Source organism: Pseudomonas sp. GYB4201, assembly GCF_056312595.1.
Window position 1 is genome coordinate 113917 of record NZ_JBWGIG010000008.1, and the last position, 54095, is coordinate 168011.

At 64.9% G+C, this 54095-nt stretch carries 59 protein-coding genes and 1 pseudogene (2 of these 60 only partly in view); 47 read left to right on the forward strand and 13 right to left on the reverse strand.

What is annotated here, in order from left to right; translation table 11 throughout:
* From AC0Z2B_RS09835 to AC0Z2B_RS09905, 15 genes are all read left to right on the forward strand, one after another.
* Positions 1-67, forward strand: partial view of an OprD family porin gene (locus tag AC0Z2B_RS09835; protein WP_476296393.1) — the final stretch only. Its footprint begins 1301 nt before the window's first position; the window shows 67 of its 1368 coding nt (coding positions 1302-1368); its start codon lies off the left edge, out of view; its stop codon occupies positions 65-67.
* Between the two features lie 173 nt (positions 68-240).
* Entirely contained in the window at positions 241-879 is a 639-nt protein-coding gene (locus AC0Z2B_RS09840; RefSeq protein WP_416421506.1) for a peroxiredoxin, read from the forward strand.
* 191 nt (positions 880-1070) lie between these two features.
* A complete protein-coding gene (gene ssuE, locus AC0Z2B_RS09845; protein ID WP_476296395.1) occupies positions 1071-1664 on the forward strand; it encodes an NADPH-dependent FMN reductase in 594 nt (197 codons plus the stop codon).
* 188 nt (positions 1665-1852) lie between these two features.
* A complete protein-coding gene (locus AC0Z2B_RS09850; protein ID WP_476296397.1) occupies positions 1853-2818 on the forward strand; it encodes a sulfonate ABC transporter substrate-binding protein in 966 nt (321 codons plus the stop codon).
* Positions 2819-2876: 58 nt separating this feature from the next.
* Entirely contained in the window at positions 2877-4025 is a 1149-nt protein-coding gene (gene ssuD / locus AC0Z2B_RS09855) for an FMNH2-dependent alkanesulfonate monooxygenase (RefSeq protein WP_473004859.1), read from the forward strand.
* Positions 4026-4034: 9 nt separating this feature from the next.
* Positions 4035-4817, forward strand: coding sequence for an aliphatic sulfonate ABC transporter permease SsuC (ssuC, locus tag AC0Z2B_RS09860; protein WP_416421502.1), 783 nt, complete (start codon positions 4035-4037; stop codon positions 4815-4817).
* The gene (ssuB, locus tag AC0Z2B_RS09865) at positions 4814-5629 is read left to right on the forward strand and encodes an aliphatic sulfonates ABC transporter ATP-binding protein (RefSeq protein WP_416421501.1); all 816 of its coding nucleotides are present in this window, start codon (positions 4814-4816) and stop codon (positions 5627-5629) included. Before ssuC ends, ssuB begins: the two co-directional genes overlap by 4 nt.
* A gap of 31 nt (positions 5630-5660) precedes the next feature.
* Positions 5661-5876, forward strand: a complete 216-nt coding sequence (locus tag AC0Z2B_RS09870) for a TOBE domain-containing protein (RefSeq protein WP_027980095.1) — start codon at positions 5661-5663, stop codon at positions 5874-5876.
* A gap of 160 nt (positions 5877-6036) precedes the next feature.
* Complete coding sequence (locus AC0Z2B_RS09875) at positions 6037-6693, forward strand: YjfI family protein (RefSeq protein ID WP_416421500.1); 657 nt, start codon at positions 6037-6039, stop codon at positions 6691-6693.
* 18 nt (positions 6694-6711) lie between these two features.
* On the forward strand, positions 6712-7416 hold the full coding sequence (locus AC0Z2B_RS09880; RefSeq protein ID WP_476296400.1) for a PspA/IM30 family protein: 705 nt from the start codon (positions 6712-6714) through the stop codon (positions 7414-7416).
* 124 nt (positions 7417-7540) lie between these two features.
* Positions 7541-8086 carry a rhomboid family intramembrane serine protease gene (locus tag AC0Z2B_RS09885; protein WP_473004858.1) on the forward strand — a complete coding sequence of 182 codons (546 nt, stop codon included), beginning with the start codon at positions 7541-7543 and terminating at the stop codon, positions 8084-8086.
* Position 8087: 1 nt separating this feature from the next.
* Positions 8088-8738: a DUF2491 family protein gene (locus AC0Z2B_RS09890; RefSeq protein ID WP_476296401.1), complete on the forward strand. Its 651-nt coding sequence runs from the start codon at positions 8088-8090 to the stop codon at positions 8736-8738.
* Positions 8739-8758: 20 nt separating this feature from the next.
* A complete protein-coding gene (locus tag AC0Z2B_RS09895; protein ID WP_416421496.1) occupies positions 8759-9187 on the forward strand; it encodes a DUF350 domain-containing protein in 429 nt (142 codons plus the stop codon).
* A gap of 14 nt (positions 9188-9201) precedes the next feature.
* Entirely contained in the window at positions 9202-9951 is a 750-nt protein-coding gene (locus AC0Z2B_RS09900) for a DUF1190 domain-containing protein (RefSeq protein ID WP_416421495.1), read from the forward strand.
* 6 nt (positions 9952-9957) lie between these two features.
* Positions 9958-11112, forward strand: a complete 1155-nt coding sequence (locus tag AC0Z2B_RS09905; RefSeq protein WP_476296403.1) for a glutathionylspermidine synthase family protein — start codon at positions 9958-9960, stop codon at positions 11110-11112.
* Here the strand turns inward: AC0Z2B_RS09905 and AC0Z2B_RS09910 are convergent.
* Both AC0Z2B_RS09910 and AC0Z2B_RS09915 read right to left on the reverse strand, forming a co-directional pair.
* Positions 11109-11741: a TetR/AcrR family transcriptional regulator gene (locus AC0Z2B_RS09910; protein WP_476296406.1), complete on the reverse strand. Its 633-nt coding sequence runs from the start codon at positions 11739-11741 to the stop codon at positions 11109-11111. The two genes, AC0Z2B_RS09905 and AC0Z2B_RS09910, sit on opposite strands and share 4 nt — an antisense overlap.
* A 166-nt stretch (positions 11742-11907) precedes the next feature.
* The gene (locus AC0Z2B_RS09915) at positions 11908-13284 is read right to left on the reverse strand and encodes a glutamine synthetase family protein (protein ID WP_416421492.1); all 1377 of its coding nucleotides are present in this window, start codon (positions 13282-13284) and stop codon (positions 11908-11910) included.
* Positions 13285-13561: 277 nt separating this feature from the next.
* Here AC0Z2B_RS09915 and AC0Z2B_RS09920 point away from each other — a divergent pair, with 277 nt between their 5' ends.
* The 7 genes from AC0Z2B_RS09920 to AC0Z2B_RS09950 all read left to right on the forward strand — a co-directional run bounded on the left by AC0Z2B_RS09920 (position 13562) and on the right by AC0Z2B_RS09950 (position 21680).
* The gene (locus tag AC0Z2B_RS09920) at positions 13562-14341 is read left to right on the forward strand and encodes a gamma-glutamyl-gamma-aminobutyrate hydrolase family protein (RefSeq protein ID WP_416421491.1); all 780 of its coding nucleotides are present in this window, start codon (positions 13562-13564) and stop codon (positions 14339-14341) included.
* Positions 14342-14355: 14 nt separating this feature from the next.
* Positions 14356-15714 (forward strand): glutamine synthetase family protein, encoded by a 1359-nt coding sequence (locus AC0Z2B_RS09925; RefSeq protein ID WP_416421490.1) that lies wholly within the window; start codon positions 14356-14358, stop codon positions 15712-15714.
* A 34-nt stretch (positions 15715-15748) separates the two neighbouring features.
* Positions 15749-17113: an aspartate aminotransferase family protein gene (locus AC0Z2B_RS09930; RefSeq protein ID WP_476296410.1), complete on the forward strand. Its 1365-nt coding sequence runs from the start codon at positions 15749-15751 to the stop codon at positions 17111-17113.
* A 149-nt stretch (positions 17114-17262) separates the two neighbouring features.
* Complete coding sequence (locus tag AC0Z2B_RS09935; protein ID WP_476296411.1) at positions 17263-18360, forward strand: polyamine ABC transporter substrate-binding protein; 1098 nt, start codon at positions 17263-17265, stop codon at positions 18358-18360.
* A gap of 376 nt (positions 18361-18736) precedes the next feature.
* Positions 18737-19879, forward strand: coding sequence for a polyamine ABC transporter ATP-binding protein (potA, locus tag AC0Z2B_RS09940; protein ID WP_416421487.1), 1143 nt, complete (start codon positions 18737-18739; stop codon positions 19877-19879).
* On the forward strand, positions 19876-20793 hold the full coding sequence (locus tag AC0Z2B_RS09945; protein WP_416421486.1) for an ABC transporter permease subunit: 918 nt from the start codon (positions 19876-19878) through the stop codon (positions 20791-20793). Before potA ends, AC0Z2B_RS09945 begins: the two co-directional genes overlap by 4 nt.
* Positions 20790-21680 carry an ABC transporter permease subunit gene (locus AC0Z2B_RS09950; RefSeq protein WP_416421485.1) on the forward strand — a complete coding sequence of 297 codons (891 nt, stop codon included), beginning with the start codon at positions 20790-20792 and terminating at the stop codon, positions 21678-21680. Before AC0Z2B_RS09945 ends, AC0Z2B_RS09950 begins: the two co-directional genes overlap by 4 nt.
* 62 nt (positions 21681-21742) lie before the next feature.
* Here the strand turns inward: AC0Z2B_RS09950 and AC0Z2B_RS09955 are convergent, their stop codons facing one another.
* Both AC0Z2B_RS09955 and AC0Z2B_RS09960 read right to left on the reverse strand, forming a co-directional pair.
* Positions 21743-24118, reverse strand: a complete 2376-nt coding sequence (locus AC0Z2B_RS09955; RefSeq protein ID WP_476296415.1) for a penicillin acylase family protein — start codon at positions 24116-24118, stop codon at positions 21743-21745.
* A gap of 22 nt (positions 24119-24140) precedes the next feature.
* Entirely contained in the window at positions 24141-24719 is a 579-nt protein-coding gene (locus AC0Z2B_RS09960; RefSeq protein WP_476296417.1) for a DUF6436 domain-containing protein, read from the reverse strand.
* A 96-nt stretch (positions 24720-24815) separates the two neighbouring features.
* Here AC0Z2B_RS09960 and bipL point away from each other — a divergent pair, with 96 nt between their 5' ends.
* Complete coding sequence (gene bipL / locus AC0Z2B_RS09965; RefSeq protein ID WP_476296418.1) at positions 24816-25739, forward strand: phospholipase BipL; 924 nt, start codon at positions 24816-24818, stop codon at positions 25737-25739.
* A 104-nt stretch (positions 25740-25843) separates the two neighbouring features.
* On the opposite strand, the gene AC0Z2B_RS09970 is transcribed toward bipL, so the two are convergent.
* Positions 25844-26608: a DUF2059 domain-containing protein gene (locus AC0Z2B_RS09970; RefSeq protein ID WP_416421479.1), complete on the reverse strand. Its 765-nt coding sequence runs from the start codon at positions 26606-26608 to the stop codon at positions 25844-25846.
* 142 nt (positions 26609-26750) lie between these two features.
* Here AC0Z2B_RS09970 and AC0Z2B_RS09975 point away from each other — a divergent pair, with 142 nt between their 5' ends.
* The 3 genes from AC0Z2B_RS09975 to AC0Z2B_RS09985 all read left to right on the forward strand — a co-directional run bounded on the left by AC0Z2B_RS09975 (position 26751) and on the right by AC0Z2B_RS09985 (position 28481).
* Complete coding sequence (locus AC0Z2B_RS09975) at positions 26751-27383, forward strand: 2OG-Fe(II) oxygenase (RefSeq protein ID WP_416421478.1); 633 nt, start codon at positions 26751-26753, stop codon at positions 27381-27383.
* 1 nt (position 27384) lies between these two features.
* Positions 27385-27867 carry a 2-thiouracil desulfurase family protein gene (locus AC0Z2B_RS09980; RefSeq protein ID WP_476296420.1) on the forward strand — a complete coding sequence of 161 codons (483 nt, stop codon included), beginning with the start codon at positions 27385-27387 and terminating at the stop codon, positions 27865-27867.
* 176 nt (positions 27868-28043) lie between these two features.
* Positions 28044-28481: a DUF4399 domain-containing protein gene (locus AC0Z2B_RS09985; protein WP_416421476.1), complete on the forward strand. Its 438-nt coding sequence runs from the start codon at positions 28044-28046 to the stop codon at positions 28479-28481.
* Between the two features lie 60 nt (positions 28482-28541).
* Here AC0Z2B_RS09985 and serA read toward each other — a convergent pair whose 3' ends face one another.
* Positions 28542-29771 carry a phosphoglycerate dehydrogenase gene (gene serA, locus AC0Z2B_RS09990; protein ID WP_416421475.1) on the reverse strand — a complete coding sequence of 410 codons (1230 nt, stop codon included), beginning with the start codon at positions 29769-29771 and terminating at the stop codon, positions 28542-28544.
* Between the two features lie 173 nt (positions 29772-29944).
* Here serA and AC0Z2B_RS09995 point away from each other — a divergent pair, with 173 nt between their 5' ends.
* The 3 genes from AC0Z2B_RS09995 to AC0Z2B_RS10005 all read left to right on the forward strand — a co-directional run bounded on the left by AC0Z2B_RS09995 (position 29945) and on the right by AC0Z2B_RS10005 (position 33057).
* Positions 29945-31339, forward strand: a complete 1395-nt coding sequence (locus tag AC0Z2B_RS09995) for an FAD-binding oxidoreductase (protein ID WP_416421474.1) — start codon at positions 29945-29947, stop codon at positions 31337-31339.
* Positions 31340-31357: 18 nt separating this feature from the next.
* Positions 31358-32023 carry a fumarylacetoacetate hydrolase family protein gene (locus AC0Z2B_RS10000; RefSeq protein ID WP_476296422.1) on the forward strand — a complete coding sequence of 222 codons (666 nt, stop codon included), beginning with the start codon at positions 31358-31360 and terminating at the stop codon, positions 32021-32023.
* 107 nt (positions 32024-32130) lie between these two features.
* On the forward strand, positions 32131-33057 hold the full coding sequence (locus AC0Z2B_RS10005) for an SdiA-regulated domain-containing protein (protein WP_476296424.1): 927 nt from the start codon (positions 32131-32133) through the stop codon (positions 33055-33057).
* Between the two features lie 127 nt (positions 33058-33184).
* Here the strand turns inward: AC0Z2B_RS10005 and rpiA are convergent, their stop codons facing one another.
* Positions 33185-33853, reverse strand: coding sequence for a ribose-5-phosphate isomerase RpiA (gene rpiA / locus AC0Z2B_RS10010; RefSeq protein WP_416421471.1), 669 nt, complete (start codon positions 33851-33853; stop codon positions 33185-33187).
* A gap of 123 nt (positions 33854-33976) precedes the next feature.
* Between rpiA and ilvA the strand changes: the two genes are divergently transcribed.
* Together ilvA and AC0Z2B_RS10020 are read left to right on the forward strand one after the other, a co-directional pair.
* Positions 33977-35491 carry a threonine ammonia-lyase, biosynthetic gene (ilvA, locus tag AC0Z2B_RS10015; protein WP_473004845.1) on the forward strand — a complete coding sequence of 505 codons (1515 nt, stop codon included), beginning with the start codon at positions 33977-33979 and terminating at the stop codon, positions 35489-35491.
* A 43-nt stretch (positions 35492-35534) separates the two neighbouring features.
* Positions 35535-35984: a DUF2269 family protein gene (locus tag AC0Z2B_RS10020; protein WP_416421469.1), complete on the forward strand. Its 450-nt coding sequence runs from the start codon at positions 35535-35537 to the stop codon at positions 35982-35984.
* 84 nt (positions 35985-36068) lie between these two features.
* Here AC0Z2B_RS10020 and AC0Z2B_RS10025 read toward each other — a convergent pair whose 3' ends face one another.
* Complete coding sequence (locus tag AC0Z2B_RS10025; RefSeq protein ID WP_476296426.1) at positions 36069-36725, reverse strand: histidinol-phosphatase; 657 nt, start codon at positions 36723-36725, stop codon at positions 36069-36071.
* Positions 36726-36866: 141 nt separating this feature from the next.
* Between AC0Z2B_RS10025 and AC0Z2B_RS10030 the strand changes: the two genes are divergently transcribed.
* Both AC0Z2B_RS10030 and ptsP read left to right on the forward strand, forming a co-directional pair.
* A complete protein-coding gene (locus AC0Z2B_RS10030) occupies positions 36867-37346 on the forward strand; it encodes an RNA pyrophosphohydrolase (protein WP_008364786.1) in 480 nt (159 codons plus the stop codon).
* A gap of 22 nt (positions 37347-37368) precedes the next feature.
* The gene (ptsP, locus tag AC0Z2B_RS10035; RefSeq protein ID WP_416421467.1) at positions 37369-39648 is read left to right on the forward strand and encodes a phosphoenolpyruvate--protein phosphotransferase; all 2280 of its coding nucleotides are present in this window, start codon (positions 37369-37371) and stop codon (positions 39646-39648) included.
* 123 nt (positions 39649-39771) lie between these two features.
* Here the strand turns inward: ptsP and AC0Z2B_RS10040 are convergent, their stop codons facing one another.
* The gene (locus tag AC0Z2B_RS10040) at positions 39772-40518 is read right to left on the reverse strand and encodes an NRDE family protein (protein ID WP_476296428.1); all 747 of its coding nucleotides are present in this window, start codon (positions 40516-40518) and stop codon (positions 39772-39774) included.
* Between the two features lie 217 nt (positions 40519-40735).
* Here AC0Z2B_RS10040 and lgt point away from each other — a divergent pair, with 217 nt between their 5' ends.
* Together lgt and AC0Z2B_RS10050 are read left to right on the forward strand one after the other, a co-directional pair.
* A complete protein-coding gene (lgt, locus tag AC0Z2B_RS10045; protein WP_416421465.1) occupies positions 40736-41548 on the forward strand; it encodes a prolipoprotein diacylglyceryl transferase in 813 nt (270 codons plus the stop codon).
* Between the two features lie 79 nt (positions 41549-41627).
* Positions 41628-42461, forward strand: coding sequence for a thymidylate synthase (locus AC0Z2B_RS10050; RefSeq protein WP_416421464.1), 834 nt, complete (start codon positions 41628-41630; stop codon positions 42459-42461).
* A gap of 84 nt (positions 42462-42545) precedes the next feature.
* Here AC0Z2B_RS10050 and AC0Z2B_RS10055 read toward each other — a convergent pair.
* A pseudogene (locus AC0Z2B_RS10055) lies at positions 42546-42749 on the reverse strand (Lrp/AsnC ligand binding domain-containing protein); the annotation flags it as partial.
* Between the two features lie 139 nt (positions 42750-42888).
* Between AC0Z2B_RS10055 and AC0Z2B_RS10060 the strand changes: the two are divergent.
* Positions 42889-43320 carry an ANTAR domain-containing protein gene (locus AC0Z2B_RS10060; protein ID WP_416421461.1) on the forward strand — a complete coding sequence of 144 codons (432 nt, stop codon included), beginning with the start codon at positions 42889-42891 and terminating at the stop codon, positions 43318-43320.
* Here the strand turns inward: AC0Z2B_RS10060 and AC0Z2B_RS10065 are convergent.
* The 3 genes from AC0Z2B_RS10065 to flgA form a co-directional block, all read right to left on the reverse strand.
* Positions 43306-43794, reverse strand: coding sequence for a flagella synthesis protein FlgN (locus AC0Z2B_RS10065; RefSeq protein ID WP_416421460.1), 489 nt, complete (start codon positions 43792-43794; stop codon positions 43306-43308). The genes AC0Z2B_RS10060 and AC0Z2B_RS10065 overlap by 15 nt on opposite strands.
* Complete coding sequence (gene flgM, locus AC0Z2B_RS10070) at positions 43775-44065, reverse strand: flagellar biosynthesis anti-sigma factor FlgM (protein ID WP_416421459.1); 291 nt, start codon at positions 44063-44065, stop codon at positions 43775-43777. Before flgM ends, AC0Z2B_RS10065 begins: the two co-directional genes overlap by 20 nt.
* A gap of 86 nt (positions 44066-44151) precedes the next feature.
* The gene (gene flgA / locus AC0Z2B_RS10075) at positions 44152-44850 is read right to left on the reverse strand and encodes a flagellar basal body P-ring formation chaperone FlgA (protein WP_476296431.1); all 699 of its coding nucleotides are present in this window, start codon (positions 44848-44850) and stop codon (positions 44152-44154) included.
* A 163-nt stretch (positions 44851-45013) separates the two neighbouring features.
* Between flgA and flgB the strand changes: the two genes are divergently transcribed.
* The 11 genes from flgB to flgL all read left to right on the forward strand — a co-directional run.
* Positions 45014-45427, forward strand: coding sequence for a flagellar basal body rod protein FlgB (gene flgB / locus AC0Z2B_RS10080; protein ID WP_416421457.1), 414 nt, complete (start codon positions 45014-45016; stop codon positions 45425-45427).
* Between the two features lie 14 nt (positions 45428-45441).
* The gene (gene flgC / locus AC0Z2B_RS10085) at positions 45442-45840 is read left to right on the forward strand and encodes a flagellar basal body rod protein FlgC (RefSeq protein WP_476296433.1); all 399 of its coding nucleotides are present in this window, start codon (positions 45442-45444) and stop codon (positions 45838-45840) included.
* A gap of 3 nt (positions 45841-45843) precedes the next feature.
* Positions 45844-46527 (forward strand): flagellar hook assembly protein FlgD, encoded by a 684-nt coding sequence (locus AC0Z2B_RS10090; RefSeq protein ID WP_416421455.1) that lies wholly within the window; start codon positions 45844-45846, stop codon positions 46525-46527.
* An 83-nt stretch (positions 46528-46610) separates the two neighbouring features.
* Positions 46611-47780 carry a flagellar hook protein FlgE gene (gene flgE / locus AC0Z2B_RS10095; RefSeq protein WP_416421454.1) on the forward strand — a complete coding sequence of 390 codons (1170 nt, stop codon included), beginning with the start codon at positions 46611-46613 and terminating at the stop codon, positions 47778-47780.
* A 2-nt stretch (positions 47781-47782) separates the two neighbouring features.
* The gene (locus AC0Z2B_RS10100; protein ID WP_416421453.1) at positions 47783-48538 is read left to right on the forward strand and encodes a flagellar basal body rod protein FlgF; all 756 of its coding nucleotides are present in this window, start codon (positions 47783-47785) and stop codon (positions 48536-48538) included.
* An 18-nt stretch (positions 48539-48556) separates the two neighbouring features.
* Positions 48557-49339, forward strand: a complete 783-nt coding sequence (gene flgG, locus AC0Z2B_RS10105; protein WP_416421452.1) for a flagellar basal-body rod protein FlgG — start codon at positions 48557-48559, stop codon at positions 49337-49339.
* A gap of 8 nt (positions 49340-49347) precedes the next feature.
* Positions 49348-50007, forward strand: a complete 660-nt coding sequence (locus AC0Z2B_RS10110) for a flagellar basal body L-ring protein FlgH (RefSeq protein ID WP_476296435.1) — start codon at positions 49348-49350, stop codon at positions 50005-50007.
* A gap of 11 nt (positions 50008-50018) precedes the next feature.
* The gene (locus tag AC0Z2B_RS10115) at positions 50019-51140 is read left to right on the forward strand and encodes a flagellar basal body P-ring protein FlgI (RefSeq protein ID WP_476296437.1); all 1122 of its coding nucleotides are present in this window, start codon (positions 50019-50021) and stop codon (positions 51138-51140) included.
* Positions 51140-52027 carry a flagellar assembly peptidoglycan hydrolase FlgJ gene (gene flgJ, locus AC0Z2B_RS10120; RefSeq protein WP_476296439.1) on the forward strand — a complete coding sequence of 296 codons (888 nt, stop codon included), beginning with the start codon at positions 51140-51142 and terminating at the stop codon, positions 52025-52027. Before AC0Z2B_RS10115 ends, flgJ begins: the two co-directional genes overlap by 1 nt.
* A 259-nt stretch (positions 52028-52286) precedes the next feature.
* Positions 52287-53897, forward strand: a complete 1611-nt coding sequence (gene flgK, locus AC0Z2B_RS10125) for a flagellar hook-associated protein FlgK (protein WP_476296441.1) — start codon at positions 52287-52289, stop codon at positions 53895-53897.
* Between the two features lie 16 nt (positions 53898-53913).
* Positions 53914-54095, forward strand: partial view of a flagellar hook-associated protein FlgL gene (flgL, locus tag AC0Z2B_RS10130; RefSeq protein WP_416421447.1) — the start only. It continues 1018 nt past the right edge of the window; 182 of the gene's 1200 nt are visible here — the first part of the coding sequence; it begins with the start codon at positions 53914-53916; its stop codon lies off the right edge, out of view.

Consider the following 54095-nt stretch of genomic DNA (forward strand, 5'->3'; position numbering starts at 1 on the left):
CATTCCAGGCCAGCGCGACCAGGACGAAAACCGTGTGATCGTCAGCTACTCGATCCCGCTGCTGTAACCCTGCTGTAAAGACCAAAGCCTGCCGTGGGCCCGTCCCGCGGTGGGCTTTATTTTGTCCAAAATCTGTTATTCCTTTACGTGCTAAATAAATCGATATTTATTCTTTTTATTTCGTCTACGCTGAGTGCACAGTGGTTCCCATAAAGCACTCAACAAGGAGCAAGGCCTCTCATGAGCATCCGCCTCGGCGACATCGCCCCCGATTTCGAACAAGACTCCAGCGCCGGCAAGATCCGTTTCCACGAGTGGCTGGGCAACAGCTGGGGTGTGCTGTTCTCCCACCCCGCAGACTTTACCCCGGTGTGCACCACCGAGCTGGGCTTCACCGCCAAGCTCAAGGAAGAGTTCGCCAAGCGCAACGTCAAGGCCATCGCGCTGTCGGTGGACCCGGTGGACTCGCACCACAAGTGGATCGAGGACATCAACGAAACCCAGAACACCATCGTCAACTTCCCCATCCTGGCCGACGCCGACCGCAAGGTGGCCGACCTTTACGACCTGATCCACCCCAACGCCAACGACACCCTCACGGTGCGCTCGCTGTTCGTGATCGACCCGAACAAGAAAGTGCGCCTGACCATTACCTACCCGGCCAGCACCGGCCGCAACTTCCACGAGATCCTGCGGGTGATCGATTCGCTGCAACTCACCGACAACCACAAGGTGGCCACTCCGGCCAACTGGCAGGACGGTGACGAGGTGGTGATCGTGCCGTCGCTCAAGGACGAGGAAGAGATCAAGCAACGCTTTCCCAAGGGCTACCGCGCGGTGAAGCCGTACCTGCGCCTGACGCCCCAGCCTAACCGCTGAGCCGCTATTCATCCTCCCACGACAGGGTTTGAGGGCCGTTGATCACGGCCCTTTTTTTTGCCCGAAACCTCATATTCCTTCAGCGTCTAACCACATGAAAAAATATGATTTATGGATATATAAAAGGCCTGTTATGGTCAGTTCCATCTCGCCGATCGCGAGGCCTTTTGGTCAAAGAAGGAAGGGTGGCAATGCTGGTTGTATCTCTTGGTGGCAGCCCCAGTGTGCGTTCGCGGTCCGGCGTGTTGCTGGAACAGACCCGGCTCTGGCTGCAGCGCCACAACGTGGAAGTGGCGACGTTCCAGGTACGCGACTTCGCGGCCGAGGACCTGCTGCACGCCCGCTTCGACAGCCCCAAAGTGCTCGACTTCCTGGAGCTGGTGCAGAAGGCCGACGGCCTGATCGTCGCCACCCCGGTGTACAAGGCCTCGTTCAGCGGCGCACTGAAAACCCTGCTGGACCTGCTGCCCGAGCGGGCGCTGGCCAACAAGGTGGTATTGCCCATCGCCACCGGCGGCAGCATCGCCCACATGCTGGCGGTGGATTACGCCCTGAAGCCGGTGTTGGCCGCGCTGAAGGCCCAGGAAATGCTGCAGGGGATCTTTGCTGACGACAGCCAGATCGCCTACGGCGAAGGCAGCGCCGCGGCGCAGCTGGCACCGGCGCTGGAGCAGCGCCTGAGCAATGCCCTGGAAGAGTTCCACTACGCCTTGAGCCGCCGGCCACAGGCGCTGGAGCCCGGCATCCTCAACGAAAGACTGCTGAGCGCGCGCTGGAGTATCTAAGTGGGAGCGGGCTCTGCCCGCGAACGGAACGCCGCGCCGGGCCAGACGTACCGCGGGGCCTTCTTCGCGGGCAGAGCCCGCTCCCACGCAGGAATGCGCGGGTATAAATAAAAGATTCACTCGCCTTACTCGCCCGCCAACGGGCAAGCAGGTGCAGCCAAAACCCAATCAAGCAAAGGAGCGGCGCTATGCGCACAGTCTTTTTGCGTCGTGGGCTGGTCGCTCTGTTTGCTGCGGCTGTGTCGTTCGGCGCCATTACCCAAGCCCAGGCTGACACCCTGCGCATCGGCTATCAGAAATACGGCACCCTGGTGCTGCTCAAGGCCCGTGGCTCGCTGGAAAAGCGCCTGGCCGAGCAGGGCGTGCAGGTGCAATGGACCGAATTCCCCGGCGGCCCGCAGCTGCTGGAAGGCCTGAACGTGGGCTCCATCGACTTCGGCGTCACCGGCGAAACCCCGCCGGTGTTCGCCCAGGCCGCCGGCGCCGACTTGCTGTACGTGGCCCATGAGCCACCTGCTCCCAACAGCGAGGCCATCCTGGTGCCCAAGGACTCGCCGATCAAATCGGTGGCCGACCTCAAGGGCAAGAAAGTGGTGCTCAACAAGGGCTCCAACGTGCACTACCTGCTGGTGCGCGCCCTGGAAGACGCCGGCCTGAAATACACCGATATCCAGACCGTGTTCCTGCCGCCCGCCGATGCCCGCGCCGCCTTCGAGCGCGGCGCCGTGGACGCCTGGGTGATCTGGGACCCGTACCAGGCCGCCGCCGAACAACAGCTGCAAGCGCGCACCCTGCGTGACGGCAAGGGCCTGGTGGACAACAACCAGTTCTACCTGGCCACCAAGCCTTTTGCGCAGCAGCACCCGCAGGTGATCGCCACCCTGATCGACGAAGTGCGCTCGGTGGGCGAGTGGTCCAAGTCCAACCCCGAGCAGGTCACCCAGGAAGTCTCGCCGCTGCTGGGCCTGCCCGCCGACATCACCCTGACCTCGGTGAAACGCCAGGGCTTCGGCGCCGAGTTCATTACCCCCGACGTGGTCGCGGCGCAGCAGAAGATCGCCGACGCCTTCTACCAGCTGAAACTGATTCCCAAGCCATTGAGCATCAAGGATGTGATCTGGACGCCGCCTGCCAAGGTCGCGACAGCCCCGTGATTCGAACTGCGGGCCGGCGCGTCGTGCCGGCCCTAGCCACCCTTAGGAGACAACTCCAATGAGCCTCAATATTTTCTGGTTTCTTCCCACCCACGGCGACGGTCATTACCTTGGCACCGCCGAAGGCGCGCGCGCCGTGGACCACGGCTACCTGCAACAGATCGCCCAGGCCGCCGACCGCCTGGGCTTTGGTGGCGTGCTGATTCCCACGGGGCGTTCCTGCGAGGATTCCTGGCTGGTGGCGGCATCGCTGATCCCGGTGACCCAGCGCCTGAAGTTCCTGGTGGCGCTGCGCCCGGGCATCATTTCGCCGACCGTGGCCGCGCGCCAGGCGGCTACCCTGGACCGCCTGTCCAACGGCCGTGCGCTGTTCAACCTGGTGACCGGTGGCGACCCGGAGGAGCTGTCTGGTGACGGCCTGTTCCTCAGCCACGAAGAGCGCTACGAAGCCTCGGTGGAATTCACCCGCATCTGGCGCCGCGTGCTGGAAGGCGAGACCGTGGACTACGACGGCAAGCACATCACCGTGAAGGGCGCCAAGCTGCTCTACCCACCGGTGCAGCAGCCGCGCCCGCCGCTGTATTTCGGCGGCTCCTCCGACGCTGCCCAGGATCTGGCCGCCGAGCAGGTGGAGCTGTACCTGACCTGGGGCGAGCCACCGGCCGCCGTCGCCGAGAAAATCGCCGAGGTGCGCGCCAAGGCCGCCAAGCAGGGGCGCACCGTGCGTTTCGGCATCCGCCTGCACGTGATCGTGCGGGAAACCAACGCCGAGGCCTGGGCGGCGGCAGACCGCCTGATTTCCCATGTGGACGACGACACCATCGCCCGCGCCCAGGCGTCGCTGTCGCGCTTCGATTCGGTGGGCCAGCAACGCATGGCTGCGCTGCACGGCGGCAGCCGCGACAACCTCGAAGTCAGCCCCAACCTGTGGGCCGGCGTGGGCCTGGTGCGCGGCGGTGCCGGCACGGCGCTGGTGGGCGATGGTCCGACCGTGGCGGCGCGGGTCAAGGAATACGCGGCGCTGGGCATCGACACCTTCATTTTCTCCGGCTACCCGCACCTGGAAGAGTCGTACCGCGTGGCCGAACTGCTGTTCCCGCACCTGGACGTGCAGCGTCCCGAACAGCCCCAGGGCGCCAATTACGTGAGCCCCTTCGGTGAAATGGTCGCCAACGACATTCTGCCCAAAGCCGCGTCCCAGAGCTGAGGGCTGACCATGGAAAAGATTATCCACAGGCTGGCGCCCTGGGCGCTGCCGGTGCTGTTGCTGGCGGTGTGGCAGTTGTCGGTGAGCGCCGGCTGGCTGTCCACGCGCATCCTACCGGCGCCCAGCGCCGTGGTGGCGGCGGGCGTCGAGCTGGTGCGCAGCGGCGAGATCTGGACGCACCTGGCCATCAGTGGCTGGCGTGCAGGCGTGGGCTTTGTCATCGGCGGTTCGCTGGGCCTGTTCCTGGGCTTCGTGGTGGGCCTGTCGAAGTGGGGCGAGCGCCTGCTCGACAGCTCCATGCAGATGATCCGCAACGTACCGCACCTGGCGCTGATTCCGCTGGTGATTCTGTGGTTCGGTATCGATGAGTCGGCGAAGATCTTCCTGGTGGCCCTGGGCACCCTGTTCCCGATCTACCTGAATACCTACCACGGCATCCGCAACGTCGACCCGGCGCTGGTGGAAATGGCCCGCAGCTACGGCCTGAGCGGCTTCGCGCTGTTCCGCCAGGTGATTCTGCCGGGCGCGCTGCCGTCGATCCTGGTGGGCGTGCGCTTTGCGTTGGGCTTCATGTGGCTGACGCTGATCGTGGCGGAAACCATCTCGGCCAGCTCCGGCATCGGCTACCTGGCCATGAACGCCCGTGAATTCCTGCAGACCGACGTGGTGGTGCTGGCCATCGTCCTCTACGCCGTGCTCGGCAAACTCGCCGACCTGGCCGCCCGTGGCCTGGAACGCGTGTGGCTGCGCTGGCACCCGGCCTACCAGGTCGCCAAGGGAGGTGCCGCATGACCGCCGTATTGAAGAGCCAACCGCCGCGCCTGCTGCAGGGCATCCCGCTGGCGCTGGACAAACTGCAGAAATCCTTCGGCAACCGCCAGGTGCTCAAGGACATCGACCTGCACATTCCGGCCGGGCAATTCGTCGCCGTGGTGGGCCGTAGTGGCTGTGGCAAGAGCACCTTGCTGCGCCTGCTGGCCGGCCTCGACAAGCCCAGCGGCGGTGAGCTGCTGGCAGGCTCTGCGCCGCTGAGCCAGGCCCGCGACGACACCCGCCTGATGTTCCAGGAAGCGCGCCTGCTGCCGTGGAAGAAGGTGATCGACAACGTCGGCCTGGGCCTCAAGGGTGACTGGCGGCCACAAGCGCTGGAAGCCCTGGAAGCAGTCGGCTTGGCCGAGCGCGCCAACGAGTGGCCGGCGGCCTTGTCCGGCGGCCAGAAGCAGCGCGTGGCCCTGGCCCGTGCGCTTATCCACAAGCCGCGCCTGCTGTTGCTGGACGAACCACTGGGGGCGTTGGACGCCCTGACCCGTATCGAGATGCAACAGCTGATCGAGCGCCTGTGGAAGCAGCATGGCTTCACCGTGCTGCTGGTGACCCACGACGTGGCGGAAGCCGTGGCCGTGGCCGACCGGGTGATTCTGATCGAAGACGGCGAGGTGGGCCTGGACCTGCACGTCGAGCTGCCACGCCCGCGCGCCCGTGGCTCGCACCGCCTGGCAGCGCTGGAAACCGAAGTCCTCAACCGTGTGCTGGCGTTGCCGGGCACCCCGCCCGAACCCGAGCCCACGGCACCCTTGCCCACGCAACTGCGCTGGGCACTTTGAACCTTACCCTCGTTTGAACAGGAAGAATCACATGACTATCAAAGCGATCAACGTCCGCAACCAGTTCAAGGGCACCGTGAAGGAAATCATCGAAGGCCCGGTGCTGTCGGAAATCGACGTGCAGACCGCCTCCGGCATCGTCACCTCGGTGATCACCACCCGTTCCGTGCGCGAGCTGGAACTGGTGATCGGCAGCGAAGTGATTGCCTTCGTGAAGTCCACCGAGGTCTCGATCGCCAAGCTGTAACCACCGTTCAGGCAGTTTTTTGCCCTGCAGGGTTCGCCCTGTGGGGTTTTTTTATGCCCGGAACATTTGCGACAAATGGAAACAAATTCATCACGCGTGATGTATTGCGCTCTGCTGCAGAAGGCGTATGTTTATCACATGTGATACGGAACAGACACAAATGACAGGCAATCCAGACAGCCCGAAGCCGGCCAGGAAAAAGGCCCCCGCGGAGAAGAAAACCTCCAGCTTCTACATGAAGAAGATGCGTGCGGGCCTGGCCGATGCCGGTTACGTGAAACACGAGGCCTGGGTGCTCCCGGAGAACCGCGGGCTGCTCAAGCAGGTGGAAAAACAGCTCCGCCAGCCTGTCATGGCTGGCACTTTCAAGTTGGAGGAACACATGACCACAGCGGAGAAATGGACCCTTGACCGCCTTCACTCGGCCTTTCAGGGCCTGGACGAAGTGGTGTCGAAGGAAATTACCCTGACCCTGGTGCAGGGCGCCGAGCAGAGCCTGAAGCTGGAAATGAACGAATACGGCGGCCTGCCGATTCACATTGCCGTGGTGGGCGAACAGATCATCGTCGACACCGTGCTGGTGGACGTCGATTCGATCAAGGACGTGGCGCACTTCAACGAAGCCGTGCTGCGCAGCCGCGAGCTGTTCCCGCTGTCGTCCATCGGCCTTGAGCAAATGCCCAACGGCCAGACCGTCTACAACATGTTCGGCGCGCTGAGTGCCAGTTCGAGCCTGACCAACGTGGTCACCGAAGTGTCCACCCTGGTGGACAACGTGCAGCGCGCCGCCGAAGCCTTCCAGGGCTTCTTCAAGTAATCGCCAAGGAGTAACGACATGAGTAATCAATCCATCTGGAGCAAGTTGTTCACGGCGCTGCGTGGCGGTGCCAGCGAAGTCGGCGAGTCCATCGTCGACCAGCAGGCCCTGCGCATTCTCGACCAGGAGATCCGCGACGCCGACACCGCGCTGGCCAACGCCAAGCGCGAGCTGGTGACCATCATGGCCAAGCACAAGCTGGCCACCGACCGCGTGGCCCAGTACGACGCGCGCATCAGCGACCTGGAGGGCAAGGCCCTGGCCGCCATGAAGGCCGAGCGCAACGACCTGGCCCACGAGGTGGCCGAGGCCATCGCCGTGCAGGTCAACGAGCGCGAGACCGAGCACAAGCAGGCCGTGGAGTTCGGCGGCTACGTGGAAAAGATGCGCAAGGACATCACCAAGGCCGAGGCACGCATCAAGAGCCTGCGCCAGCAGGTGGACGTGGCCAAGGCCCGCGAAAGCGTGCAGAAGGCCCAGGTCAGCGCCTCCATCGCCAGCGGCGGTGCCAACGGCAAGCTGGAGACTGCGGTAGGCACCTTGAGCCGCCTGCAGGCCAAGCAGGAGCAGCGCGCTGCTGAGCTGGAGGCCCAGGACCAACTGGCCGAAGCCTCCACCGGCAACGACCTGGAGCGCAAGCTGAAGGAAGCGGGCATCACCCCGGACACCAGCAGCGCCAACGCTATCCTCGAGCGCCTGCGCAAGCAGCAGGCCGGCGAGTAACGCGCAATCCCGTAGCCGCTGCCGCCAGGCTGCGCTGGCCCTGATGTTCACTGCAGATTTTCAGTGAGGCAGGGGGGCCAGCGCAGCCTTCGGCAGCGGCTACGGATATCCCTGGGAGACGCATGTGATCGCCGCCAAGGATTTCAAACCCGTGCTCTGGCTTGCCGGAGTGATGTGCGTGGTGCAGGTGCTCAACCTGCTGTCAGGCTACAGCCTGAACACCTATGGCCTGCTGCCGCGTTCGCCGCAGGGCCTGCTGGGCATCGTCAGCGCGCCGTTCCTGCACGGCTCCATCTGGCACCTGCTGGGCAACCTGGTGCCGTTCGTGGTGCTGGGCACGCTGGTGGCCAAGGACGGCATCGGCCGCTTCCTGGCGGCCAGCGGGCTGATCATCGTTATCGGCGGGCTGCTGGTGTGGCTGTTCGGCCGGGGCTACTACCACGTGGGCGCCAGTGGCTGGGTGTTCGGCCTGTGGGTGTACGTGCTGGCCCGGGCCTGGTTCCACCACAGCTGGGCCAATCTGTTCTGTGCCGTGGCCGCGCTGTTGCTCTATGGTGGGTTGGTATTCGGTTTCCTGCCCCGCTATGGCGTGTCGTTCGAGTCGCACATCGCCGGTGCGGCGGCGGGGCTGGTGGCGGCACGGATGCTTTTGCGCAAAGAAGGAGTTTGATATGGGTTGGTTCAAGCAGTTCATGGGCCTGGAGGCACCTGCCGCCAAGCCCCAGGCACCGGTGGAAGGCGCGCTGGGCCTGGCCCAGGGCCGCTCGGTGAGTTTCGACGGCACGCTCAAGCTGCTGCTCGATGGCCACAGCCGGGTAATCATTCCGCCCACCCAGCAGATCTGGGCGGTGGGCAGCGTCGACCTCGGCCAGTCGCAGTGGCTGAGCCGTTACTACATGGACGACGAGGACTACTGGCTGCAGGTGCACACCAGCGGCGAGCAGGACGGCCAGGTGGAATCGGTGATCCTGTTCAACTACCTGCGCTACGCCACCATCAGCAGCAACGCCGAGCTGCAGCGCCTGGCCGGGCCCAACAGCGATATCGGCCTGCCCACCTACAACCTCGACGGCGTGCAGTTCACCCGCGAGTGGGGCACCGAGGCCGGGCAGACCGAGCTGACCGACCTGCGCGAGCAGGTGCGCAACCCCAAGGAAAGCTACGTCATCCAGCACCGCGCGATGCTGTACGCGCGCGACACCGGCCTGACCGACCGCCGCGAATTCCTGCTGTTCTCCGTCGAGCAGGACGAGGAGGGCACCGTCAGCCTCAGCGCCTCGCTGGGCGTGTCGCTGTACCCCACCGACCTGCACATCCTCTGACTCATCCATAGGGACATGCCATGCTAGAAGCACTTTCGATTTCGCTGAACCCCACGGCCGTGCTGGGTTTCCTGCTGTACCTGCTGGGGGCGGCGATGTTCCTCGTGCTGTTCCAGTTCATCTACACGCGCATGACGCCGCACAAGGAATTCGCCCTGATCCGCGAGGGCAACGTCGCCGCGGCCGTGGCCCTGGGCGGCGCCATCATCGGCTTCGCGATTCCGGCCAGCAACGTCATTGCCTATTCCATCAGCCTGCTGGACTTCGTGGTATGGGCGCTGATCGCCGGCGTAGTGCAGCTGCTGGCGTTCCTGGCGGTGAGCCTGGTGCTCAAGGGCGTGTCGGCGCGCATCCAGCGGGGCGAGCTGGCCACCGGCATCTATGTGGCGGCGGTGGCGATCAGCGTGGGCATGCTCAATGCCGCCTGCATGACGCCCAACACCAACTGATCGCGGAGCCAGGGATGAAACGAAGCAAGTACGTACAACTCTCGCTGGCCGCCTCGGTGGCGCTGGCGGTGGCCGGTTGCGGCGCGCCGGAGAAGACCTACCAGGTCAAGAAGACTTTCGACTTCAAGAGCGTGGCCGAATGCACCGCGCAGAAGTTTCCGGTGGACATGTGCTCTGACGCCTACATTGCCGCGCTCAACGAACACCGGCGCATTGCCCCGGTGTACGACAACAAGGCCGACTGCGAAGCGGACTTCGTGCCCGACTACTGCCAGGTGGACTCGGCCGGCAAGTACATGCCCCAGCTGGGCGGTTTCGAGCTGGACGCCAACGGCACCGTCACCCAGTCGCAGCTTGACTCGGCCAAGGCCGAGGTGGCGCGCTCGGGCGGTGAAAGCGGCGGTGGCGGCGGGGGCTTCAACGGCAGCGGCCTGCTGACCGGCCTGTTGATTGGCCACATGCTCAGCAGCAGCACCGGCAATTTCAACGCCGCGCCGGTCTACCAGTACCGTGACAACCGCGGCAACTACGCCAGCTCTACCCTGGGCTCGCGCATCAACAGCGGCGCCACGTTCTCGCGCTCGCGCCAGAGCGAATCCGGCAACGGCTACAGCGGTGGCAGCGGCGGCTTCGGCCGCGCGGGCATCAACGCCAACCCGGTGTCGGTGCGCCAGGCCACCACCCGTGGCGGCTTCGGCAGCTCGGCCACGGCGCGCAGCGGCTGGGGCGGCTCGTCGTCTTCGCGCAGCAGCTTTGGCGGATAACCGGCCATGAAGAAAATCGCCATTGCCGAGCGCCCGGACTGGAAGCAGACCGCCGAGCGCCTGGGCTTCATGTTCCACACCATCGACGGCGAGCCCTACTGGGACGAAAGCGCCTATTACCAGTTCAGCCTCAAGCAGATCGAGGACGACCTGGAAGACCCGACCCAGGCGCTGCACGAGCTGTGCATGGACCTGGTGGCCAAGGTGGTGGAGAGCGAAGAGCTGCTGGAGCGCCTGAGCATTCCGGCCGCCTACCACGACCTGGTGCGCACCTCGTGGCTGGAAGGCCACCCGCACCTGTACGGGCGCATGGACTTTTCCTACGACGGCAACGGCCCGGCGAAGCTGCTGGAGCTGAACTACGACACCCCCACCAGCCTCTACGAGGCCGCGGCCTTCCAGTGGGGCTGGCTGGAGCAGGGCATCGAGCGCGGCATGCTGCCGGCTGGCGTCGACCAGTTCAACAGCATCGACACGCGCCTGCATGAGGCCTTCGCCGCGCTGAACATCCAGCGGCCGTTCTACTTCGCCTCCATCAAGGGCTCGGTGGAAGACAAGGCCACCACCGATTACCTGCGCCTGATCGCCGACAAGGTCGGCATCGAGTCGCGGCATATCGACCTGGAGGACATCGGCCTGCTGGACGGCCGCTTCGTCGACCTGCAGGACCGCTGGATACCGCACCTGTTCAAGCTGCACGCCTGGGAATTCATCTTCCACGAGCCGTTCGGCGCGGCCATTGCCCAGTGCGACACGCAGTTCATCGAGCCGGCGTGGAAGGCCATTTTGTCGAACAAGGGCATTTTGCCGATGCTGTGGGAGGCGCACAAAGGCCACCCGAACCTGTTGGAAAGCCACCTGGACGCCAACCCACGCTCGGCGGTGCCGAAGGGCTGGGTGCGCAAGCCGTATTTCTCCCGCGAGGGCGCGAACATCGAGCTGCGCACGGCGGATGACCAGCTGCACGTGGTCGACGGCCCCTACGACGACGCGCCCTACATCCTGCAGCAACTGGCGCCTTTGCCGAAGTTCGGCGACAGCTACACGCTGGTGGGTTCATGGGTGATTGGCGACCGCGCGGCGGGTATCGGGATTCGCGAAGATGACAGCCTGATTACCAAGGATACCAGCAGGTTCCTCCCGCATTTGATCCTGGATTAGGCCTCGCGCTTGGGCAGGAACGGCGGCAGGTACAGCCCCACATAGGCATCGAACACCCGCATTCCTTCCTCCGCCAGGCGCGGGGTGATCTGCCCGTGCAGCTGCACCGAGCGGGCGTACACGCGGTCGCCCAGCTCCATGGCCAGGGCGAACACGTCCACGTCGTCCGGCAGGGCAGGGAGCTGGAAGTGGCGGTCGAACACCTGGTGCATCAACACTCCCAGTTCCAGGTCGTGCTGGCGGTCGGCCTGGGTCACTTCGGCCAGGCCGTGCTGCGCCAGGATCAACTGGCGCGCAGCGGCGTCCTGGCTGTAGATCACCAGCATGCGTTCTTCGAGGATGCGCGACAGGTCGTGCCAGCTGCGCAGCGCGGCGTGGTCCACCGGCGCTTGCAGGCAGGCGCGGAAGGCAGCGTGCACGTCGGCGGTCAGCGCCTCTAGCAAGGCCGGCACGCTGGCGAAGAAGTGGTACACGGAAGAGGGTGGGATTTCAGCGCGTTCGGCCACGCTGTAGATCGACAGGCTGCCCACGCCTTCGCTGGCCAGCAGGGCACGCGCTGCCTCGAGGATCGAGTCGATCCGTGCCTGGCTGCGGGCGCGAGGTTTGCGGGGCGTGGCGGTGCGGGTCATGGGCTTCTCCGGGTCAGGCGCGCATTGTATGCGTTTTTGCCATTCCCATTGAATCCACGATCCCCGTAGCAGCGGCCGCCAGGCCGCGTCCCGACCACCGCGCAAGTCCAGTGGATTGCGAGGGGGGCGGGACGCAGCCTGCGGCAGCTGCTACGGGTTGTGGCGGTTAGACTGTGTGCAGGTACCAGTTGTACTCAAGGTCGGAGATGGAGTGTTCGAACTCCTCCAGCTCGCTTTCCTTGCAGGCCACGAAGATATCGATGTACTTCGGATCGATATACCGTGCCAGGATCTCGCTGTCGTCCAGCTCGCGCAGGGCATCGCGCAGGTTGTTCGGCAGGCTCTGCTCGTTCTGCTCGTAGGAGTTGCCTTCCACCGGCTCGTTCGGCTCGACCTTGTTGGTCAGGCCGTGGTGCACGCCAGCCAGCACGGCAGCCATCAGCAGGTACGGGTTGGCATCGGCACCGGCCACGCGGTGTTCGATACGCACGGCGTCCGGCGTGCCGGTCGGCACGCGCAGGGCCACGGTGCGGTTGTCCAGGCCCCAGCACGGCGAGTTCGGCACGTAGAACTGGGCACCAAAGCGGCGGTACGAGTTGACGTTCGGGCACAGGAACGCCATCGACGCCGGCAGGGTCTCGAGCACACCGCCGATCGCGTGACGCAGCGCGGCGTTCTGCTCGGGATCCTCACTGGTGAAGATGTTCTTGCCGTCCTTGTCCAGGACCGAGATGTGCACGTGCAGGCCGTTGCCCGCCTGGCCCGGGTAGGGCTTGGCCATGAAGGTGGTGTCCATCTCATGGTCGTAGGCGATGTTCTTGATCAGGCGCTTGAGCAGCACGGCGTAGTCGCAGGCCTTCATCGGGTCGGCCACGTGGTGCAGGTTCACTTCGAACTGCGCCGGGGCACTTTCCTTGACGATGGCGTCGGCTGGGATGCCTTGCTCCTTGGCACCTTCCAGGATGTCCTGGAGGCAGTCCACGTATTCGTCCAGGTCGTCGATCAGGTACACCTGGGTCGAGTGCGGACGCTTACCGGAGATAGGCGAGCGCGGCGGCTGCGGACGGCCGTTCACGTTCTCCTGGTCGATCAGGTAGAACTCCAGCTCGAAGGCGGCGCAGATGGTCAGGCCCAGCTCGTCGAACTTGGCCACTACCTGGCGCAGTACTTCGCGCGGGTCGGCGAAGAAGGGTTCGCCTTCCAGTTCGTGCATGGTCATCAGCAACTGCGCGGTAGGGCGCTTCTGCCAGGGTTCGTTGGAGAGGGTATCGGGGATCGGATAGCAGATGCGGTCTGCGTCGCCGATGTCCAGGCCCAGCCCGGTGCTTTCCACCGTCGAGCCGTTGATGTCCAGGGCGAAAAGCGAGGCGGGCAGGTTGATGCCTTTCTCGTAAACCTTGTGGAGGCTGGTGCGTTCGATGCGCTTGCCGCGCACCACACCATTCATATCTGCAATCAGAAGGTCGACGTACAGAACCTCAGGATGTTCCTTAAGGAATGCGTTCGCTTCGTTGAGCTGAACGGCACGCGGGGGTACCGACATGATGCAACACCTTTGTTGTTAAAAATATCAATCATTGGGCTTTTGCTGTTTCAGTCAATCCGAAAGCCACCTTGAAGTCAAGCGAGGCTCGGTTTGCCCTGAATTGGCGCCTTGAGGCAGTTTTTGCCGCTTTTTGGGGCGGTTTTTCTTTCCCTGAAGACCCTCAAATGAATTGTTTGGTGGGGCGTGTTGTATTTTTTACGGGGGTGTTGTGAAAAAAAATGAACAACGCTAAGCTCGTTCGCAACCCATAACGCCAATAATACCGGGGGATCACATGGCACGCCTGCCGACAATCGGCGTCACCGCCTGCTTAAAACCAGTCGGGCTGCACGCCAGCCATACTTGTGGTGACAAATACGTCCGCGCAGTTGCCGTGGCCGCCGAAGGCTTGCCGATGATCATTCCGGCACTGGGCGAGCTGTTCGAGCCGACCCAAATACTTGACGGCCTGGATGGCATCCTCTTCACCGGCTCCCCGTCCAACGTCGAGCCGCGTCACTATACCGGCCCTGCCAGCGCGCCAGGCACGCTGCACGATCCTGCCCGTGATGCTACCACCTTACCGCTGATTCGCGCCGCCGTGGCGGCTGGCGTGCCGGTATTGGGCATTTGCCGCGGCTTCCAGGAGCTGAACGTGGCGCTGGGCGGCACCTTGCACCAGCAGGTTCACGCAACGGGAACCTTCATGGACCATCGTGAACCCAAGGACCAGCCCGTCGAGGTCCAGTATGCCCTGCGCCATGCGGTGGATGTCCAGCCCGGCGGCGTGTTGCAGGCCATCGGCTTGCCCGCGCAGTTCCAGGTCAACTCCATTCATGCCCAGGGCATCGACCGCGTGGCCCCGGGCTTGCGCGTCGAGGCAGTGGCACCCGATGGCCTGGTGGAGGCCGTCTCCGCCCAGGGGGGCAGGGGTTTTGCACTAGGCTTGCAGTGGCACCCGGAATGGCAAGTGCTGGATAACCCGCACTATCTCGCCATCTTCCAGGCCTTCGGCAGCGCCTGCCGGCAACGTGCCAGCCAACGCGACGCTGCGGCGTCCAGGCCTGCTATCTAGCCCCTGAGGTATTTATGCGTACCAGCCTCGACCAGCTCACCGATTGGTTGAAAGAACACAAGATCACCGAGGTCGAGTGCCTGATCGCCGACCTGACCGGTATCACCCGCGGCAAGATCTCGCCGACCAACAAGTTCATCGCCGAAAAGGGCATGCGTTTGCCCGAAAGCGTCCTGCTGCAGACCGTGACCGGCGATTACGTGGAAGACGACATTTACTACGAGCTGCTGGACCCGGCCGACATCGACATGATCTGCCGCCCGGACGAGAACGCCGTGTTCGTGGTGCCGTGGGCCATCGAGCCTACCGCCCAGGTGATCCACGACACCTACGACAAGCAGGGCAACCCCATCGAGCTGTCGCCGCGCAACGTCTTGAAGAAGGTGCTCAAGCTCTACGCCGACAAGGGCTGGCAGCCCATCGTGGCGCCGGAGATGGAGTTTTACCTGACCAAGCGTTGCGAAGACCCGGACTTCCCCCTGCAGGCCCCCGTGGGCCGCTCGGGCCGCCCGGAAACCGGCCGCCAGTCGTTCTCCATTGAAGCGGCGAACGAGTTCGACCCGCTGTTCGAGGACGTCTACGACTGGTGCGAGCTGCAGCACCTGGACCTGGACACGCTGATCCATGAGGACGGCACGGCGCAGATGGAGATCAACTTCCGTCACGGCAACGCCCTGCACCTGGCCGACCAGATCCTGGTGTTCAAGCGCACCATGCGCGAGGCGGCGCTCAAGCACAACGTGGCCGCCACCTTCATGGCCAAGCCCATGACCGGCGAGCCCGGCAGCGCCATGCACCTGCACCAGAGCATCGTTGACCTGGAGACCGGCAAGAACATCTTCTCCAATGAAGACGGCAGCATGAGCACGCTGTTCCTGCACCACGTGGGCGGCCTGCAGAAGTTCATTCCCGAGCTGCTGCCGCTGTTCGCGCCCAACGTCAACTCGTTCCGCCGCTTCCTGCCCGACACCTCGGCGCCGGTGAACGTGGAGTGGGGCGAGGAGAACCGCACCGTGGGCCTGCGCGTGCCGGACGCCGTGCCGCAGAACCGCCGGGTGGAAAACCGCCTGCCGGGTGCCGACGCCAACCCCTACCTGGCCATCGCCGCCAGCCTGCTGTGTGGCTACATCGGCATGGTCGAGGGCATCGAGCCCAGCGCGCCGGTGCAGGGCCGTGGCTACGAGCGCCGCAACCTGCGCCTGCCGCTGACCATCGAGGACGCCCTGGAGCGCATGGAAAACTGCAAGACGGTGGAGCAGTACCTGGGGAGCAAATTCATCATCGGTTACGTCGCGGTGAAGCGCGCCGAACACGAGAACTTCAAGCGCGTCATCAGCTCATGGGAACGTGAATTCCTGCTGTTCGCGGTGTGATCAACGCGGGGCCCGCCCCGATGAGGAGAAGGCAATGAGCAACAAGAATTCGCAAACCCAAGCGTGGCAGGCCCTGAGCGGCGAGCACCACCTGGCGCCGTTCAGCGACTACCAGCAGCTCAAGGAAAAAGGCCCGCGCATCATCACCAAGGCCAAGGGCGTGCACCTGTGGGACAGCGAAGGCAACAAGATCCTCGACGGCATGGCCGGCCTGTGGTGCGTGGCCGTGGGCTACGGCCGTGACGAGTTGGCCGACGTGGCCGCCAAACAGATGCGCGAGCTGCCGTACTACAACCTGTTCTTCCAGACCGCCCACCCACCGGCGCTGGAACTGGCCAAGGCGGTCAGCGACGTGGCGCCCGAGGGCATGACCCACGTGTTCTTCACCGGCTCCGGCTCCGAAGGCAACGACACCGTGCTGCGCATGGTCCGCCACTACTGGGCGCTGAAGGGCAAGCCCGAGAAGAAGGTGATCATCAGCCGCATCAACGGCTACCACGGCTCCACCGTGGCCGGCGCCAGCCTGGGCGGCATGGTGGGCATGCACGAGCAGGGCGACCTGCCGATTCCCGGCATCGTCCACATTGCCCAGCCGTACTGGTTCGGCGAAGGCGGTGACATGAGCCAGGACGAGTTCGGCGTGTGGGCCGCCGACCAGCTGGAGAAGAAGATTCTGGAGCTGGGCGTGGACACCGTCGGCGCCTTCATTGCCGAACCCATCCAGGGTGCCGGTGGCGTGATCATCCCGCCAGCCACCTACTGGCCGCGGGTAAAAGAGATCCTGGCCAAGTACGACATCCTGTTCGTGGCTGACGAAGTGATCTGCGGTTTCGGCCGTACCGGGGAGTGGTTTGGCAGCGATTACTACGACCTCAAGCCGGACCTGATGACCATCGCCAAGGGCCTCACCTCGGGCTACATCCCCATGGGCGGCGTGATCGTGCGTGACGAGGTGGCCAAGACCCTGTCCGAGGGTGGCGATTTCAACCACGGCTTCACCTATTCCGGCCACCCGGTAGCCGCTGCGGTGGGCCTGGAAAACATCCGGATTCTGCGCGACGAAAAAATTATCGAGCGCGTGCGTGAAGAAACGGCACCGTATTTGCAGAAACGTCTGCGTGAGCTGAGCGACCACCCGCTGGTGGGCGAAGTTCGCGGGTTGGGCCTGCTGGGGGCCATCGAACTGGTCAAGGACAAGGCCACGCGCCAGCGCTACGAAGGCATGGGTGTGGGCATGATCTGCCGCAATTTCTGCTTCAACAATGGCCTGATCATGCGCGCCGTGGGCGACACCATGATCATTGCGCCGTCGTTGGTGATCACTCACGAAGAGATCGATGAGTTGGTTACAAAAGCACGCAAATGCCTGGACCTGACTTTGGAAGCGCTGAACAGCTAAGTGCTAGGCTTTGGGGTTGTTTGGAGGGGGGGAGGAAAAGGTTGCTGTTTTAATTGAAACAGCGCCTTCGTCCTTGCCAGACTAGGAAGTGGTGCGGTTGCCCCCGGCGCTGACACATACGGAATTAAAAAAATATTGGAGCCTTACGCATGAAGATATTTGGCAAGACCCTCCTCGCCATGTCCCTGATGGGTGTCGTGGCCGCTGCTGCACACGCGGATGACAAAGTACTGCACGTGTACAACTGGTCGGACTATATCGCGCCGAACACCATCGCGGATTTCGAGAAGGAGTCGGGGATCAAGGTCGTCTACGACGTATTCGACAGCAACGAAACCCTGGAAGCCAAACTGCTGGCTGGCAAGTCGGGCTATGACATCGTGGTGCCGTCCAACAACTTCCTGGCCAAGCAGATCAAGGCTGGCGTCTACCAGGAACTGGACAAGTCCAAGCTGAGCAACTACGGCAACCTGAACAAGGACCTGCTCAAGGCTGTGTCGGTCAGCGACCCGAACAACGCCCACGCCTTCCCGTACATGTGGGGCACCATCGGCATCGGCTACAACCCCGAGAAGGTCAAGGCCGCCCTGGGCGCCGACGCCCCGGTGAACTCCTGGGACCTGGTGTTCAAGCCCGAGAACGCTGCCAAGCTGAAAGGCTGTGGCATCAGCTTCCTCGACTCGCCAACCGAGATGATCCCGGCCGCGCTGCACTACCTGGGCTTCAAGACCGACACCCAGAACAAGGACGAGATCAAGAAGGCCGAGGACCTGTTCCTCAAGGTTCGCCCGTCGATCGCCTACTTCCACTCGTCCAAGTACATCTCGGACCTGGCCAACGGCAACATCTGCGTGGCCGTGGGCTACTCGGGTGACGTGAAGCAAGCCGCCTCCCGTGCCCACGAGGCCGGTGACAAGGTACACGTCAGCTACAGCATTCCGAAGGAAGGCGCAGGCAGCTTCTACGACATGGTCGCCATCCCTAAAGATGCCGAGAACGTCGAAGGCGCCTACAAGTTCATGAACTTCATCCTGCAACCAAAAGTGATGGCTGAAATCAGCGACGCCGTGGGTTACCCGAACGGCAACGCCGCGGCCACCCCGCTGGTGAACAAGGACATCGCCAACGACCCGGGCATCTACCCGCCGGCTGACGTGCAGGCCAAGCTGTACGCCATCGCCGACCTGCCGGCTGCTACCCAGCGCATCCTGACGCGCACCTGGACCACCATCAAGTCGGGCAAGTAAGCCCCGCCTGATGTTCCCTGGGTACTGCGCCGCACCAGTCGGCGCAGTACCGCAGGTGACTGAATTAGAAATAGTTTTTGCGACACTGCTGTAACAGTTGTTAAGTTGCGCGCCGGCTTTTTCAAGCGGTCGGCACGCGGCCGTCCGAAATTTGTTTTTTGCACCACCGTGTTCGCCCTTTTTTGTGCGTGCATTTGTAACTTAGGAGCCGACGTTGTTGGCCGTGTCACATGCACCTGAAGTGATCGCTCAGGTCCGTGATTCAGTCGGTCAGGCCAGCCAAAACCCTGTGGCTGGCGACCTGAAGGACCAGGCTGCAAGAATCCAGGGCCCGCCTATCCGGGGTGGGCTGTAAAATTTTGTTGGGAGTTTCGTAATGGCAGTTGCCTCCGGTGCCTATAAGAAAGCCCTCGAGGGCGATCAGCAACCTAAACAGGTGCTGGTCAAAATCGACCGGGTCACGAAGAAGTTCGACGAGACGATTGCAGTCGACGACGTGTCGCTGCAAATCAACAAGGGCGAGATCTTTGCCCTGCTCGGCGGCTCCGGCTCGGGTAAATCCACCCTGCTGCGCATGCTGGCCGGCTTCGAGCGGCCAACCGAGGGGCGTATCTACCTCGATGGCGTGGACATCACCGACATGCCGCCCTACGAGCGGCCGATCAACATGATGTTCCAGTCGTACGCGCTGTTCCCGCACATGACCGTGGCGCAGAACATCGCCTTCGGCCTCAAGCAGGACAAGATCCCCGCGGCCGAGATCGACGCCCGCGTGGCCGAGATGCTCAAGCTGGTGCAGATGAGCCAGTACGCCAAGCGCAAGCCGCACCAGCTGTCCGGTGGCCAGCGCCAGCGCGTGGCCCTGGCCCGTTCGCTGGCCAAGCGCCCGAAGCTGCTGCTGCTCGACGAGCCCATGGGCGCCCTGGACAAGAAACTGCGTTCGCAGATGCAGCTCGAGCTGGTGGAGATCATCGAGCGCGTTGGCGTGACCTGCGTCATGGTAACCCACGACCAGGAAGAGGCCATGACCATGGCCCAGCGCATCGCCATCATGCACCTGGGCTGGATTGCCCAGATCGGCAGCCCGATCGACATCTATGAGACGCCGACCAGCCGCCTGGTCTGCGAGTTCATCGGCAACGTCAACCTGTTCGAAGGCGAAGTGGTGGACGACGCCGAAGGCCACGCGCTGATTCACAGCCCGGAGCTGGAGCGCAACATCTACGTGGGCCACGGCATCAGCACCTCGGTGCAGGACAAGCACATCACCTACGCCATCCGCCCGGAAAAGCTGCTGGTGACCGTCGAGCCGCCCGCCGGCGAGTACAACTGGTCCCGCGGTAAAGTACATGACATCGCCTACCTGGGCGGCCACTCGGTGTTCTACGTCGAGCTGCCGTGCGGCAAGCTGGTCCAGTCGTTCGTGGCCAACGCCGAACGCCGTGGCGCGCGCCCTACCTGGGGTGACCAGGTCTACGTATGGTGGGAAGACGACAGCGGCGTGGTACTGCGCTCATGAACAAGAAACTGACCCGTGCCTTGCAACGAATAACCCCCGGCGGCCGCCAGTTCGTGATTGGCGTGCCGTTCCTGTGGCTGTTCCTGTTCTTCATGCTGCCGTTCTTCATCGTCTTGAAGATCAGCTTCGCTGAAGCAGACGTGGCGATCCCGCCGTACACCGAGATCTACACCTTCGTCGACCAGAAGATCCAGTTGCTGCTCAACCTGGGCAACTACGCGATGCTGGGCGACGACGACCTGTACATCTCGGCGTACCTGGGCTCGCTGAAAATGGCCTTCTTCAGCACGCTGCTGTGCCTGGTGATCGGCTACCCCATGGCCTACGCCATCGCCCGCGCCCGCAAGGAAGCGCAGACGGTGCTGTTGCTGCTGATCATGATGCCGACCTGGACCGCGATCCTGATCCGCGTCTACGCCTGGATGGGCATCCTCAGCAACAACGGCCTGCTCAACGCCTTCCTGATGTGGACCGGCCTGATCGACCAGCCGCTGCAGATCCTCAACACCAACCTGGCGGTGTACATCGGCGTGGTCTATTCGTACCTGCCGTTCATGATCCTGCCGCTGTTCGCCAACCTGGTGAAACATGATCCAAGCCTGCTGGAAGCCGCATCGGACCTGGGTTCGAGCACTTTCAACAGCTTCTGGAAGATCACCGTGCCGCTGTCGAAAAACGGCATCATCGCCGGCTGCATGCTGGTGTTCATCCCGGTGGTGGGCGAGTTCGTGATTCCCGAGCTGCTGGGCGGCCCGGAAACCCTGATGATCGGCCGCGTGCTGTGGCAAGAGTTCTTCAACAACCGTGACTGGCCGGTGGCATCCGCCCTGGCGGTGGTGATGCTGGCGATCCTGATCGTGCCGATCCTGCTCTTCAACCGTAGTCAGGCCAAAGAGATGGAGGGCAAGGCATGAAGCGTTTCAGTTTTTCCAACCTGATGCTGGTACTGGGCCTGCTGTTCATCTACCTGCCCATGGTCATCCTGGTGATCTACTCGTTCAACGCCTCCAAGCTGGTAACGGTGTGGGGCGGCTGGTCGGTGAAGTGGTACGTGGGCCTGGTGGACAACACCCAGCTGGTGAGCTCGGTGGGCCGTTCGCTGGAAATCGCCTGCTACACCGCCATTGCGGCGGTGGCGCTGGGCACCCTGGCGGCGTTCGTGCTGACCCGCGTCACCCGCTTCAAGGGCCGCACGCTGTTCGGCGGCCTGGTGACCGCGCCGCTGGTAATGCCCGAGGTGATCACCGGCCTGTCGCTGTTGCTGCTGTTCGTGGCCATGGCCCAGTCCCTGGGCTGGCCTGAAGAGCGTGGCATCGTCACCATCTGGATCGCCCACACCACGTTCTGCGCTGCCTACGTGGCGGTGGTGGTGTCGGCCCGCCTGCGCGAGCTGGACCTGTCCATCGAAGAGGCGGCCATGGACCTGGGCGCGCGGCCGTGGAAGGTGTTCATGCTGATCACCATCCCGATGATCGCGCCTTCGCTGGCAGCGGGCGGCATGATGTCGTTCGCCCTGTCGCTGGACGACCTGGTGCTGGCCAGCTTCGTGTCGGGCCCCGGCTCCACGACGCTGCCGATGGAAGTGTTCTCGGCAGTGCGCCTGGGCGTGAAGCCGGAGATCAACGCCGTGGCCAGCCTGATCCTGCTGTCGGTGTCGATCGTCACCTTCCTGGTGTGGTACTTCACCCGCCGCAACGAAGAGCGCCGCAAACGCGCGATTCAAGCTGCAATCGAAGAAGCCGCGGCCGATGGCTGGAAACAGCCTGACCCGCGTCGCGCGCAACAGCCAGTGGCTGCTTGAGTGCCCTGACGCGGCCTTTGGCCGCTGCTACAGACCCGTAGCAGCGGCCGCAGGCCGCGTCCCTACCTCCCAGGCACCAATTCCAGGGTGCTCACCGTGCCCTTCGCCACATCCCCCTCCTGCAACAACGCCTGCCGGTATTTCCCCTCGCTGTAGTCTTTCGCCTGGTCGCCATAGTGCGCATCGAACAACACACCGCTTTGCCCCACCGGGTTGATGGTGTGCGCGTGCGCCGGGTCGGCGAAATCGATGACGCGGCGGGTGGACGGCCCGTAGCTGACCTTCCACGGCGCCGGGCCCAGCTTCGCTGATTGGTTGTTGGGCACCTCATGGCTGCCCGGCATGGCGAACGGCCCGACGTTGAACAGCCGGTCCAGTGGCTGCTGCATACCCAGCGGGTGTTCGTGGGTGAGGGTGTGGGCCTTGCCCCATTGCCACTGGCCCGGGTCAGCGCCCAGGGCGACCTTGAGGTGGTCGACCGCCACGCGCCAGGCCATGCGCACGATGTCGGCACGGCTCTCATGCTCGGGCGAGCTGCGGTCGTCCCACCAGGGCGAGTCCGGGTCCGCGGCCAGGCGGGGCAGGGCGAAGTCCAGGTCGCGGGTGGACAGCAGGGTTTCGAACATGGCGTTGCCCAGCTCGTCGTGCATGGCCGCGTAGGTCAGGTCGTAGAGGAATTCGGTGAACAGCGTGGCGCTGGTGGAGTCCAGCGGGTAATCGCCCTGCCACTGCGCCAGTTGCTCGACCAAAGCCTTTTCGCCAGGGTCAGTGACCACCTGGCGCAGCACTGGCAGCAATGGCGTCAGCACGCGCTGGGCGTAGCCGGTGCGGGTACCCAGTTGCAGCGCTTCGGTGTGGGCGGCGTCCCACTTCACCCCAGGTGAGCTGAGCTGGCTGAACAGCTGCTGGCCGCGGTCGGCCAGGTTGTAGTAGCCGGGGATGGCGATGCCAGTGGGCGACAGCGGCTGGAAGTTGGCCGAGACGATGAACCCCCGGGCCGGGTTTTCTTCCTGGGGGTTGGCGCTGAACGGGTAGAAGCCCAGCTTGTCGGCCTCGGTGGTGCTGCCGTCGAGGATGAACTGCGGCTGCACCCCGGCCGGGCGGATGGGCAACTGCGCCGCGGCCCACCAGCCGATGTCGCCGCGGGCGTTGGCCCACATCAGGTTCAGGCCCGGCGACTGGATCTTCGCCGCGGCGCTGCGCATCTTGTCCAGGGTGTCGGCGCGGTTGACCTCGTAGAAGCCCTGCAGGATCGGGTTCTCCGAGGCCAGGAACGACCACCACATGGCGATCGGCGTGCTGGGCGCAACCTTGCCCAGGGCGTCGTTGACGATGGGGCCGTGGGGCGAGCGGCGCAGGGTGATGGTGACCGGCGCCTGGCCCTTGACCGCGATCTGTTGGGTGCTGGTCTCAAGGTCGGCCCACTGGCCGTGGTACCACACCTGGTTGGGGTTGGCCGGGTTGACCTTCTCGGCCACCAGGTCCAGGTCATCGTTCTGGAACATGGTCAGGCTCCAGCCGAAGTCCATGTTCTGCCCCAGCGCGGCGAAGGGGTTGAGCGGCTGGTGGTAGCCGTACAGGTTGAAGCCGGGGGCCGACAGCTGCGCCTCGTACCACACCGCCGGCACCGAGAAGCGGATGTGCGGGTCGCCGGCCAGTATCGGCTTGCCGCTGGCGGTGTGGCTGCCGGCGATCGCCCAGGCGTTGCTGCCTTCGAACTGCGGCAGGCCGGCCTGTTCCAGGGCCTGGTGGCTGACCTGGGCCAGGGTGTCCAGGCTCTTCCAGTCGCTGGCGGTGAGCGGCAGCACGCCCTGGGGGTGCCAGTCCAGGTCGAAGATCTTCAGGTAGCGGGGGCCCAGCTGGTCGCGCACGTAGGTGAGCAGGGGTTCAGTGCGGAACGCCGCGGCAAAGCTGTAGGCCATGTAGCCGGCGACGCTGAACGTGTCCTGGGCGGTGAAGGGCCGGGGCTGGATGCCCAGCACGTCGAACTCGATGGGCCGCGGGTGCCCGGCCTGGTACTGGTTCACGCCGTCCAGGTAGGCCTGCAGCGCCTGCCAGGCGGGCGACTGCTGGTCCTGGCGGGCCACGTACACCTCGGCCTGCTCGCGAATGCGCAGGCTGCGGAACAGGGTGTCGGTGGCGAGCAGCTTGGGCCCCAGCACCTCGGCCAGCTCGCCGCGCGCCAGGCGCCGCATTATTTCCATCTGGAACAGCCGGTCCTGGGCCTGCACGTAGCCCAGGGCGCGGTACATGTCCTGCTGGTTCTGCGCCTGGATGTGCGGCACGCCGCGGTCGTCGTAGCGCACGCTGACCGGTGCGGCCAGGTGGGCGAGGGCGATCTCGCCACCGCGCTGCGGCTGCTTGGAATGAACGTACCAGGCGCCACCGGCCGCAGCGGCGGCGATGAGCACGGCAAGGGCGGTGAGGCTGCGTTTCATCGCGGTTCCTTGTGAGGGGCCGTTACTGGGCGGTGCTGCTCCATGCGCAATAGCAGCCCTGGGCCAGGGTGTGCGTGGCGTTCACCGGCCGTCCGTCGGCCAGGGCCTTGAGGATGGGCTCGATGAAGCTGTTGCTGGAGTCGCAGGTAGCGCCTTCGCTGTAGGGGCCGAAATAGGCCAGCTGGCCTTGGTGGTCCCAGATTGCCACGGCGGGGCTGGCCGGGATGCTGTCGCTGCCGGCAATGGCCGCAAGGGCCTTGAAACTGTCCAGATTGGCCGGCAGGCGGCCGTGGCTGCCGGCTTTCTGCACGGCGTAGAAGGCCACTCCTCGGGCACTGTAGGTGGCCTGCAGTTCACCCAGGTGCTGCTGGTTGGCGACGTTGCATGGGCACGCCGGGTCCCAGAAGTGCACCAGGCGAATGGGGCCGGGGCCGGCCAGGGCGTCGGGCAGTTTCAGGGCGTCGCCTTCGAAAAGCGTGGCGTGTTCGCTGAATACACGGATATATCGGCCCTGGAACCAGTCATACGCAGTCCACAGGGTGAGCCCGCAGATCAGTGCCAGGAGGGTGAGGAACAGGGTTTTGCGGCGCGAGGCAGGCATAGAGGCTCGGTCCGGGACAGGACGCCTAGCTTGCCATGCCCAGCCATACAGATGAATATCAGGGGTGTGTTTATTCGCTTTCAGCTGCGAGACCTTATGCCCGCGACATTTCGGCCGGATGCGCTACGCGCCAGCCTCAAACCCCTGGCCGCGCGTCAGCCCTTGTCTGCCGAAGCCCAGGCCTACCAGGCCTTCTACGGCATAGACCTGCCGTGCGAGCGCTGGCTGGGCCGTTTCGAAGCGGTGGGTTACGAGCTGGTGAGCCAGGTGTGGCTGCCGCCGGCGCCGGTGGCCACGCTGTTTCTGTTGCACGGCTTCTATGACCACATGGGCCTGTACCGGCACGTGATCCGCTGGGCGCTGGACCATGGCTTCGCGGTGATCTCCGCGGACCTGCCGGGGCACGGCCTGTCCAGTGGCGAGCGGGCGCGCATCGACGACTTCGAGGACTACCAGGCGGCGCTGTTCGCGCTGTTCAAGGAGGCCGACAGCCTGGGCCTGCCGCAGCCCTGGCACCTGCTGGGGCAGAGCACCGGCGGCGCCATCGTGCTCGACCACCTGCTGTACCACGGCACCACCAGCCCAGCCCAGGGCCAGTCGATCCTGCTGGCGCCGCTGGTGCGGCCGCGTGGCTGGGGCTGGTCGCAGGTCAGCTACCGGCTGCTGAGCCCGTTCGTCAAAGGCATCGCCCGGCGTTTCAGCGAAAACACCAACGACCCCGATTTCATGCCGTTCCTGCAGGCCGACCCGCTGCAACCCGTGCGCCTGCCCACGGCTTGGGTGGGCGCGCTGGTGAACTGGGTGCCGCGCATCGAAGCGGCGCCCAGCAGCCCGCGTTCGCCGTTGATACTGCAGGGCGATGCCGACATGACCGTGGATTGGGAGCACAACCTGGGGGTGTTGCAGCGCAAGTTCCAGGCACCCCAGGTGCTGATGCTACCGGGGGCGCGGCACCACCTGGCGAACGAAGTGGCGCCGATTCGCGAGCGCTATTTCAGCTTTATCGACGCCAACCTCTGACAGCGCCGGGCATGGCGTTGTGTGGGGACGCGGCCTGTGGCCGCTGCTACAGGGTTGTGTGTGACAGGGGCGGCGTAGCAGCTGCCGAAGGCTGCGTCCGGCGGCTACGGGGTTTTGCGTGGGTTCAGGCTTGAGGTGCTCTGGCCCACGGCCAGGCTGGCGCGCACGGCGGCCAGGGCGGCCTGGTAATACGCGTGGCCGTCGGGGGACTCGGCGAAGTTGGCGAACTCTTCCAGCTCGGGGTCGGACAGGTCGCGGTACACGTACAGCAGGGTGTTATCCAGGTCGTTGCCGATCTGTGCCATGAGGCGCTGGCGCTGGCCGTCGAGCATGCCCTGGGCCTGGTCGCTACCCAGCAGGCCGGGGATCATCTGGCTGAGGCTGTCGGCAGCGACGCCGGCGATGGCCAGGCTCACTTCGGCGCCGGCCTCGCGGGCGGGCAGGGCGCGGGACAGGTGGCCGATGATCAGCGCGCGGGTGTCGCTGGCGGTCATGTGCGGCAGGCCCTGGGCGTTCTTGGCCAGCTGGTCGCGGCGGGTGGCCAGCAGTTCGGCGGCCACCACCTTGCGCCCCAGCGGCGACTGGAAGAAGGCCAGGGCCGGGTTCGGGTCGGCCAGGGTCTGGCGCAGCCTGGCCTCGGCGCGCTGGTCCATGGCCTGGGGGGCGAAGCGCTGGTCACTGTTGTTGACCAGGGCCTGGAAAACCGCGGGGGGCAAACTGTTCTGGTAGCGCTGCTGGGCCGCTTTAAGGGCGTCGGTGAAATGCGCCCGCTGCTCCGGCCAGCCGGCAACCTTGTACAACTGGTCGTGACTGTCTGCCCACGCGGGCAGGGCGCAGCACATGATCAAAAGGAAAAACAAACGGCGCATCAGGGACTCCTGTCGGCAGGCCGCCATTGTCCTTGGCCGGGCGGGGTCTTGTCGAGAATTCGTATCAGCCGGCGCAACATAAACGACGTGCTGCAGCCAGGGGGCCAAGTGGCTCTGTCGGTTTTGCGGGCACATGGATACTATGCGCGGCATGCAAATATCCTCTGATCATCCGCTGCTGTTACGTATCGTCGACGACCTGGCCGAGCGCGGCTGGTCGCAGCAAGACATCTTCCTGCCACAGGCTTTGACCCGTGAGCTTGCGGCCGAGTGCCGCCGGCGTGCCGTGCAGGGCGAACTGGCGCCTGCGGCGGTTGGGCGGGGCCCGGCCCAGGAGATTCGCGAAGGCATTCGCGGCGACCGCATCCAGTGGCTGGAGCCCGGGGACTCGGCCCCCAGCGACCGCTACCTGGAGCTGATGGACGCCCTGCGCGAGGCTCTGAACCGCGGGCTGTTCCTGGGGTTGGAGGATTTCGAGTGCCATTTCGCGCTGTACCCGCCGGGTGCGTTCTACCGCAAGCACGTCGACCGCTTCCGCGATGATGACCGGCGCATGGTTTCGGCCGTGGTCTACCTCAACGACGCCTGGGTGCCGGAGCACGGCGGCCAGCTGCGCATGTACCTGGAAGAAGGGCGCGAGCACGACGTGGCGCCGGTGGGTGGCTGCCTGGTGGTGTTCCTCTCGGGCGAGGTTCCCCACGAAGTGCTGCCCGCCGCCCAGGACCGCCTGTCGCTGACGGGCTGGTTCCGCCGCCGTGGCAACGAGCCGTTCTGACATGCACAAGATCCTGGTCAGCCGTTGCCTGCTGGGCCACCGCGTGCGCTACGACGGCGGCGCCAGCGGGCCGTTCGACCAGCTGGACCTGTGGCTTGCCGAGGGCCGCATCGTCGGCCTGTGCCCGGAAGTGGCCGGCGGCCTGCCCACCCCACGCCCTGCCGCGGAGATTCCCGGCGGGCAGGGCGTGCAGGTGCTGGAAGGCCAGGCCCGCGTGCTGACCCAGGCGGGCGAGGATTTCACCGAGGCGTTCATGCGCGGCGCGCAGCTGGCGCTGGAGGCCGTGCGCCGGCACGGCATTCGTATCGCGGTGCTCAAGGCCAACAGCCCGTCGTGCGGCAACCTGCTGACCTACGACGGCAGTTTTACCGCCACCAAAGTGACGGGCGAGGGCGTGACGGCGGCGTTGCTGCGCCGTGAAGGCGTGCAGGTGTTCAGTGAGCTTGAATTGGCTGAGGCTGCCAGAGCCTTGCAAAACCTGTAGCCGCTGCCGCCAGGCTGCGCTGGCCCTATGCCTCGCCAAAGATATCCAGCGTATGCGAGGGCCAGCGCAGCCTACGGCAGCGGCTACGTGAAACCTCTCTGGCTCGCAGCCTGTAGCGCTGCGAAATGGTCTAAGGTATTCCAGACAAAACCAGAACCGTTTCCTGGAGACCCCAAATGAAATCGCTATTTTCCCGCGCCGCCGTTGCCGGCCTGCTGATGGGTGCCTCGCTGCTGGCCACTGCCGATGACCTGAAAAGCGTCGAAGCCCCGGCGGGCGCCAAGGTGTTCATCGTTTCCCCAGCCGACGGCGCTACCGTCGACAAGACCTTCACGGTGAAATTCGGCATCGAAGGCATGAAGCTGGCCCCCGCTGGCGACCCCACGCCCAACACCGGCCACCACCACCTGCTGGTAGACGTCGACCAGCAGCCGCCAGCCAACCAGCCACTGGCCGTGACCGACCACATCCTGCACTTCGGCAAGGCCCAGACCGAAACCACCCTGACCCTGGCGCCGGGCAAGCACACCCTGCAATTGTTGCTGGCCGACCGCTTCCACGTGCCGTTCAAGCCGGCGGTGGAATCGAAGAAGATCACCGTCACCGTGAAGTAAGCGTCACGGCAACAAAAAAGGGAGGCCCGAGGGCCTCCCTTTTTCATGACGCAGGCTTGCTTAGAACAGTACGCGGCTACGGATGGTGCCGTTGATCTGTTGCAGCTTGGCCTGGGCCAGGTCCGAGTACTCGGCGTCGACGTCGATCACCACGTAACCGACTTTCTCGTTGGTCTGCAAGAACTGACCGGAGATGTTGATGCCGTTTTCGGCGAAGACCTTGTTGATCTCGCTCAGCACGCCCGGGATGTTCTCGTGGATGTGCAGCAGGCGGTGCTTGCCCGGGTGAGCCGGCAGGGCCACTTCAGGGAAGTTGACCGACGACACCGAGGTACCGTTGTCGCTGTACTTGACCAGCTTCTCGGCCACTTCCAGGCCGATGTTGGCCTGGGCTTCGGCGGTGGAGCCACCGATGTGCGGGGTCAGGATCACGTTGTCCAGGCCACGCAGCGGGCTTTCGAAGATATCGTCGTTGGAGCGTGGCTCTACCGGGAACACGTCGATGGCGGCGCCGATCAGGTGCTTGTCCTTGATGGCTTCGGCCAGGTGGTCCAGCTCGACCACGGTGCCGCGCGCGGCGTTGATCAGGATGCCGCCCTTCTTGATGGCACGGATTTCCTTCTCGCCCATCATCCACTGGGTGGCAGCGGTTTCAGGCACGTGCAGCGAGACGATGTCGGACATGCCCAGCAGCTCGGTCAGGCTGGCCACCTGGGTGGCGTTGCCCAGCGGCAGCTTGGTGATGGTGTCGTAGAAGAACACCTGCATGCCCAGGCTTTCGGCCAGTACCGACAGTTGGGTACCGATCGAGCCGTAGCCGACGATGCCCAGCTTCTTGCCACGGATCTCGAAGGAGTTGGCCGCGCTCTTGATCCAGCCACCGCGGTGGCAGGAAGCGTTCTTCTCCGGGATGCCGCGCAGCAGCAGGATGGCCTCGGCCAGCACCAGTTCGGCTACCGAACGGGTGTTGGAGTACGGGGCGTTGAACACGGCGATGCCGCGCTCGCGGGCCGCGTCCAGGTCAACCTGGTTGGTGCCGATGCAGAAGCAGCCGACAGCCACCAGCTTTTTCGCGCAATCGAAGAGCTCTTCGGTCAGCTGGGTGCGGGAGCGGATACCGATGAAGTGTGCATCGGCGATCTTTTCCTTCAGCTCGGCCTCAGGCAGCGCCTTGATGTGGTACTCGATATTCGTGTACCCGGCGGCCTTGAGGACGTCGACGGCGGATTGGTGGACGCCTTCGAGAAGAAGGAACTTGATCTTGCTCTTATCGAGAGAAGTCTTGCTCATCTGCGTAAACCTGTGTCCCGGAGAAAAAATGGCAGGGGGTATGAAGCGGGTCGCGAAACGGCGCCAAGCGCGGTTAGCGGGGGGCGTATGCTAGCATATCCCCCCCTTGATAAGCCCATCCCTGGGACGTGAAGTGTGCTCAGGGTGACTATGAATAGTTCGAGAGTTCTGCGATGACCCATCCTGCGTTTCTTGAAGAGCTTCAGACCCTGGTTGAACCCGGCAAGGTACTCACCGACGCCGATTCTCTCGAGGCTTATGGCAAGGACTGGACGAAACAATTCGCCCCGGCCCCCAGTGCAATCGTGTTCCCCAAGACCATCGAGCAAGTGCAGGCAATCGTGCGCTGGGCCAACGCCCACCAGGTGGCGCTGGTGCCGTCGGGCGGCCGCACCGGCCTGTCTGCCGCGGCCGTGGCAGCCAACGGCGAAGTTGTCGTGTCGTTCGACTACATGAACCGCATCGGCGCGGTGGATACCGTTGATCGGACCGTGGTCTGCCAGCCCGGGGTCATCACCAAGCAGTTGCAGAACCTGGCCAAGGATCACGACCTCTATTACCCGGTGGACTTCGCTTCCTCGGGCTCCAGCCAGATTGGCGGCAATATCGGCACCAATGCCGGCGGTATCAAGGTGATTCGCTACGGCATGACCCGCAACTGGGTGGCCGGCCTCAAGGTAGTCACCGGCAAGGGCGACCTGCTGGAGCTGAACAAGGACCTGATCAAGAACGCCACCGGCTACGACATGCGCCAGCTGTTCATCGGCGCCGAGGGCACCCTGGGCTTCGTGGTGGAAGCCACCATGCGCCTGGACCGGGCGCCGAAGAACCTCACCGCCATGGTGCTGGGTACCCCGGACTTCGACTCGATCATGCCGGTATTGCACGCGTTCCGCGGCAAACTGGACCTCACCGCGTTCGAATTCTTCTCCGACAAGGCGCTGGCCAAGGTCATGGCCCGTGGTGACGTGCCGCCGCCGTTTGCCACCGAGTGCCCGTTCTACGCGCTGCTGGAGTTCGAGGCCACCACCGAGGAGGTCTCCAACGAGGCGCTGGCCACCTTCGAGCACTGCGTGGAGCAGGGCTGGGTGGTGGACGGGGTAATGAGCCAGAGCGAGCAACAGTTGGCCAACCTGTGGAAGCTGCGCGAGTACATCTCCGAGACCATCTCGCACCGCACCCCGTACAAGAACGATATCTCGGTGACCGTGGCGCAAGTGCCGGCGTTCCTCAAGGATATCGACGCGATCGTCAGCGAAAGCTACCCAGACTTCGAAGTGGTCTGGTACGGCCACATCGGCGACGGCAACCTGCACCTGAACATCCTCAAGCCCGAGGACCTGAGCAAGGAGGAGTTCTTCGCCAAGTGCGCGGTGGTGAACACCGCAGTGTTCGAGACGGTGCAGAAGTACAACGGCTCGATCTCGGCCGAGCACGGCGTGGGCCTGGTCAAGCGCGACTACCTGGACTACAGCCGCTCGCCCGCCGAAATCGACTACATGAAGGCCCTGAAGGCGGTGTTCGACCCCAATGGCATCATGAACCCAGGCAAGATCTTCCCGGTTTGATCAATCAAGGAGTCGGTCATGAGCTATCAGCATCAATACGTTGACGGTACCCGCATCCACTTCCCGGTGGGCAAGGTGGTGTGCATCGGGCGCAACTACGCCGAGCACGCCAAGGAGCTGAACAACCCGGTGCCCACCGAGCCGTTGCTGTTCATCAAGCCGGGCAGCTGCGTGGTGGCGGCCGAAGGCGGCTTCAGCATCCCCACCGAGCGCGGTTCGGTGCACTACGAGGCAGAAATCGCCGTGCTGCTGGGCAAGCCGCTGTCCACCAGGCCCAGCGAGGAAGAAGTGCTGGATGCCATTTCCGGCTACGCCCCGGCCCTGGACCTGACCCTGCGCGAAGTGCAGAGCAAGCTCAAGGAGAAGGGCCTGCCGTGGGAGCTGGCCAAGGCCTTCGACGGCGCCTGCGTGCTGACGCCGTTCGTGGTGGCTAGCAGCTTCCCGGATGTGACCGACATCCCCGTGCGCCTGACCATCAACGGCGAAGTGCGCCAGGACGGCAACAGCAACCTGATGCTCAACCCCATCGTGCCGATGATCCAGTACATGGCCGCGCACTTCTCGCTGCAGGCCGGTGACGTGATCATGACCGGCACGCCGGCGGGCGTGGGTGCTCTGAACCCTGGCGACCAGCTGGTGCTGGAGCTGCCGGGTGCCAGCCGCTTCGAGACGGTTGTTGCCTGATCGGCGCTTTTTGCACTTTTTTAACACGCCATTTGGATAATGCGGCTTAATCGCCTGGCGCGTCCCTTGCGCGCCAGGCTCGCCGCATTTTTCAGGAACCCCTCCACATGGCCGTATCCCCCTCCAATTCCTTGCCTGCGCCCTCGCGCAAGCCACGCCTGTTGCAGCGCTGGTATGTCTGGTTGTTGCTGGTGGTGGTGGCCTATGTGGTCGCTGCCATCATGCACTGGGACGCCCGCGCCAAACTGTGGGTGGTCGAGCGCCTGACTCCGCAGGCCCAGCGCGACGCCGCCGTGTGGCTGCCGGACTACCACGCCTTCATCGACGGCAAGCTGCTGCCGGGCATGGAAAAGGACGAAGCCTCGGACCTGACCTACAACCCCGAGACCAAGACCCTGTTCTCGGTGATGGGCAAGAACGCCTTCCTGGTGGAGCTGAACCTGGAAGGCGACGTGCTGCGCAAGATGCCGCTCAACGGCTGGTCCAACCCCGAGGGCGTGGCCTACCTGAGCGGCGGCCGCATGGCCATTACTGACGAGCGCCAGCACCTGATGACCGTGGTGCAGGTGACCCCGGACACCAAGGCGCTGAACCTGGCGGACTGGCCGCAGTTCGACCTGGGGCCATCGGCCAACCAGAACAAGGGCTTCGAAGGCATCGCCTGGGACCCGCGCCGCGGCCAGATCCTGCTGGGCGAAGAGCGCCCGGCGGCGATGTTCACCCTCAAGAGCGATGCCGAGGGCAAATGGCAGGGTGACAAGGTGAAACTGGCCTACACCACGCTGAACCTGCGCAACCTGTCGGCGCTGGGCGTGGACCCGCGCACGGGCAACACCCTGGTGTTGTCGGCGGATTCGCACATGCTGCTGGAGCTGGACCCTACGGGCAAGCAGGTCAGCTTCATGACCCTGCTGGGCGGCATGAACGGCCTGAAAGACACCATCCCCCGCGCCGAGGGCGTGGCGATGGACGAAAGCGGGACTATCTATATGGTCAGCGAGCCGAACCTGTTCTACGTGTTTCGCAAGTTCTGAAGCCTGACGCGTAACATCCCGTAGCCGCTGCTGCAGGCTGCGCTGGCCCTCAGCCACGCTGGAGATCTCCAGTGTTCATCAGGGCCAGCGCAGCCTGCGGCAGCGGCTACGTTTTGTGCGGTACCCGTCAGCGCAGGCTCTTCACGCCTTCCGAAGTCCCCAGCAACAGCAGGTCAGCCGGGCGCGCCGCGAACAGGCCGTTGGTCACCACGCCGACGATGGCGTTGATCTGCGCTTCCAGCGCCACCGGGTCGGTGATCTGCATGTTGTGCACGTCGAGGATGATGTTGCCGTTGTCGGTGATCACGCCTTCACGGTACACCGGGTCGCCGCCCAGTTTCACCAGCTCGCGGGCCACGTGGCTGCGGGCCATGGGGATAACCTCGACCGGCAGCGGGAAGGCGCCCAGCACCGGTACCAGCTTGCTGGCGTCGGCGATGCAGATGAAGGTCTTGGCCACGGCCGCGACGATTTTCTCGCGAGTCAGGGCCGCGCCGCCGCCCTTGATCAGGTTCAGCTTCTCGTCGCTCTCGTCGGCGCCGTCCACGTAGAATTCCAGGTCGCTGACCGTGTTCAGTTCATACACCGGGATACCGTGGCCCTTCAGGCGCGCGGCAGTGGCTTCGGAGCTGGCAACGGCACCGTCGAAGGCACCCTTGTGCTGGGCCAGGGCGTCGATGAAGCAGTTGGCGGTCGAGCCGGTGCCGACGCCGACGATGCTCTTGTCGTCCAGCTTGGGCAGAATGAAGTCGACAGCAGCCTGGGCGACGGCCTGTTTGAGTTGGTCCTGGGTCATGCGGGCTCCGGAGCGGGCATAAAAGGCGGGGGGAAGGGCGGCATTATACCCCTTTGCTGTGGTCCTTGGCTGGAACGCTGGGGTAGACTCGCAGGTCTTGCTCAACCGCCAGTGATGCTTCCGATGCTCGAACAGTACGTTAAGAAGATCCTCACCTCGCGCGTCTATGACGTTGCCGTGGAAACTCCCCTGCAGGCCGCCGGCCAGCTGTCCAAACGCCTTGGCAACCATATTCTGCTCAAGCGCGAAGACCTGCAGCCGGTGTTTTCCTTCAAGATTCGCGGCGCCTACAACAAGCTGGCGCAGTTGAGCGACGAAGAACGTGCCCGTGGCGTGGTCACCGCCTCGGCGGGCAACCATGCCCAGGGCCTGGCCCTGGCCGCACGGGAAATGGGCGTGAAGGCCACCATCGTGATGCCCAAGACCACCCCCGAAATCAAGGTCGAGGGCGTGCGCTCGCGCGGCGGCAAGGTCGTGCTGCACGGCGATTCCTTCCCCGAGGCGCTGGCCTATTCGCTGAAGTTGGTGGACGAGAAGGGCTACGTCTACATCCACCCCTACGACGACCCGCACACCATCGCCGGCCAGGGCACGGTGGCCATGGAGATCCTGCGCCAGCACCCTGGCCAGCTCGACGCCATCTTCGTGCCGGTGGGCGGCGGCGGCCTGATCGCCGGCATCGCCGCCTACGTGAAGTACCTGCGCCCCGAGATCAAGATCATCGGCGTCGAACCCGATGACTCCAACTGCCTGCAGGCCGCCATGGCCGCCGGCGAGCGCGTGGTGCTGCCTACCGTGGGCATCTTCGCCGACGGCGTGGCCGTGGCCCAGATCGGCCAGCACACCTTCGACATCTGCAAGGATTACGTCGACGAAGTGATCACCGTCAGCACCGACGAGATCTGCGCAGCCATCAAGGATATCTACGACGATACCCGCTCGATCACCGAGCCGGCAGGCGCGCTGGGCGTGGCCGGCATCAAGAAATACGTGGAACTGCGCGGTGTCAGCGGCCAGACCCTGGTGGCCATCGACTCGGGCGCCAACGTCAACTTCGACCGCCTGCGCCACGTGGCCGAGCGCGCCGAGTTGGGCGAAGGCCGCGAAGCCATCATCGCCGTGACCATCCCCGAGCAGCCGGGCAGCTTCAAGGCCTTCTGCGAGGCCATCGGCAAGCGCCAGATCACCGAATTCAACTACCGCTACAACACCGGCCGCGAGGCGCACATCTTCGTTGGCGTGCAGACCCACCCGGACACCGACCCGCGCGCGGCCCTGGTGGCAAGCCTGAGCGAGCAGGGCTTCCCGGTGCTGGACCTGACCGACAACGAACTGGCCAAGCTGCACATCCGCCACATGGTCGGCGGCCACGCCGTGCAGGTCAGCGACGAGATGGTGCTGCGCTTCGAGTTCCCGGAGCGCCCGGGCGCGCTGTTCAACTTCCTCAACAAGCTGGGCGGGCGCTGGAACATCTCGATGTTCCACTACCGCAACCACGGCGCCGCCGATGGCCGCGTGGTAGCAGGCCTGCAGGTGCCGGCCGAGCAGCGTGGGGAAGTGGCTGCCGCGTTGACCGAGATCGGCTACCCGTTCTGGGACGAGACCGACAACCCGGCCTACCGCCTGTTCCTGGGCTGACTGCTAGGCTGTAGAGCATCGACACCCGCACAGGAGCTGCCCCATGGAAACCCTGAGCCTGCTGAAAATGCTCCACGGCATCGCCACCGCGCTGCTGTTGGGCAGCGTGGCCGCGGTGCTGTTCCAGACCTGGCGCGGCTGGCGCGGCGGCGACAAGTCGGCGTTCGCCAGGACCCTGCAACGGCCGTGGCTGTACGCCTGGATTCTGATGGGCGTCAGCGTCGCGAGCTTTCCCTTCACCGGCTGGTGGATGATGCACACCGTGGGCTGGCCGCTGGGCCAGGCCTGGCTGCTGGGCGCCTCGGTGCTGTACGTGGTGGGGGTGGCGGGGTTCCTGCTGCTGGTGCGCCGCACCATTCGCTGGCGGCAGGCGGCCGTGGCCTATAACCAGGTGCAGGTGGTGAAGCAGCGCAAGTTCAGCGTGGTGTTCGCGGCGGTGTCGCTGGTGGTGCTGGTGGCGATCCTGGCGTTGATGCTGGCTAAGCCGGTGTAGGCTGGACGCGGCCTTCGGCCGCTGCTACGGGCCTGTAGCAGCGGCGGGGCGGCCATCCGCCAAAGGCCGCGTCATGGGCCCACATCAATCGCGAAGAGACATCACCTTCCACCCGCGCCGCTGGGCTTCGGCCAGCAGGTTCGGGTCGGCGTCCACCACCACCGGGTGGGTCACCTTCTCCAGCAACGGCAGGTCGTTCATGGAGTCGCTATAGAAGTAGCTGTCTTCCAGGTCGAAGCCGTTCTCCTCCAGCCAGCGGTTCAGGCGCGTCACCTTGCCTTCGCGGAAGCACGGCACGTCGGTGCTGCGGCCGGTGTAGCGGCCATCGACCATCTCGCATTCGGTGGCCAGCAGGGTGTCCACGCCCAGGCGCTCGGCAATCGGGCCGGTGACGAAGCGGTTGGTGGCGGTGATGATCAGCAGCTTGTCGCCGGCGTCACGGTGCTGCTGCAGCAGCGCCAGGGCCTTGGGCAGGATGATCGGTTCCACGCAGTCGCGCATGAAGTCGGCGTGCCATTCGGCCAGCTGGGCCATCTCGGTGGTCGCCAAAATCTCCAGGCTGAAGTTCAGGTAGTCGGTCAGGTTCAGCTTGCCGGCCAGGTAGTCCTGGTAGAACGCGTCGTTGCGGTTCTTGTATTCCACCGGGTCGAGGATGCCGCGCTCGCACAGGTAGTCGCCCCAAGCGTGATCGCTGTCGCCACCAAGCAGGGTGTTGTCGAGGTCGAATAAAGCCAGGCGCATGGAAGTTACTCGTCTGAAAACAGGAAAAGGCCCACAGAATACGGACTTTTCACAACAGTGCACATAAGGTATGCGGGTGCGTTGCTGCCTTGACGATCTTTGTGGAACAATGCCAAGACATGCGTTTGCGAGGTTGCTGCCGTGATCGACCCCGATGGTTTCCGTCCCAATGTCGGCATTATTCTGACCAATGATGCCGGACAGGTGCTGTGGGCTCGTCGTATCAATCAGGATGCCTGGCAGTTTCCACAGGGAGGTATCAACCCTCAGGAGACGCCGGAAGAGGCCTTGTACCGCGAGCTGAATGAAGAAGTGGGGCTGGAGCGACAAGATGTTGAAATTCTTGCCTGCACCCGCGGCTGGTTGCGTTATCGTTTACCTCAACGCCTGGTGCGTACCCACAGCCAACCGCTGTGTATCGGCCAGAAGCAGAAGTGGTTCCTCTTGCGCCTGGTCTCCAACGAACAGCGCGTGAGGATGGATTTGACCGGTAAACCGGAATTCGATGGCTGGCGCTGGGTCAGTTATTGGTACCCGCTTGGCCAGGTGGTGACATTCAAGCGCGAGGTGTATCGCCGCGCTCTCAAAGAGCTTGCCCCGCGCCTGCTGGCGCGCGACTGACGACGGAGTTCGACCCCGAGCCATGCTCAATACGCTGCGCAAGATCGTCCAGGAAGTCAACTCCGCCAAGGATCTCAAGACGGCGTTGGGGATCATTGTGCTGCGCGTCAAAGAGGCCATGGGCAGCCAGGTCTGTTCGGTCTACCTGCTGGACCCGGAAACCAACCGTTTCGTGCTGATGGCCACCGAAGGCTTGAACAAGCGCTCCATCGGCAAGGTCAGCATGGCCCCCAACGAAGGCCTGGTGGGCCTGGTGGGCACGCGCGAAGAACCGCTGAACCTGGAAAACGCTGCCGACCACCCCCGTTATCGCTACTTCGCCGAGACCGGCGAGGAACGCTTCGCCTCGTTCCTGGGTGCACCGATCATTCACCACCGCCGCGTGGTGGGGGTACTGGTTATCCAGCAAAAGGAGCGGCGTCAGTTCGACGAGGGCGAAGAAGCCTTCCTGGTCACCATGAGCGCGCAATTGGCCGGCGTAATCGCCCACGCTGAGGCCACCGGCTCGATCCGGGGCCTGGGGCGCCAGGGCAAGGGCATCCAGGAGGCCAAGTTCGTTGGCGTGCCGGGTTCGCCCGGTGCCGCCGTGGGTACCGCGGTGGTCATGCTGCCGCCGGCCGACCTCGACGTGGTGCCCGACAAGACCGTCACCGACATCAAGGCCGAACTGGAACTGTTCCAGACCGCGCTCGAAGGCGTTCGCAACGACATGCGCACCCTTTCGGCGAAGTTGGCCACGCAATTGCGCCCCGAAGAGCGCGCACTGTTCGACGTCTACCTGATGATGCTCGACGACGCCTCGCTGGGCAGCGAGGTGACCAACGTCATCAAGACCGGCCAGTGGGCCCAGGGCGCCCTGCGCCAGGTGGTCACCGAGCACGTCAACCGTTTCGAACTGATGGACGACGCCTACCTGCGCGAGCGCGCCTCGGACGTCAAGGACCTGGGCCGCCGCCTGCTGGCCTACCTGCAGGAAGCCCGGCAACAAACCCTGGTTTACCCCGACAATACCATCCTGATCAGCGAAGAACTCTCGCCGGCCATGCTCGGCGAGGTGCCGGAAGGCAAGCTGGTGGGCCTGATTTCGGTGCTTGGCTCGGGCAACTCCCACGTCGCCATCCTGGCCCGTGCCATGGGCATCCCGACGGTGATGGGCCTGGTCGACCTGCCGTACTCCAAGGTCGACGGCATCCAGATGATCGTCGACGGCTACAAGGGAGAGGTCTACACCAACCCCAGCGAGGTGCTGGCCAAGCAGTTCGCCGAAGTGGTCGAGGAAGAACGCCAGCTGGCCCAGGGCCTCGACGCCCTGCGCGAGCTGCCGTGCGTGACCCTGGACGGCCACCGCATGCCGCTGTGGGTGAACACCGGCCTGCTCGCCGACGTGGCCCGCGCCCAGCAGCGCGGCGCCGAGGGCGTGGGCCTGTACCGCACCGAAGTGCCGTTCATGATCAACCAGCGCTTCCCCAGCGAGAAGGAACAGCTGGCCATCTACCGTGAGCAGCTGGCGGCCTTCCACCCGCTGCCGGTGACCATGCGCAGCCTGGACATCGGCGGTGACAAGGCGCTGTCCTACTTCCCCATCAAGGAAGACAACCCGTTCCTGGGCTGGCGCGGCATTCGCGTTACCCTCGACCACCCGGAAATCTTCCTGGTGCAGACCCGCGCCATGCTCAAGGCCAGCGAGGGCTTGAACAACCTGCGCATCCTGCTGCCGATGATCTCCGGCACCCACGAGACCGAGGAAGCCCTGCACCTGATCCACCGGGCCTGGGGCGAGGTGCGCGACGAAGGCACCGACGTGCCGATGCCGCCCGTGGGCGTGATGATCGAGATTCCGGCGGCGGTGTACCTGACCCGTGAATTGGCGCGCCAGGTGGACTTCCTGTCGGTGGGCTCCAACGACCTGACCCAGTACCTGCTGGCTGTGGACCGCAACAACCCGCGGGTGGCCGACCTCTACGACTACCTGCACCCGGCGGTGCTGCAGGCCCTGCAACACGTGGTCACCGAGGCCCATGCCGAAGGCAAGCCGGTGAGCATCTGCGGCGAGATGGCCGGCGACCCGGCGGCTGCGGTGCTGCTGATGGCCATGGGCTTCGACAGCCTGTCGATGAACGCCACCAACCTGCCGAAGGTGAAGTGGATGCTGCGCCAGATCAGCCTGGGCAAGGCCAAGGAACTGCTGGCGCAACTGATGAAGATCGACAACCCGCAGGTTATCCACAGCTCGTTGCAGCTGGCGCTGAAGAACCTGGGCCTGGCGCGGATGATTAACCCGGCTGCGCCGAAGACCCTGTAGGCCCTGACGCCGCCCAACCCCCGTAGCCGCTGCCGACAGGCTGCGCTGGCCCTTGGATACCCTGAAGATCTTCAGCGTGGCCGAGGGCCAGCGCAGCCTTCGGCAGCGGCTACGCAGTGTGCACTACAGGCTCAGGTCCACCTCCCCCAACGCCCCGCCATACGGCCCGAAGCTGCGCTCCACGATGCGCCGCGAACCCTCGGCGCGCACGATCAGCGCCGTGCTCGCCCGGGTGCCGTAGTTCTCGCTGGCAATGAACACGCTCGACAGCAGCGACTCGGTCGCCAGGCCCACGCCGGTGTCGGGCAGGGTGCCATCGGCGGCGCGCTCCGGGTCCCGCAGCAGGGCCAGCAGGCCTTCAGGCCGGGGATCATCCACTTGCGCCGCCAACGCTGCCTTCGCCTTCAGCAGTTTCGGCCATGGCGTGTCCAGGCCGGCGTTGGACAGCCCGTACACGCCGCTGGCCAGGTCCCGGGGCAGGCGTTCGCGCTGGTTGAAATAGCACAGCCGCCCGGCCGCCCCCAGCAGCAGGTTGAACCCCGAATACTCGCCGGCACGGCTGCCGATGTCGTCCAGGTATTGATCAACCGACACCTGGCTGGTCAGAAAACGTGCAACCAGGTCGCCGCGCGAACGCCGGCCCAGGGGCTGGCCGGGGTCGCGAATGTTGGTCAGGGCGGCAAAGCGCCCGTTCGGCCCCAGCCCCAGCCAGGTGCCGCCGGCTTCCAGGTCGCGGCCGGCGTGCACGCCCTCGGCGTCCTGCCAGTGGCCCAGCGGCAGGCTGGGGCGGGCGTAGAATTCGTCGCGGTTGGCGGCCAGCACCAGCGGCACGGGGTGCCCGGGGCGCCAGGCGAATACGATCAGACACATGAGGTCAGCCTTGTGTTTTGTTTCACTGTACCCGCACTCCGTCCCTGCACAGTAGAGGCAACGGGTCCTATCCGTTACCATGCGCTCCAGTTTTCACTGACACAAGTTTCATGGCAACGGGCCGTCGGGCCGGGCATAGTCTCGGGTTTTCCCGCCCCTCGTGGCCATCCGGGAACGCAGGGGTGATCCCGCCGCCTGTCCACGTCAAGGAGTCGCAATGCTGCCTTACCCGCAGATCAATCCGGTGGCGGTCGCCATCGGACCGCTTCAAATCCACTGGTACGGCCTGATGTACCTGATCGGCATCGGCAGCGCCTGGCTGCTGGCCTCCAGCCGCCTGAACCGCTTCGACCCCACCTGGACCAAGGAGAAACTCTCCGACCTGGTGTTCTGGTGCGCCATGGGCGTGATCGTCGGCGGGCGCCTGGGCTACGTGCTGTTCTACGACCTGAAGGTGTACATCGACAACCCCACGCTGATTTTCGAAGTGTGGAAGGGCGGCATGGCGTTCCACGGCGGCCTGATCGGCGTGATGCTGGCCACCTGGTGGTTCGGGCGCAAGAACGGCAAGTCGTTCTTCGAGCTGATGGACTTCATTGCCCCGCTGGTGCCGATCGGCCTGGGCGCCGGGCGCATCGGCAACTTCATCAACGGCGAACTGTGGGGCAAGCCCACCGACGTGCCGTGGGCGATGATCTTCCCGCCGCTGAGCGACCCGGCCCAGCTGCCACGCCATCCGTCGCAGCTGTACCAGTTTGCCCTTGAAGGCGTGGCGCTGTTCATTATCCTGTGGCTGTTCTCGCGCAAGCCGCGCCCCACCATGGCGGTGTCGGGCATGTTCGCGCTGTTCTACGGCATCTTCCGTTTCATCGTCGAGTTCGTCCGCGTGCCCGACGCGCAACTGGGCTACCTGGCGTTCGGCTGGGTCACCATGGGCCAGATCCTCTGCATCCCGATGATCCTCGGTGGGCTAGGGTTGATCTGGTGGGCCTACAACCGGCCCACCGCGCCGAAAAACGCCGCGGTATGATGGACGGGCGGGGCGAAAGCCCCGCCTTTTTCTTTTTCTGCAAACGGTCGCTGCTGCTGGCGACCGACTTGAGGCCTCAATGAAAGCGTACCTGGATCTCCTGACCGATGTGATCACCAACGGCGTGACCAAGGGTGATCGGACCGGCACCGGCACCAAGGCCGTCTTCGCGCGCCAGTTCCGTCACAACCTGGCCGATGGCTTCCCGCTGCTGACCACCAAGAAGCTGCACTTCAAGAGCATCGCCAACGAGCTGATCTGGATGCTCAGCGGCAACACCAACGTGAAGTGGCTGAACGAAAACGGCGTCACCATCTGGGACGAGTGGGCCACCGAGAGCGGTGACCTGGGCCCGGTGTACGGCGAGCAGTGGACCGCCTGGCCGACCAAGGATGGCAAGACCATCAACCAGATCGACTACATGGTCGACACCCTGAAGAACAACCCCAACAGCCGTCGCATCCTGTTCCACGGCTGGAACGTTGAATACCTGCCCGACGAGGCCAAGAGCCCGCAGCAGAACGCCGCCGAAGGCCGCCAGGCGCTGCCGCCGTGCCACCTGCTGTACCAGGCCTTCGTCAACGAAGGGCACCTGTCGATGCAGCTGTACATCCGCAGCTCCGACGTGTTCCTGGGCCTGCCGTACAACACCGCGGCCCTGGCCTTGCTGACCCACATGCTGGCGCAGCAGTGCGACCTGATCCCCCATGAGATCATCGTCACCACCGGCGACACCCACGCCTACGCCAACCACATGGAGCAGATCCAGACCCAGTTGGCCCGCGAGCCGCGCAAGCTGCCGACGCTGAACATCAAGCGCAAGCCGGCGTCGATCTACGACTACAAGTTCGAAGACTTCGAAATCGTCGGCTACGACCCGCACCCGGGCATCAAGGCGCCGGTAGCCATCTGACAATGACCTGTAGCAGCTGCCGCCAGGCGGCGTCCCGCGGCCCCCAACGCCGGCGGCGCCTGGGACGCAGCCTGGCGGCAGCTGCTACGCGGTTGCGGGGCGCTTCACCGGGAACGCCACGAACGGCTTGATCTCCTCGATGCCCGGCAGGCGCCGCACCACCACCTGCAGCAGGAAATCGGCATCGCCGCCGATGCTGTAGCAGGCCACCACATCCTCCAGCTGCATCACCTCCTGCTCGAACTTCCTGGCCTCGGCTTCGCTGTGGCTGTCGATGCTCACCCTCATGGCCGCCGCTGCCGCCGCCATGCTGGTGCGCGGGTAGAGGCGCGAACTGATGGGGTTTTGGCCCCGTGTTCTTTCGATGGCTGGCGCCAACCCGCCATTAACCTCCGTGCGCAAGCCATCCATGCATACGGGGTTTGCCGTGACTGATCGAGAGCTGCTAGAGAATTCCAGGCTGCGGATTCTGCTGATAGAACCGCACGCCTTCCAACTGTTCGACACCCAGACCCTGCTCTACGACCTGGGCTGCCACTACCTGACCCCGGTCATGAGCCAGGACGAACTGGCGCGGGTGCTGCGCAGCAGCCGCGAGCATTTCGACGTGGCGATCTGCAGCGTGGGGACCTTCGACATGAGCGACTTGGAGCTGGCGGAACTGGTGTATGCCGACCGCAAGGTCAGGCACCTGATTCTGCTGTCCGACGGCCAGGTGCCGGCGCCGGCGCTGCTGGCCAGCCTGGTGCGGCGCCCGGCCCAGCCACTGCTGGGCATCGTGCAGAAACCGCTGCGGGCCACCACCATGCGCGCGCTGTTCGACCGCGTGCTGGCGGCCGGCAGTTCATGCCCGGCCTGAGTGCCCGGCGTGGCGGCCGTCGGGGCCGTACAGGGTGCGGCCGGTGGCCTCGTTGAGGTAGTTGAGGATGCGCTGGTTCTGCTGCTGGCGCACCCGCAGCATGTCGCCGTTGAACTGGTTGAGGTGCTGCGCGCGGGCGGCCAGGTCCTGCAGGCGCGTCCAGGCGGGCAGGCAGCCCTGGTCCCGGGCCAGCTGCATGGCGCCGTGGTGGTCGGGCGCATGGCCCAGCGAGCGCTGGGCGCGGCGGCGGGTGGTTTCCAGCTGCTCCAGGTCCTCGAGGATCGTCTGCTTGGCGATGCTCAGCTCGGTCAGCCGCTCGCCATCGATCTTCGGCCCGGCCAGCGCCAGGCGTTCCTGTTCCAGCAGCGTCAGCAGGCGCTGCGCGGCCACCTGCTGGCGTTGCAGGTGGCGCGCCAGGCCCCTGGCGATGTCTTGTCCGGCCGGCGGCCGTTTTTCACTCGGGTGCTTGCCCATTCATTTCCATCACACTTTCGGCCATGCCATCGAAGATCCGCGACGAGTCGATCTGCAGCGAGCCATCGCTGATCGACTGGCGAATCTCGTTCACCCGATTCATGTCGATATCGGCAGTGGACGCGTCCGAGCCGTAGAGGCTTTCGTTTAATTCCAGCGTGTTGCTGACCGCCGGATCCGTGTCACTGGCCTCACTTTTCTGCAGCCGATTGTTGGCCGAGAGGTCGGTATTGGGCAGTGTGTTGCTGAGCGCAGTGCTGATTATTTTCACGGTCGAATTTTCATAGTGTCCCTTTTGCCCACTATCGGCATTGGGTGATTGAACTTGAACGCCTGTGTTTCAAATATGTGGCACGTTCAATCGCGTACCAGCAGTTGATCAGGCCCGGTCACTTTGCCGCGCAGCACCTTGCCGCGCTCGGCCACCACGCGCACCTCGTCGCCCAGGTAGCCGTTGTCCAGGGCCTTGCCCTGGCGGCTCAAGGTGAAGCCGGCGCCGCGAAACTGCATGGCCACCGGATGGTTCTGCTCCACCAGCCAGGTCTTGCGCAGCGCCGTGGTGATCAGCGGCGCCGAGGCCTTGAACGCGTGGCCCGCGCGCAGCCCCACCACCTCCTTGACGCTCAGCGCGGTGTTGGCCGGCAGCTTCTCCAGGGCGCCGGTCCTGAGGGCCAGCATGTCGGCTTCGATCACCTGGTTGGCCGCCAGGTTCTGCTGGCTGACCACGTAGGTCCCCATCACTGACACCTTTGCCTGCACGTAGTGCAACGCGCGCCCGCAGCGCACGCCCACCAGCACCCGGCCATAGCTGCGCTGCTCGGGGTGGGTGAGGAACGGGCGCGGGTCGTCGCAGGCCGCTGCCAGGTTGCTCAGCTCGATCTGCGGGTGGTTGGCGTGGGCCGGCAGGGCCGCGGTCAGCAGCTCGCGGATGCGGGCCTGCTCCAGGGCCGGGTCGGCCATGGCCAGGGGGCTTTGCGGCAGCCACAGCAGCGCACTCAGGCAAGCGCTGGCAGTGGCGAGCCGGGCGCGCGCGGCGCGGGTAGGGCGAGTCGTCATGGGCGAATTCGTCGAGGGGTCGTGCAGGTGATTCTAGAGCGCGGCGCCGCGATGCAAGGTCGGAAGTGCTCGATAAATGCGTGTCTGTTTCGGCCTTTGGCTTGGCAACCTTGCGACTACTCTGCGCGCCTCACCCCCCCAAACCGAGTCGGAGGCCGCCAGCATGATCGACAAGCTCGACAACGAGCTCAGCTTCCAGCAGGCCGCCTTGAGCCTGCGCGCCGAGCGTCAGCAAGTGCTGGCCAACAACATCGCCAACGCCGACACGCCGGGCTACCGCGCCCGCGATTTCGACTTTTCCAGCGAACTGGCCAGCGCCCTGGGGCAGGGCATGCCCAAGGCCAGCGGCATGAGCCTGGCGACCACCTCGGACCGGCACCTGGCGGCGACCTTCAGCGGCACCTCGTTGCACGAACTGCTCTATCGCGTACCCGACCAGCCCAGCCTGGACGGCAACACCGTGGACATGGACCGCGAACGCGCCCAGTTCAGTGACAACTCGGTGCACTACGAGGCCAGCCTGACGTTTCTGAACAGCCGGCTGCAAGCGCTCAAGACCGCCATGCAGTCCGAATAGAGCAGGTAACCACCATGTCGATTTTCAGCATCTTCGATATCGCCGGTTCCGCGCTGAGTGCCCAGTCCCAGCGCATGAACGTGACCGCCAGCAACCTGGCCAACGCCGACAGTGTCAGCGGGCCCGACGGCCAGCCGTACCGTGCTCGCCAGGCCGTGTTCGAGGCCCAGGCCGAGGGCCTGGGCGGCGTGCGCGTGAGCCAGGTGGTCGAGGACCAGTCGGCGTTCCGCAAGGAATACTGCCCCGGCGACCCCATGGCCGACGCCGACGGCTACGTCAGCATGCCCAACGTGGAGCCGGTGGGCGAGATGGTCAACATGATTTCCGCCTCGCGCTCCTACCAGGCCAACGTCGAGGTCATGAGCACGAGCAAGCAACTGATGCTTAAGACCTTGACCCTGGGAGAGTCCTGATCCATGACCAACACCATCAGCAGTTCCGTGCTGTCGTCGATGAACACCAGTTCGAGCAGCAGCACCACCAGCACCACCACGACCACGGCGGATGACCTGCAGGACCAGTTCCTCACCCTGCTGGTGACCGAGCTGCAGAACCAGGACCCCTCCGAGCCCATGGACAACACCGAAATGGTCTCGCAGCTGGCGCAGATCAACATGATCAGCGGCATCACCGACCTGGGTGACACGCTCGACAGCATCTCCGGCCAGATCGACACCAGCCAGGCCCTGCAAGCCTCGGCGCTGGTGGGCAAGGGGGTGCTGGTGGACGGCGACTCGATCACCGTGGACGGCGGCAGCGCCACCACCTACGGGGTCAACCTGGACGGCGACGCCGACACGGTCACCGCCACCATCACCGACAGCAGCGGCAACGTGGTCCGCACCATCAACGTCGGCGCCTTGAACGAAGGCACCCATTCGCTGACCTGGGATGGCCTGGAAGACGACGGCAGCACCGCGGCGGACGGCTCCTACACCGTGAGCATCACCGCCACCGACGGCGGCACCGCCGTGACCGCCACCGAGCTCAACTACGCGCTGGTCTCGGGCGTGAGCACCGACGACGACAGCGACGTGGTGCTGGAACTGGGCGCCAACACCGACAGCGCCAGCCTCAGCGACATCCGCCTGCTGCTGTAGCAGCGCAGCTCGACCTTCCACAGAAACGTGACCTTCGCGGCGTTTGCGGCTGCCCGGTCCTTATTGGCTTCAAGGAGCGAAACATGGGCTTTTCCCAAGCACTGAGCGGTTTGAGCGCGGCGTCCACCGACCTCAACGTGATCAGCAACAACATCTCCAACTCCGAAACCGTGGGCTTCAAGAGCTCCACCACCGAGTTCGCCGACGTCTACGCCGACGCCGAAGTGGGCCTGGGCACATCCGTGTCCGGCGTGGTGCAGAATTTCGAGTCGGGTAGCCTGACCACCACCGACAACGACCTGGACCTGGCCATCAGCGGCGACGGTTTCTTCGTCTTCAACGACGGCAGCACCACCACCTACTCGCGCAACGGCCAGCTGACCCTGAGCTCGGACGGCTACCTGGAGAATGCCTCGGGCGCCAAGCTGGTGGGCGTCAACGGCGTGATCCAGATCCCGTCCAGCGGCCTGCAGGCCAGCGCCACCAGCGAACTGGATGCCACGCTGAACCTGGACTCCAGCTCGGACGCCATCACCAGCACCTTCGACTCGACCGACGCCACCACCTATTCGTACTCCACCAGCGCCACGGTGTACGACTCGCTGGGCAACAGCCACACCATGACGCTGTACTTCGCCAAGAGCGACGACACCAACACCTGGAACGTCTACAGCGCCATCGACGGCAACACCCTGACCGATGACGACGGCAATGCCCTGAGCCAGGAAGTGGCGTTCGACACCAGCGGCCTGCTGACCAGCGGCGCCACGTCGACCTACACCTATGACCCGGGCAACGGCGCGGCCGAGATGAGCATCGACCTCGACCTGACCGGCACCACCCAGTTCGGCAATGACTTCGAGCTGTCCAGCAGCTCCCAGGACGGCTACACCTCGGGCAGCCTGACCGGCTTCACCATCGATTCCAGCGGCAACGTGGTGGCCAGCTACTCCAACGACCAGACGCAGATCATCGACCAGATCGTGCTCGCCACCTTCAACAACGAGCAGGGCCTGAAGGCCGTTGGCGACAACAGCTGGACCGCCACCAGCGAGTCGGGCGTGGCCCTGCTGGGCACCGCCGGCACCGGCCAGCTGGGCTCGATCGAGAGCGGCGTGACCGAAGACTCCAACGTCGACCTGACCACCGAACTGGTGAACCTGATCATTGCCCAGCGCAACTTCCAGGCCAACTCGCAATCGGTGAAGACCCAGAGCGAAGTCCTCCAGCAAGCGGTCAGCCTCGGGTCGTAATCATGGATCGCATGCTTTTCACCGCCATGAGCGGCGCCAACCAGGCCCTCGACCAGCAAGCCGTGGTGGCCAACAACCTGGCCAACCTGTCCACCCCCGGCTTCCGCGCCCAATTGGCGCAGATGCAGGCCGTGCCGGTGCCCGGCGAAGGCCTGCCGACGCGGGTGTCGGTGGCCGCCACCGGCGTCGGCGTGGACTGGAACCAGGGCCCGGTGACCCGCACCGACCGCAACCTCGACGTGGCCCTGGACGCCAACGGCCTGCTGGCCGTGCAGACCAGCGACGGCAGCGAGGCCTACACCCGCCGCGGCGACCTGCAGGTGGACGGTGCCGGCAACCTGTCCCTGGGCGGCCGCCCGGTGATCGGCGATGGCGGCCCGCTCAGCGTGCCGCCGGGCAGTGAAGTCAGCATCGGCAGCGACGGCACCCTCACCGTGCGTGAGCAGGGCGGCGACGCCAAGGGCCTGGCCACGGTGGGCCGGCTGAAGATGGTATCGGCCCTGCCGGGTACGGTCGAGGCCGGCACCGATGGCCTGTTCCGTGCCCCGCCGGGCCCGGACGGCTCGGTGCAGCCGCTGCCCGCCGACGAAACCATGCGCCTGAGCCCCGGCAACCTAGAGGGCAGCAACATCAGCCCCACCAGCGCCATGGTGGCAATGATCGACAACTCCCGCCGCTACGAGATGCAGATGAAGGTCATCAGCAGCGCCGACGAAAACGCCAAGAGCGCCAACAGCCTGCTGTCCCTGCAGGGCTAATTGAACGAGGAATGATCGATGATCCGATCACTGTGGACGGCCAAGACCGGCCTGGAAGCCCAGCAGGCGCAAATGGACGTGATCGCCAACAACCTGGCCAACGTCAGCACCAACGGCTTCAAGAAGTCGCGGGCGGTGTTCGAGGACCTGCTGTACCAGAACATGCGCCAGCCTGGCGCCCAGAGCACCAGCCAGACCAAGCTGCCCTCGGGCCTGCAGGTGGGCACCGGCGTGCGCCAGGTGGCCACCGAGCGCCTGCACACCCAGGGTAACCTCACCGAGACCGACAACAGCAAGGACCTGGCCATCAACGGCAACGGTTTCTTTGAAGTCGACATGCCCGACGGCAGCACCGCCTACACCCGCGACGGCAGCTTCCAGCTCGACGCCAACGGCCAGATGGTGACGTCCAACGGCTACACCCTGACGGGCGGCATCACCATTCCCAGCACCGCCACCTCGGTGTCGGTGAGCAACGACGGCATCGTCTCGGTGGTGCAGTCCGGCTCCGCCACCTCCACCCAGGTGGGGCAGCTGAACGTGGCGCTGTTCATCAACCCGGCCGGCCTGGAAAGCATCGGCCAGAACCTGTACCTGGAGACCGACGCCTCGGGCGCGCCCACCGAGACTACGCCTGGCCTCAACGGCGCCGGCACGCTGTCGGAAGGTTACGTCGAGACCTCCAACGTCAACGTCGTGGAAGAGATGGTCAGCATGATCCAGGTGCAGCGCGCCTACGAGATCAACAGCAAGGCGGTGGATGCGTCCAACGAGATGCTGCAGCGCCTGACGCAGCTATGAGGTACGGCATGAACCTGAAGCCTTGCGTGGGCCTGCTGCTGGCGCTGCTGGCCGGTTGCGATGTGCTGCCGCACAAGCCAGTGGTGGCCGACGAAAGCATGGTGGTGCCGCCGTTGCCGCCGCGCCTGGCCGATGGCGCGATCTTCCAGGTGCGCCGTGGCGCGCAGCCGCTGTTCGAGGACCGCCGGCCGCGCATGGTCGGCGACACCCTGACCATCACCCTCAACGAGCAGGTCAGTGCCAGCAAGAACTCGGCGTCCAACGCCGGGCGCACCGGCACGGTGGGGCTGAGCATGAAGGCCACTTCCAGCCGCGCGTCCCAGGAGGGCAGCTACGGCCTGGATGCCTCGGTAGACAATGACTTCACCGGCAGTGGCGGCTCCCAGGCCACCAACTCGTTCACCGGCACCATCGCCGTGGCGGTGATGGAAGTGATGCCCAACGGCAACCTGCGGGTGCGTGGCGAGAAACAGATCGCCATCAACCAGGGCACCGAGTACATCCGCTTCTCCGGGGTGGTCAACCCGCGCACCATTACCGGCGACAACACCGTGGCGTCCACCCAGGTATCGGACGCGCGCATCGAGTACGTCGGCGACGGCTATATCAACGAAGCGCAGCGCATGGGTTGGCTGCACCGCTTCTTCCTCAACATTTCCCCGCTCTGAGGGCCGGTGCCATGGCTGACCTGATTCGCTCCACCTTCGCCCGCTGCCTGGTGGGCCTGCTGTTGCTGGGCCTGGGTACCATCGCCCAGGCCGAGCAGATCCGCGACATCGCCGAATTCGCCGGCGTGCGCCCCAACAGCCTGGTGGGCTACGGCCTGGTGGTGGGCCTGGACGGCAGCGGTGACCAGACCACCCAGAGCCCGTTCACCGAGCAGAGCCTGACCAACATGCTGTCGCAGTTGGGCCTGACTCTGCCGGCCAACGCCAACATGCAGATGCGCAACATCGCGGCGGTGATGCTGACCGCCACCTTGCCGCCGTTCGCGCGGCCGGGGCAGCAGATCGACGTGGTGGTGTCGTCCATCGGCAACGCCCGCAGCCTGCGCGGCGGCACCCTGCTGATGACGCCGCTCAAGGGCGCCGACGGCGATGTCTACGCCATGGCCCAGGGCAACCTGCTGGTGGGTGGCGCCGGCGCTGCGGCCAATGGCAGCAGCGTCACCGTCAACCAGCTGGCCGGCGGGCGCATTCCCCGTGGCGCGGTGGTGGAGCGCGAGGTGCCGCTGCGCCTGGGCGGCAACGACGGCGTGTTGAGCCTGTATTTGAACGAGGCCGATTTCGCCACCACCGAGCGCGCGGTGTACGCGATCAACAGCGAATTCCGCCGCACCGTGGCCTCGGCCGTCAACGGTGGGGTGATCCAGCTGCAGGGGCCGTTGTCGCCCAATGAGCGGGTCAACTTCATGGCCCGGGTAGAGAGCGTGCAGGTGTTGCCGGCCGACGCCAGGCCCAAGGTCATCATCGACTCGCGCACCGGCTCGGTGGTGCTCAACGGCGCGGTGAAGCTGGGGCGTGCGGCGGTGGCCCACGGCAACCTGTCGGTGGTCATCGACACCAACAACCAGGTCAGCCAGCCTGGTGCGCTCAGCCAGGGGCAGACCGCCGGCAGCGCCAACAGCAGCATCTCGATCCAGGAGCAGGGCGGCCTGTTGCACCTGGTGGAAGGCAGCGCCAACCTGATGGACGTGGTCAAAGGCCTCAACGCCCTGGGCGCCACGCCCCAGGACCTGATGGTGATACTGCAGGCGCTGAAGGCCGCAGGTTCACTGCGTGCCGAGCTGGAGATCATCTGATGAGCCTGGCCAGCAGCACCGATGGCTTTGCCCTGGACATGCAGGGCCTGGCCAACCTGCGGCGCACCGCGGCGCAGGACCGCAACGCCGGGGCCCACGAGGCCAGCAAGCAGTTCGAGGCCATGTTCCTGCAGATGATGCTCAAGAGCATGCGCGCCGCCATTCCCAAGTCCGACCTGGACAACGACTCGCAGACCGCCATGTACACCGAGATGCTCGATGAGCAGTGGGCGCAGCACCTGGCCGGCAAGGGCCTGGGCCTGGCCGAGGTGCTGGACCGGCAACTGGGGGTCAGCAGTGGCCAGCGGGTGACGGCGCCGTCGGGCAGGGTCGGCAATGTGCAGCAGGCCTTTGCTGCCTGGCAACGCCGCGTGGTGGGCGATACCGGCAGCCGTGCGGCCCATGTGCAGGACTTCGTCCAGCGCCTGGCCGGCCCAGCGCAGCAGGCGTCGCGCAGCAGCGGCATTCCTGCCGAGCTGATCGTCGCCCAGGCCGCGCTGGAAACCGACTGGGGCCGGCGCAAGATCCCCACCGCCAGCGGCGAGGACAGCCACAACCTGTTCGGCATCAAGGCCGGCGGGCGCTGGCGTGGGGCGACCACCGAGGTCATGACCAGCGAATTCGAGGACGGCCAGATGCGCAAGCAGGTGCAGAGCTTCCGCGCCTACGAAAGCGACGCCGCGGCGCTGGCGGACTACACCCAGCTGATCGGCAACACCGCCAGCTACGCCGGCGTGCGCAGCGCCCGCGACCCCTTGCAGGCAGCCCATGCGCTGCAGCAGGGCGGCTACGCCACCGACCCCGACTACGCCAGCAAGCTCATCGCCGTCATGGCCACCATCGGCCCGCTGCAGCTAGCACGCACACCCTCACCGCCAACCCTGTAGCAGCTGCCGAAGGCGGCGTCCCGGCACAGCCTGGGTTCGTGTCGTATGCGGACGCAGCCTTCGGCAGCTGCTACGGGGCAACGCGGTCTGTAGCAGCGTCCCGGCACAGCTTGGGTTCGTGTCGTATGCGCGGGGTAAGGGGGCTGTAGCAGCGGCCGCAGGCCGCGTCGGGGTGGAAAACGCGCAAAAAAACCGGCTGATTTTTCAAGTTTTCGGGCAATCGGCCGATAACACGTGGCACGTCGTGCAGGAATTATTTATGAGCATCATTTCGATCGGTGTCAGCGGCCTGAACGCGGCACAAGTGGCCCTCAGCACCAGCAGCAACAACATCACCAACGTCTATACCGATGGCTACAACCTGGAGACTACCTCGCTTGCCGCGAGCTCCACGGGGGGCGTGGAGGTGACCAGTGTCGATCGTACGTTCGACCAGTTTATCGCGGCCCAGCTCAACGCGTCCACCAGCACCGAGAGCGCGCTCAGCACCTACTCGACGCAAGTCTCCCAGGTGGACGACCTGCTGGCCGACAGCACCTCGGACCTCGACACCCTGATGCAGGACTTCTTCTCATCGGTGCAGACCATGAGCAGCGACGCCAGCGACTCGGCGGCCCGTGAAGAAGTGATCGGCTCGGCCGAGACCCTGGTGGCCCAGTTCAACTCCCTGGGCAGCTACCTGGACGACATGCAAAGCAGCGTCTCGTCGCAGATCACCGACCAGGTCGGCCAGGTCAACGACCTCACCGACCAGATCGCCACGCTCAACCAGCAGATCAGCGCCCTGGGCAGCAACTCGGACGCGGCCAACACCCTGATGGACCAGCGCGATACCCTGGTGACCTCGCTCAGCGAGCTGGTGGACGTCGACCTGACCGTGCAGGACAACGGCAGCTACAGCATTTCCCTGAGCAACGGCCTGTCCCTGGTGTCCGGTTCCAACAGCTTCGAGCTGGCCGCGACTACCTCGTCCAGCGACCCGTCGCAGACCACCGTCAGCTACGTCGACGCCTCCGGCAACCAGACCGAACTGGACGAGTCGACCATCAGCGGCGGCTCCCTGGGCGGCCTGTTGACCTTCCGCAGCGATACCCTGGACACCGCGCAGAACCAGCTGGGCCAGATGGCCGTGGCCCTGGCCAGCGCCTTCAACAGCCTGCAGACCAGCGGCACCGACCTCAACGGTGACACCGGCACGGCGTTCTTCTCGGTGGGCGACCCGGTGGTGTACAGCAACACCGGCAACACCGGCAGCGCCAGCCTGAGCGCCACGTTCTCCGATGACCTGGACAGCCTGACTACCAGCAATTACACCGTCAGCTACTCGGACGACGACGGCTACACCGTCACCGACGCCAGCACCGGCTCGGCCGTGGCGGCCACCTACGATGCCGACGCCGGCACCCTCAGCTTCGGCGGCCTGACCGTGACCATCAGCGGCACCGCCGATGATGGCGACAGCTTCCTGGTCAAGCCGCTGGCCAGCGCCGCCAGCACCCTGGACACCGAGATCGACGACCCGTCGCTGATTGCCGCAGGCTCGGGCGGCGGCGACAGCGACAACACCATCGCCCTGCAGATGCTCGACCTGCAGAACCAGGACCTGGTGGGCGGCAAGTCGACCCTGGCCGAGGCCTATGCCTCGCTGGTCAGCGAAGTGGGCAGCACCACCAGTTCCATCAGCACGCGGCTGGACAACCAGACCAGCGTCACCGACCAGTTGACCACGCTGCAGCAGTCCTCGTCGGGGGTGAACCTGGACGAAGAAGCCGCCGACCTGGTGCGCTACCAGGCCTACTACCAGGCCTGCGCGAAGATCGTCGAAGTGGGCTCCACCGTCCTCGACACCATTCTCGGCATGGACGCCTGACCAGGAGGCTTAGCGAATGCGCATTTCCACCCAGACCATCTTCAGCCAGGGCCTGAGCAACATGCTCACCCAGGAAGCCGCCTACCTGGACGCCAGCAACGAAGTCTCCAGCGGCAAGCGCGTGGTGAATCCGTCGGACGACTCCTCGGCCGCCGCCCAGGCGGTGATCGTGCAGCAGAGTTCGTCGCTCAACGACCA

Bases quoted from the DNA above. Each gene is read 5' to 3' on its own strand.
- AC0Z2B_RS09840 (WP_416421506.1), top strand. From the start codon at position 241: ATGAGCATCCGCCTCGGCGACATCGCCCCCGATTTCGAACAAGACTCC.
- ssuE (WP_476296395.1), top strand. From the start codon at position 1,071: ATGCTGGTTGTATCTCTTGGTGGCAGCCCCAGTGTGCGTTCGCGGTCC.
- AC0Z2B_RS09850 (WP_476296397.1), top strand. From the start codon at position 1,853: ATGCGCACAGTCTTTTTGCGTCGTGGGCTGGTCGCTCTGTTTGCTGCG.
- ssuD (WP_473004859.1), top strand. From the start codon at position 2,877: ATGAGCCTCAATATTTTCTGGTTTCTTCCCACCCACGGCGACGGTCAT.
- ssuC (WP_416421502.1), top strand. From the start codon at position 4,035: ATGGAAAAGATTATCCACAGGCTGGCGCCCTGGGCGCTGCCGGTGCTG.
- ssuB (WP_416421501.1), top strand. From the start codon at position 4,814: ATGACCGCCGTATTGAAGAGCCAACCGCCGCGCCTGCTGCAGGGCATC.
- AC0Z2B_RS09870 (WP_027980095.1), top strand. From the start codon at position 5,661: ATGACTATCAAAGCGATCAACGTCCGCAACCAGTTCAAGGGCACCGTG.
- AC0Z2B_RS09875 (WP_416421500.1), top strand. From the start codon at position 6,037: ATGACAGGCAATCCAGACAGCCCGAAGCCGGCCAGGAAAAAGGCCCCC.
- AC0Z2B_RS09880 (WP_476296400.1), top strand. From the start codon at position 6,712: ATGAGTAATCAATCCATCTGGAGCAAGTTGTTCACGGCGCTGCGTGGC.
- AC0Z2B_RS09890 (WP_476296401.1), top strand. From the start codon at position 8,088: ATGGGTTGGTTCAAGCAGTTCATGGGCCTGGAGGCACCTGCCGCCAAG.
- AC0Z2B_RS09895 (WP_416421496.1), top strand. From the start codon at position 8,759: ATGCTAGAAGCACTTTCGATTTCGCTGAACCCCACGGCCGTGCTGGGT.
- AC0Z2B_RS09900 (WP_416421495.1), top strand. From the start codon at position 9,202: ATGAAACGAAGCAAGTACGTACAACTCTCGCTGGCCGCCTCGGTGGCG.
- AC0Z2B_RS09905 (WP_476296403.1), top strand. From the start codon at position 9,958: ATGAAGAAAATCGCCATTGCCGAGCGCCCGGACTGGAAGCAGACCGCC.
- AC0Z2B_RS09910 (WP_476296406.1), bottom strand. From the start codon at position 11,741: ATGACCCGCACCGCCACGCCCCGCAAACCTCGCGCCCGCAGCCAGGCA.
- AC0Z2B_RS09915 (WP_416421492.1), bottom strand. From the start codon at position 13,284: ATGTCGGTACCCCCGCGTGCCGTTCAGCTCAACGAAGCGAACGCATTC.
- AC0Z2B_RS09920 (WP_416421491.1), top strand. From the start codon at position 13,562: ATGGCACGCCTGCCGACAATCGGCGTCACCGCCTGCTTAAAACCAGTC.
- AC0Z2B_RS09925 (WP_416421490.1), top strand. From the start codon at position 14,356: ATGCGTACCAGCCTCGACCAGCTCACCGATTGGTTGAAAGAACACAAG.
- AC0Z2B_RS09930 (WP_476296410.1), top strand. From the start codon at position 15,749: ATGAGCAACAAGAATTCGCAAACCCAAGCGTGGCAGGCCCTGAGCGGC.
- AC0Z2B_RS09935 (WP_476296411.1), top strand. From the start codon at position 17,263: ATGAAGATATTTGGCAAGACCCTCCTCGCCATGTCCCTGATGGGTGTC.
- potA (WP_416421487.1), top strand. From the start codon at position 18,737: ATGGCAGTTGCCTCCGGTGCCTATAAGAAAGCCCTCGAGGGCGATCAG.
- AC0Z2B_RS09945 (WP_416421486.1), top strand. From the start codon at position 19,876: ATGAACAAGAAACTGACCCGTGCCTTGCAACGAATAACCCCCGGCGGC.
- AC0Z2B_RS09950 (WP_416421485.1), top strand. From the start codon at position 20,790: ATGAAGCGTTTCAGTTTTTCCAACCTGATGCTGGTACTGGGCCTGCTG.
- AC0Z2B_RS09955 (WP_476296415.1), bottom strand. From the start codon at position 24,118: ATGAAACGCAGCCTCACCGCCCTTGCCGTGCTCATCGCCGCCGCTGCG.
- AC0Z2B_RS09960 (WP_476296417.1), bottom strand. From the start codon at position 24,719: ATGCCTGCCTCGCGCCGCAAAACCCTGTTCCTCACCCTCCTGGCACTG.
- bipL (WP_476296418.1), top strand. From the start codon at position 24,816: ATGCCCGCGACATTTCGGCCGGATGCGCTACGCGCCAGCCTCAAACCC.
- AC0Z2B_RS09970 (WP_416421479.1), bottom strand. From the start codon at position 26,608: ATGCGCCGTTTGTTTTTCCTTTTGATCATGTGCTGCGCCCTGCCCGCG.
- AC0Z2B_RS09975 (WP_416421478.1), top strand. From the start codon at position 26,751: ATGCGCGGCATGCAAATATCCTCTGATCATCCGCTGCTGTTACGTATC.
- AC0Z2B_RS09980 (WP_476296420.1), top strand. From the start codon at position 27,385: ATGCACAAGATCCTGGTCAGCCGTTGCCTGCTGGGCCACCGCGTGCGC.
- AC0Z2B_RS09985 (WP_416421476.1), top strand. From the start codon at position 28,044: ATGAAATCGCTATTTTCCCGCGCCGCCGTTGCCGGCCTGCTGATGGGT.
- serA (WP_416421475.1), bottom strand. From the start codon at position 29,771: ATGAGCAAGACTTCTCTCGATAAGAGCAAGATCAAGTTCCTTCTTCTC.
- AC0Z2B_RS09995 (WP_416421474.1), top strand. From the start codon at position 29,945: ATGACCCATCCTGCGTTTCTTGAAGAGCTTCAGACCCTGGTTGAACCC.
- AC0Z2B_RS10000 (WP_476296422.1), top strand. From the start codon at position 31,358: ATGAGCTATCAGCATCAATACGTTGACGGTACCCGCATCCACTTCCCG.
- AC0Z2B_RS10005 (WP_476296424.1), top strand. From the start codon at position 32,131: ATGGCCGTATCCCCCTCCAATTCCTTGCCTGCGCCCTCGCGCAAGCCA.
- rpiA (WP_416421471.1), bottom strand. From the start codon at position 33,853: ATGACCCAGGACCAACTCAAACAGGCCGTCGCCCAGGCTGCTGTCGAC.
- ilvA (WP_473004845.1), top strand. From the start codon at position 33,977: ATGCTCGAACAGTACGTTAAGAAGATCCTCACCTCGCGCGTCTATGAC.
- AC0Z2B_RS10020 (WP_416421469.1), top strand. From the start codon at position 35,535: ATGGAAACCCTGAGCCTGCTGAAAATGCTCCACGGCATCGCCACCGCG.
- AC0Z2B_RS10025 (WP_476296426.1), bottom strand. From the start codon at position 36,725: ATGCGCCTGGCTTTATTCGACCTCGACAACACCCTGCTTGGTGGCGAC.
- ptsP (WP_416421467.1), top strand. From the start codon at position 37,369: ATGCTCAATACGCTGCGCAAGATCGTCCAGGAAGTCAACTCCGCCAAG.
- AC0Z2B_RS10040 (WP_476296428.1), bottom strand. From the start codon at position 40,518: ATGTGTCTGATCGTATTCGCCTGGCGCCCCGGGCACCCCGTGCCGCTG.
- lgt (WP_416421465.1), top strand. From the start codon at position 40,736: ATGCTGCCTTACCCGCAGATCAATCCGGTGGCGGTCGCCATCGGACCG.
- AC0Z2B_RS10050 (WP_416421464.1), top strand. From the start codon at position 41,628: ATGAAAGCGTACCTGGATCTCCTGACCGATGTGATCACCAACGGCGTG.
- AC0Z2B_RS10065 (WP_416421460.1), bottom strand. From the start codon at position 43,794: ATGGGCAAGCACCCGAGTGAAAAACGGCCGCCGGCCGGACAAGACATC.
- flgA (WP_476296431.1), bottom strand. From the start codon at position 44,850: ATGACGACTCGCCCTACCCGCGCCGCGCGCGCCCGGCTCGCCACTGCC.
- flgB (WP_416421457.1), top strand. From the start codon at position 45,014: ATGATCGACAAGCTCGACAACGAGCTCAGCTTCCAGCAGGCCGCCTTG.
- flgC (WP_476296433.1), top strand. From the start codon at position 45,442: ATGTCGATTTTCAGCATCTTCGATATCGCCGGTTCCGCGCTGAGTGCC.
- AC0Z2B_RS10090 (WP_416421455.1), top strand. From the start codon at position 45,844: ATGACCAACACCATCAGCAGTTCCGTGCTGTCGTCGATGAACACCAGT.
- flgE (WP_416421454.1), top strand. From the start codon at position 46,611: ATGGGCTTTTCCCAAGCACTGAGCGGTTTGAGCGCGGCGTCCACCGAC.
- AC0Z2B_RS10100 (WP_416421453.1), top strand. From the start codon at position 47,783: ATGGATCGCATGCTTTTCACCGCCATGAGCGGCGCCAACCAGGCCCTC.
- flgG (WP_416421452.1), top strand. From the start codon at position 48,557: ATGATCCGATCACTGTGGACGGCCAAGACCGGCCTGGAAGCCCAGCAG.
- AC0Z2B_RS10110 (WP_476296435.1), top strand. From the start codon at position 49,348: ATGAACCTGAAGCCTTGCGTGGGCCTGCTGCTGGCGCTGCTGGCCGGT.
- AC0Z2B_RS10115 (WP_476296437.1), top strand. From the start codon at position 50,019: ATGGCTGACCTGATTCGCTCCACCTTCGCCCGCTGCCTGGTGGGCCTG.
- flgJ (WP_476296439.1), top strand. From the start codon at position 51,140: ATGAGCCTGGCCAGCAGCACCGATGGCTTTGCCCTGGACATGCAGGGC.
- flgK (WP_476296441.1), top strand. From the start codon at position 52,287: ATGAGCATCATTTCGATCGGTGTCAGCGGCCTGAACGCGGCACAAGTG.